We start from the raw sequence: 41258 nt of genomic DNA on the forward strand, positions 1-41258 counted from the left end.
GGCTCAGTCCCGACGAGTACGAGGCCGCCTGGCACGCCGATCAACTCGAGCCATCTATCATCCCGGCGTCCCCAACCGGAGCCAGGTAATCAACCCTCCGAGTTCTCGGGGGAACCTCAGGTACCTATCAACAACCGTGATCGCCGGATACCTGACTAAAGGAAGACATGAGGTGCCTCCGTCTCATGCCCTCGGCAGTATCTCACCGCTCCTGCAAACACACTCAAATCGCCATGAGTGGACGCACGGACGGTTTGTAGATCAGCTATTGAAGTTCACGACGTCGATGCCGGCGTCGCCCAGGACCGCGTCGAATGAAGCGGCGAACTGGCCGGCCCCGTCACGGGACAAGGAACCGGAAGTCGTCGGCTCGGGTGTCGAGGTCCATGAGCAGGTTGCGGGTTTGCTGGGTGGTCCAGGGTCCGTCGGGGTTGGTGGTGCCGAGGATGTGGACGTTGCGGGTGGCGACCTCCATCACGAAGAACACGTACACCCGTTTCAGTGCCGTGGCGTTGACGTATGAGAGTCACGCTCATTCTCGTATCCAAACGAGATCGCGATCGTTGCACATGGAGGAGGGGATCCGGCGGAACGGGGTGCCATGATGAGCGCGCCTTTGAGCAGCAAGCCTGGCGACTGCGTGTTACGCACGCACCACCACGAAAGCGTGTTGGTGGTGAACGTTTCCGGGGAGGTCGACCTTGCCACGATCAATCCGATCGCGAACGAGCTGATCGGTCTGGTGACCCGACGCCCCCATGCCGTTGTCGTGGACCTGCAGACCGTCACGTTTCTGGGCTCGATCGGCATCACCCTGCTGCTCGACGCTCAGGAATACGCCGAGCAGCAGGGCGTCCCGTTCGCGACGACTGCGGCGAACCGAGCAGTGCTCAGGCCGCTGCGGCTTGCCGGGGCAGACCGCGTGTTGCGGCCCCATGCGACCCTGCCGGACGCGGTGTCGACGGTCCGCGCGCAGATCGGCTGAACAGGCCTCAGGGTTCGAAGGCGATGACGGTCCACTGTGGCCAATCACCCCAAGCCAAGGTCGATGCCGCCAGACGACCTGCACCTGCGCAGCGGCAAGTTCCTGGACGTGCGTGGTGGATGTGCTGGCACCCGCGGGGGCAAGTGTCCGGCGAAGTGCCCACTCGGCTACCGCGACGTCCGGAGTGAATCAGCGGAAGCCCACGCAGTGTGCGCACTACCGATCAGTGTGAAAGTGCGCAACCACCGGGTGACAGCCGGTGCGACCACGCGGTCGTGCCGATTGCACCGTCTAGGCTCCGGCGGGTCGTCGCTGCGCTGGTAGAGGAGATCGCCGTGGAGAAGGGTCAGCCCTCCGCCCAAGGCTCGGTGCCACACGCGACGGCTTCGCAGCGCATCGTGGAGCCGTTGATCGGCACGCCCATTCACGATCAGATCGCCACGCGACTGGGCATCCCGCATCGGTTGACGGCCACCGCGCGGCCTGACCTACCACCACGTGACGAGGCCTACGCCGATCAGTGATGCGGGAATTGGCGCTGGCGTTCAAGCTCGTGACCGTCCAGGCTGCGCGCCATCGCAACCTCCCACTCAGCGTGTTCACCGACGAGCTGTGCGATCACGCCGCTCGCCTGGACGGGCTGGACACCAGAGACACGAACTCAAGCATCAGAGCGGTTCCTGATCCGTGACCAGGCCGGACAGTTCACCGCTTCATTCGACGCGGTCCTGGCCGACGCCGGCATCGACGTCGTGAAGATCCCGCCACGGTGCCCGCGAGCCAACTGCTACGCCGAACGATTCGTCGGCACCATCAGACGCGAGTTCACCGACCGACTGCTCGTCATCAACGAGCGTCACCTGAACACGGTGCTGGACGCTAGGTGTCCCACTACGACCACCGCCGGCCCCACCAGGCACGGCAACTCACACCACCACGACCAGACCACCCGACAACAAAGCCGGGCTGCACGTCGACACGTCGCCGAGCAGCCCTCGGCGGCCTGATCAACGAGTACGAACTTGCCGCCTAACGGCAGCTCAGATCCATGTGGCCGACCTTTGACACCCCACAGCCTCGAACACCCATCTCGTCGAAGACGGGCTGCGCCTCTTCCTCACATTCGGACTCAGGGCCGCGGTCCTGGCGGTGACCGGCGGGACGCCGATCGGCATGGAGACCGCTGCTCAGGCAGCCAGGTGGATGAGCGACGTGTCCAGCGGTTCCGCGAGAGGATCCTTGGTGGGGATGGGTGATGAAGGCTGCGGGGAGGGTACGAGATGAAACTGGTCCTTCTGTCCGAGATCAGCTCTTCCATGATCGATCTGGTGGGTGGCAAGGCTGCCGGGCTCGGTGAGATGATCAGGGTCGGCGAGCGCGTCCCGGACGGATTCTGTCTGACCGTCGAGTCCTACAAGTCGCGAGATCTCCCGGAGAACGAGCTGATCGATGCGTACGAGCGGCTCGGTGGCGGGCGGGTGGCGGTTCGCTCCAGCGCCACCGCCGAGGACTTGCCGGACGCGAGCTTCGCCGGCCAGCAGGACACCTACCTCAACGTCGAAGGCGCCGACCCACTCATCGAAGCGGTCCGCAGATGCTGGGACTCCCTTCACTCCGCACGCGCCGTCGCCTACCGCGCTGCCGCAGGCATCGACGACGCCGCCATGGCCGTGGTGGTTCAACGCATGATCGACCCGGCCGTCGCCGGTGTCATGTTCACCGCCAACCCGATCACCGGCTGCCGCACTGAAATGGTCGTCGATGCCGCGCCCGGCCTGGGCACCGCCATCGTCGAGGGCACAGTCGTTCCGGACCACTACGTTCTGAATCAGCACACGCCGGCCGTGCCGAATCGCGACGGGTGCCTCGACCAATACCAGCTCGAACAGCTGTGGGATGCCGGCCTGCGGTTGCAGAGGCATTTCGGTTCGCCGCAGGACGTCGAGTGGGCGATCGATGCCGACGGCACGCTGTGGCTGCTCCAGTCCCGGCCGATCACCACCCTGTTCCCGCAGCCGCCCGACACCGGCGAGACCCGGCTCTACCTGGAGTTCGGTCACATCCAGGGCATGCTTCGGCCGTGCACGCCGATGGGGGTGTCGTTGCTCAAAGTGGGATCGGCCATGTGGTTCAAGTCCGTGGGGGCCGAAGTCGACCCGCACGACCCGTTGCCCCGGCTGGTCCCCATCGGCGGACGGCTTTACTTCGACCTGACCCATCTCATCCGCAGCAAGGCCATGCGCAAGCAGCTGCCGACATCGCTGGAGGTCTACGGGCCGCGGGTGCGCAGTGCCGTCGTGCGCGTGATGGACGATCCGAGGTTCGCTCCACACCGCGGCCTGCCGTTCCGTCTCGCGACCGCGCTCAAGATGACGTCACGGCTGTTGCCGAGAGCGCTCGCCGGGTTCGTGTCGAGCCTGGCCCGCCCGGCCACCGCTCGGGCGAGGGCGTACCGCGGTGTCGCGGAGATCCGGCGCACGCTGATCCCACCGGCCGACTCCGCCACGGCCGCCGAGAGGCTGCGGTGGGTGGTCGAGGAGTCGCACAAGTCGGTCATGAGTCCGGACATGAAGGGGATCGTCTGGCCGCTGATGGCCGGCATCGTCGCCGGGACGGCCCCGGCAGCTCTGCTCAACGGGGTCGCCTCTGCGGAGGAGCTCGACATCGTCCTCGGCGGGATGCCGCACAACGTGACCACCGAGATGGATCTCGCGCTGTGGGGGCTCGCGGTGAACGCGCGGGAGCACCGCGACCTGTTCCTCCACACGCCGCCGGACGAGCTCGCCGCGAAGTACGTCGCCGGCGAACTCCCGGACATCGGCATGGCTACCTTCGTGGACAGGTATGGCATGCGCGCGGCCGCCGAGATCGACGTCGGTGTCCCCCGCTGGGCCGAAGACCCTGCTCCGCTGTTCGCCACGATCGCCAACTACCTCCGCGTCGAGGCCCCCGAGCAGGCGCCCGACCGCCGGTTCGCGGCTGCCGCGCAGAAGGCGGAGGAGATGATCAAGACCCTGTCGGTGCGGGTGCGGGGCAAGCGGCCGATACGCGGACGACTGGCGGTGTTCCTCATGCGCCGGTCGCGCCAGCTCACCGGCCTCCGGGAGATCGCGAAGTTCGCCTGGTTGCCCGCGATCCAGGTGGCGCGCCAACAGCTCCTCCTGATCGGTGCCGACCTGGTCTCCCGCGACCTGCTGGAGCACGCCGACGACATCATGTTCCTGGACCTCGGTGAAGCACGCGCGGCCGTGCTGGACGGGTCCGACCATCGGGAGTTGGTCGCGAGGCGGCGCGCGGAGTACGAGCGTGAGCTGCGGCGCCCCACGGTCCCCGGTGCCCTGCTGTCCGATGGAACCGATGTGGAGGCGCTAGCACCTGCGGAGCCTGCACAGGATGGCGTGCTGACCGGCATGTCCGGAGCCGCCGGCCAAGCGACCGGCAGGGCACGCGTCATCCGCGATCCGGCCGGCGCGCACATCGAGCCGGGTGAGATCCTGGTGGCGCCGACGACAGATCCAGGCTGGACACCGCTGTTCATGACCGCGGCCGGTCTGGTCACCGAGACCGGGTCCCCCGTGGCGCACGGCCCCACCGTCGCCCGCGAATACGGCATCCCCGCAGTCATCTGCGTCCGCAACGCCACCCACGAGATCACGACCGGACAGCTCATCACCGTCGATGGGACGGCGGGCACGGTGCGAGTGGAGGCGGACTGACCCAATGACCGTCGCTCAACGTTCACACGACCGTGTTCGCACCGGCTCAGCTGCAGGAGTCGGTGCCGGTGAAGAACGGGCGAGGCTCGTTGAAGTCATGGCGCAACACGGGTAACGGCTGCCAGCAGCTCAGGCCGTCAATGCCCCGAAGGGCACGGTGCGACCGAACGCCGCGACGGACGCACATCACCTCCAAGGTGAACAGCACGGACGGCGGTTCCGCTTCGACCGCGGAGACGCACACCAGGAGCAGTGATATCCGTGGAGCCATGTTCTCCAACGGATTCAGCACGTACACGAGGTACTACTTACTCGAGCGTGTCGACGTGCTGACTCACCTCGGCCGACGCCGGTGACACGAAGGGGGTCTCGCACGCGGGAGCTCCTTCGCGCGTGATCGTGAGATTGATGAGCCGCTTAGTCGAACGCGTCGTCGATCAGACCGTACGGAGGCAACGTTCTGCTGCGTGTGTACCGCACCACGATGTCGCCTGCGACGGCTTCTGGTGGGCTGTTGTCAACTACGACGAGCTGAGCCCCGACTCCCGGCCCAGCGAGCCACTGCTTGACGTGACGGTAAAAGTTCTCAACGAGACCGGTATCGGCAAAGTCGGGGTCGTCCGGATCAGCTGAATGGCCGAGGTTCTTCTGCGGACTGTCGATGATGAGCAAACCTGGCCGTCGGCCGTCCTGCTCATGAGCGACTTCCCAGATGGCGAGGTACCAGGCGAGGCTGATCAAGACCAGACCACCACTACTCGCGGCCGTGTATGGAAGTCCGCGCACGTGCGGCATCAGGTTGTTGTCCAACCTGGGATCGCTCAGCTTCGGATAGCCCAAGTCTGACAGCACCTCACCGAACCGATGAGAGAGCCGACGGATCACGGCAGCGCGATCGGGTCGTGCTGCTGATTCACGACGCTCGGCCCGCAATCTCTTGGCGTGCCCTTCAAGTCGATCTGCGTTGTCTTCGGCTTGCTGTACGCGTTCCCACAGGCGCAGGCCAGCAGACGGATCCGCTTCCAGTTGCGCCGCAATGGTGTCACTCGCCGCCGGTCCTTGATGCGCGGCCGCTATGTGACGCCAATGTCGTACCCAACCAGCACGTGCGTCCTCGACCAAACGGTGCACGACGCCTTTGCTGTGCGCCGGCCTGAGCTTGAGACCTTCAGGATCGCACCATTGACCGGCCTCGAGCAGAACCTGGTCGACGAGTCCTTGCATTCGGCCCTCGTCATCCGCGGCCGCAACGCGAGCGTTGAAGTGTTGCTCCCACAACGACTGCACATCAAGGTGCAGCTCGTTCAGCGCATTGACACCGACTTCGTTCCCCGCTGAGGCAAGATCACGCGCCAGCGCTTCCGCCGCAAAAAACAGGCCTCGTGCAGCGTCCGTCTCGACGTTGCCCGCTTCCTCAAGTTGACGTACGAAGAGTGCGTCTCCGAGGCCGCTGACGTCGGCCAGCATGCGCACCTGCTCGGCCGGCTGTGCACCATTGCCGGTGAAGTGGATGCGATACACGTTCGCAGCGTCCGGCTGCATGAGCTGGCGACGGAGTTCGACTCCGTTCCACATGGTGATCTTGACGGCGTGTTTCCGGCCTTCACGCGCCGCCCAGCGGTCGAACCACTGCTGCTCATCGGGAGGGAGAATGCATGGCACGCAGAGTGTCCACGCGTCAACGTGGAAGCCCCTCCGACTTGGCCTTGGTCATCAGCTGCTTGAACGAGTCGCGGACTTGCTGCTGTTGATCATTGCCCGCCCAGGTCGGAAAGAACTTCGACTGCCAGACCACGACCGAGTCGTCCAAGCGCCCGACGTACGTGTCGATCCCCCAGTCGCCGCCACCTGGACCAGCGACCTCGTTCGCAGCGGGATACCGCACACCCACCAGATCGGTGATGAGCATTTGGAACGCCTCCCGGGCACCCGCCACCGTGCCGGCCTCTGCTTGGAAGAGGGCGAACAGCACCGCGGGTTGTGGCAACAGCACACTCATCGTCACCGTCCACAGTGCATCGGTCATGTCATACGCCGGCGGCCAGCGACCACGGCATCTCGCAAGCAAGTTGCTCACATCATCGAAGTAATGCTCCGGCATGTTTCGCATCTCACCCAAACGGGGCATGCCGCCAGGGGCGCCCCGGTGCGGTGCAGCGCCACAGCGGCGGCCAGACCACTGATGCAGCCCGCCGATCACGATGGCCTCTCGGGTCACGACGTCTCATTCTTGTTCTCCTTGGGGCGCAGGGGAGGCGCGTTGTCGAAGACGTTCGCCATCCACTCGAAGGTGGCGTGCGCCTGGCGGATGCGCGTCGCGCGGTCGTCGTCCGAGCCGACCAGGTCCAGGCCCTCGCGGGTGATGTCCAGGAACGAGGCGATCCCGGCGATCTGCTGGCGCACCACCGCCGACCACGCCTCCTCGGCCATCCGGTAGTAGACGGTGCGCTCACCCGGCCGAGTCCGCCAGGAGAGGAAGCCCATGCTCGACAGCAGCCGCAGATTCGAGGTCAAGGACGCGCGGCTGGAGCCAATGGCAGCGCTGATCTGCGCGGCGGTCTGCTCTGGTGGGTCGCAGACCATCAGCCACCCCAGCACCCGCCCCGCGATCGGCGGCACGCCATCGCGCGCCAGGTACATGGCCACCCGCTCCACCCACTCCAGCAGCCGTTCCTGTTCGTTCATGGCGAGCCGACCTTCCGTTTACAGCTGTTTCAGTAAATACTAAAACACGTGTACCGTGTGACCAAGACGCCCTCAGGCGTGACATCGGTGAGCCGGGAAGTCTGGTCGGCCCGCGACCCGCCACGGTCGCGGAGAACGAGGAGGATCTCTTGTGGCCATCACCAGACCACTACTGGCCTGCGGTGTTGGAGCCGGCGTGATCATGCCCGTACTGCTCTGGGCCGACGGCGCCACACGCCCCGGCTACAGCTTGTGGCATCACGGCGCCAGTCAGCTCGGCACCGGTGATCGAGCCTGGCTGCTGGTGCTGAACTTCGTGGTCGGTGGCCTGCTGCTGATGGCGTTTGCGGCCGGTCTGCGCCAGGCGCTGCGCCACGGCCGAGGCCCCACCTGGGGACCGATACTCGTGGCACTGGCCGGAGCCTCACTGGTCGTGGCCGGTCTGGTTCCTACTGATCCGGCACTGGGCTACCCGCCTGGGCAGCCGGCCGTGGTCACGGTCGCCGGCCGCATCCACGGCCTCATCGGACTGGTCCTATTCGCCGCGTTGAGCGCCGCGGCGTTCGTCCTCGCCCGCACCCGTACCGGCGATGCCCATATGGATACCAGGCGCGGCTGGACGACCTACTCCCGTATCTCCGGTGTCCTTGTCATCGCCTTCTCCTTCGCTGCTGGCATCGCCTACCGCCTCGACGTCCAGGACATCTGGCGACCGGCACCGGCCGGACTGCTCGAGCACGCCGCGCTACTCGCCGGATTCTGCTGGATCATCGCGCTGGCTGTCCGACTGCTGCGGAAGCCCATCATTGATGAGGACGCATGACCCGACTTGGTTGATCAGCGCTGGACGAACCACTAGCCGCCGAACACACTGGCGCAATGCCGACCGTGTACAAGAACCCGCGTGGTGAACGTACCGTGCGGCAATGGTGCTCGGAAGCGTTGGCGCGAGCGGACTTCCCACTCACCAACGCGACCGTGGACACCACCGTCGGCCGAGTGGAACTCACCTCCGCCGGAACTGGACGGCCGCAGGTCGTCCAGTTCCGGAACCGTGTGCGTGCCGAAAACTACGTCCATGCAGGTTAAGCCGCCCGATACTCGTGGATGACTCAGCCGAGACGGTCCTGCCGATCTATGCTGAGGCGGTCGATCTGCGTCGTCGAACGCGCTGGCGGGGCAGTCAGCGTGCTCGCCGACCGGATCGATCCGCTTGAACTCATGGCAGGTCCGTGACGTGGCTCAAGACCACCGGCACCGGAAGCAGCCACCCTGTGGGGTGCCAAAACATGGTCCGGTGGGCCTGATCTGCGTATCAGGCCGCTGCAGGTTCGTACTCGTTGATCAAGCCACCGAGTACTCGCCGGCGACGTACGGACCTACAGCCGGGCTCTACGATCGGGTGATCCGGCCGCGGTGGAGCGTGGTGCCGCGCTTGATGTGGTCGACGGTGGTTAGGACGACAGAACCCGATCACCGCAGCTCAACGCCTGCGTGCGGAGTTCTGACACCCCACACGGCGACTCGCTACCGCGAAGGCAGGTGCACCAGACCTGTGGCCGCCGAGATCGCCACTGCTGCGAGTGCGGCCAAGATCAGCCACGACATCGGGTGACCGAGGTTCAGCGTCCATCTCATGCCGACACGCTGGTGCACAAGCAGAGCCGGGTCGGCGCGGTTGGCGTAGACGGTGCCGCCGACATGCCAGTACCGGTCGTCGTCGCGCTGCGACAGCCCCGAGTCCTCCTCGTCCTCATCCGCGAGGCGATGTCCCACGTCGCCGGTCCGCGCCATCCACACCAACGCCGCAGCGAAAGCAGCGGCCACAGGAGCTGCGGCGAGCACGGTCCACGCAGATGACGGCGTGACCACCGTCCACATCTGCAACGCGATCACGGTCAGGGCGGCGTTGACCGCGGTGGCCACGAGCACCACGATCCGCAGCATTCCGGTCAGGTAGGCGCGGTAGCGTCGCGCGGAGGCTGCGGGACGGGCCGCGTCGAGCTCCGGCCGGCTTCGTGGCAGGACGACCACGACGAGAACCGCGAGCACTAGTACGACGAGCTGGTGCGTGACCGGCCACGCGGCGGTCCACGGCGTCGTCCCGATTCGGTGGTGGGCGTCGACGGCGAGCCCGGTGAACGTCGGCAGACTCGTCGGCAGCGTGCTGTAGCGGACTAGGCCGAGCACAGCTGTCGCCACGAGGAAAGCGGTGGCGGGCAACAGGAACAGCCACGCCAGCCGCACCGGGTCCGTGCGCAGCGAGGTGTCCGATGCCACGCCCTGGCGGCGTGACGTCCACTCCCCCAGCCGTTTCGCCCTGGCCAATGCCGCCGATGCGGCCCAGTAGAAGAGCAGATCCGCCATGACCAACGGGGGCACGAGGCCGCTGACACCTCCGATGGAAACGACCACCGCGGCCGCACCGAGCAGAGCCACGCCGGCGCGGTAGGCGTTGCGCACCGTGCGAAGGACGGGTTCGCGCAGCCGTTCGCGCGGAACCCGGATCCCGAAGGGCAGCGTCGGCCTGGCCAGCGCGGGCATCGCGAGAAACCCGGCCGTGATGATCACGGTCCAGAGGATCGTCATGCAGTCAGCTCCCTTCCCGGACGTCGGCGACGAAGCCGCTCAGCACGTCACGGCTGCGGCCGAGGACCTCGTCGGGCGTGATGCCCTGCGTCGTCGCCTCCGCCAGCAAGGTCCGCAGCCGCGCCTGCCACGCGTCGGCGAAGCCCGCGTCGGGCGGGCCGCTGCCGTGGTCGCGCCGCACGACCGCGCCGCTCTTGCGGTTGATCCGGATGACGCCCTCGCGGCGGAGCAGGTCGTAGGCCTTGCTCACGGTGTGGAAGTTGATGCCCAGGTCCACGCCGAGCTGCCGGGTGGAGGGCAGCGGGTCGCCCGCGCGCAGCTCGCCGGTTGCGATCGCTTCCACCACCCGGTCCCGGATCTGCTGGTAGATCGGCGTCTCGCTGTCGAGGTCGATCGTCAGTAGCACGACGCCAAGTCTATCTGTTATACAAGTACTACAACAGATGCTCACTGGGGAGGGGGACTCATGGCCAGGACATCGGTCCACAACCACGTGCTGATCGTCGAGTTCAGCGCGTGGGAACGGCTTTTCACGCAGCGCAGGCGGATCGTGGTGCCGTTGACCGCGGCGCGGCAGGTCCAAGCCGAACCGGATGCGTTGGCCGCCATCCGCGGCATGCGCATCGCGGGCGCGGAGGTGTTCGGCGTGCTCAAGGCCGGCTACTGGGGGCTTGGCACCAATGCGCGCCAGCTCGTGTGCGTCCGCCGGGGTCACCCCGCGGTCCGGATCACCTTGGCACCCGGTTTCGCTGCGCGTTTCGACGAAATCCTGGTGAGCGCTCCCACCGCGGTCTCACACACACTCGTGGCGGTGCGGACATGAGCACCGTGCGACCCGTCATCACGTTCCTGTCAATCACTTTCGCACTGCCGTGGCTGCTGTGGCTGGCAAGCGTGAGCACCGAGATCGTCGCGGCGGGCAGCATGCTGTGCGTCGGAATCGCAACGGCCGTCACCACACGGTTGACGCGTACCGGCGACACCGGTCTCACCATCCGCCCGTTGCGCACTGTCGGCGCCTACTGCGCACTCGCCCTGATCGGTGTGCTCGGCTTGGCCGCGCTCGCCGTCGCCATCGGGACGGCAGCAGGTGTGCACCGGCTCGACCTGACCGGGTTTTCCGGCCTGCACCAGGTCTTCGGCAGCGGGCCGACGGCGGCGGTGATGTTCGCGGCCCTGGCGAAGAACGCCATCGTGTTCGTGATCCTGCTCCCTTTCGCGTTCTGCGAGGAATGGGGCTGGCGAGGGTTCCTGTTGCCGCGCTTGCTGCCACTGGGCACGTGGACCGGACTGCTGACGAGCGGCGTCATCTGGGCGCTGTGGCACTTGCCCGGCTATGTCGGGCCGCACGCCCGGCCGGCGTTCCTGAGCTTCGCCATCTTCTGCGTCCTCTTCGGAACCCTGCTGGGCTGGCTTCGCATGACCACGAACTCCATCTGGCCATCCACCGTCGCCCACGCCGCGTACAACACGCTGGTGCTCGGGTTCGTCAACGTCGCGTTCACCGACTCCGCTGAACTGGCCACGCCGAACCCGTGGACGTTCGGCATGGGTGGGTGGCCGGGCTGGCTGGTCATGTCGGTCCTCATCACGATCCTCGCGGTGACCGGCCGCATCGTCGCAGGAGCACGTAGATCCCACATCAACGCGAGCCACTGACTTCTCGACGACTTCGGGCAGGCCGCGGTTGCGCGACCTGCCCAATCCAGTGCCGTCTCATCGCGCCGCAGCGAGTCTCCATGTTGCTTCTCCGGTCACAGCCAACCTGCGCAGCGTTCGCGGGAAAGGTTTGCCTCGCGGGCATTTTCCGGCATCTTTATTGGTGGAGCGCCGGGAAGCCCGGTCGGCCCGCGCCCTTGCCCAGCCTGACGCCTCGGCGGTTCACCGCTACCGTTCCGCACACGAGAAGGTCGATCTTGGGCATCTCATCCGTGTCGACGGTCCTGGCGAACAACGCGGCCTTCTTCGGCACCGCCGCTTCCTCAGGCGAAACAGGCAGCTTCGAGGGGTCGAGCTCGTAGAACGGCTTGGCTGCGGCGATTTTGGGAACCGCCACGAAAAGCAGCTTGCCCTGCCGAGGCCCCAACACCCTGACCGGAGCCTGCGGCTTGTCCGGCACGGCCTTCACCACGCGCGCCTGATCGAACATATGTTACGAATGCAGTGATAGGTTCTCGCGTCATGGGTCGGCAGCTTCTCGAACCGTCCCAAATGGACGGCATGCTCACCTACGGGTAGCGCCGCGGTGATGACGCGTGTCGGTTGTTCCCGTCTGCCGGTGCGGCGTCGGGAACGCCGACACACAGTTTCCGAGCTAGTAGAAGCAGCTGGCTGTGCTCGTCCTCGGCCAGATGCTCAGTGACGCCAAGCCAGTCTCCTTCCTCAACGGCGGCTTCTTCCGCGGCAGCGACGATCACGTGCCGCACGAAGTCACGCACGGTGGCGTCGAGTTCCACAGCAAGTCGCAACAAGCCGGTGCGGACTACTTCCCGGCGGAGCCACCGTCTACTCAGACCGCCACCGGCCGGACGCCGCTGGCCGCAAACGAACCACAGGCACCACACAACCGGCGGTCCTCATCTTCCGACGTAATCGGACCATCGCGCCTTCATCGACTCAATGTCGTCAAGCAAGAGATCGCTATGCCGACAGCCCCCGAAAGCTGTATCTGGTCGACCCAGCAGGTGCCGTTCAACGGAGCGCAGGCCACTGTGGACGTTCCCGAGCTGACTGGTGCGGACCCACGCTGTGTTTCAGCACGTCTCCGACCGGGTGTCTGAGGCGCCCTTGACGCACGGAAGGGCGCACTGTGGACCCGGCTCCCCTGCTGTACGCCGGCGCGGGGCTGGCAACGCTCGCCGCCGCCCTGTTGCCACGGCTGCTCGACCGCGCGCCGATCTCCATGCCGATGCTCTTCCTGAGCACCGGCGCGCTCACCTTCACGATCATGGATCCGCTGCCCGATCCCGATCCCGTCCGGCACAGCACCGCGCTGCTGCACCTGACCGAGGTGTGCGTGATCATCTCGCTGATGGGCGCCGGCCTCGCGTTGAACCGGGCGGTCAGCGCGCGTGGCTGGGCCAGCACCTGGCGGCTGCTCGCGATCACGATGCCGCTGTCCGTGGTCTGCGTCGGCGTGCTCGGCTGGAGTGCGCTGGGCCTCGGGGTCGCGGCCAGCGTTCTGCTCGCGGCGGCGCTCGCGCCGACCGACCCAGTGCTCGCCAGTGAGGTCCAGGTCGCCGAACCGGCGGAGAATCCGGACTCCGACGAGGACGAGGACGAGGCCGAGGCCGGGTTCGCGCTCACCTCCGAGGCAGGGCTCAACGACGGGCTGGCGTTCCCGTTCACTCATGCCGCCATCGCGATCAGCCTCGCCGGAGCCGCGCCGTCGCGGTGGCTCGCGCACTGGCTCGCCGTGGACGTGCTGTGGCGCATCGTCGCCGCTCTGGCCATCGGCGGCCTCGTGGGCTGGCTGCTGGGCAAGCTGTTCTTCTCCGCGCCCTCGGAACGATTCCGCCTCGCCGAACACGCGGAGGGCTTCGTCGCGCTCGCCGCCACGTTCCTCGCCTACGGGCTCACCGAACTCGCCGAGGGGTACGGGTTCATCGCCGTGTTCGTCTGCGCCTGCACGATCAGAGCCGCCGAACGGCACCACGGCTACCACCAGGTCCTGCACCGCTACGTCGAACAAGCCGAGCGCATGCTCACCGTCCTGATCGTCTTCCTGCTCGGAGGGGCGGCCGCCACCGGCCTTTTCACCGGCATCAGCTGGCCGGAGATCGGGATCGCCACGGTGATCCTGCTGCTGGTACGACCGCTGACCGGCTGGCTGGGCCTGCTCGGCGGCCGAACCGGGCCGCGTGAACGCGCCGTCATCTCGTTCTTCGGTGTCCGCGGCGTGGGATCGTTGTTCTACGTCACCTACGCCATCCAGGAAGGCCAGTTCTCCGAACACGGTGTCGTGTAGCGAATCGTCGGACTCGTGGTCATCGGTTCCATTCTCGGGCACGGCTTGTCCGCGTCACCGGCGATGTGGTTGCTCGACCGCCGACGGCGGCAGAAGGCACGCGCCCGCCACGGCGACGCAGGCGAGGCACCCCACACTCCCGTCTGACACAGTTTCGCCGTCGATCAATTGTTCGGCTTTTCGGTCGATGCAGGACCACTTGCACCACCGGCTCACCACGGCGCTACCTTGCCGAGTTCACTCAAGGCCCAGACGCGGCACTATGTGATCGCGCGGGCAGCCACTGCCGCAGCGGCCCATACTTGACGTGGGTGATCACGGCCGGTGCGGAAGGGATGTTGTGGGCGAGCACATGCAGATCGGTGAGGTCGCCGAGCGGATCGGTCTGTCGTTGCGCACGATCCGCTACTACGAGGAAGTCGGCCTGGTCGTGCCCAGCGTGCGCAGCCAGGGCGGGTTTCGCCTGTACACCGAGCCTGAGTGCAGCGGTTGGTGTGATCACGCGGATGAAGCCGCTGGGCTTCCAGCTGGACGAGATGCGCGCGAACTTCTCGGCATCCTCGACTCCGGACAGTGAGCACTTGCACACCAAGCTGTCCGGTCAGCTGACCGGCTCGCACTGACGCATCTGCGAAGCGGGCCGTATCCCACGCGGATGCCGCCCGCTCGGGCGGACCGACATGAGTGGGCTAGTTGTCGTCGTCTGGGCAACGGACCGACGCGAACACCGTTTTGCCGCCGTGAGGCAGTGGACGGGTGCCCCACTCGTGTGCGAGGTTGTCGACAACCACGATGCCCCGACCTCTGGTGCCGCCGAGTCGTGAATGCCCGTGCACCGGCTGCGCCGGTGATCTGTCGTCGACTTCGATCGTGATCTCGCACCGTGCGGTGTGCCGGAAGATGCGGAGTCGCCCCGTGCCAGGTGTGTGGTCCAGGACGTTGCTCACCAGTTCGGTGACGACGAGCGCGACGTCGTAGCGGTGGTCTTCGCCCAGATCGTGCAATGCCGTGGCTATGTGGCCGCGCACTGCCGACAGATTGGTGGCCGGCTCAACAGCCAAGTCGAGCACCATTGCCGCTGGGCCGTCACCGGCGGTCATCAGTTGGGCGCCTCCGAATAAGCACACACCGTCCTGCTGTGCGCTCTTCGCACGGTATCCGCGACTGACCGGATTCGATCACGGATTCGGAGGCCGGCGACCTTTCGAGTTCATTGCGCTTTGGCGATGGTGATGCGACCGGCTTCGTCACGCCCTGGACTCACCACGAGCAACCTGTTCTCGCCACGCAACACCGCGACAGTCGAGTCCTCGGTCCAGAGCCGTTGACCGTGTCGCACCACGGCGAGCACTTGATGCCGGCAGTCGAGCGGTGAACATCCGATCTCGTCGTGCGTGACCGCGCGTTCCGCGACCGTCCATTCGTGCGCGAACTCATGCCTGCTCCCCAATCGGCCGCTACCTCGACGACGTTTCCGCGTCGCAGGTAGCCCGCCCGCCCTCGTCCACACCGGACGGGTACCGGCCTCCGATCCCCCGGCCGGTACCCGTTCTCCCCGGAAGGGTCTGGCACGGACGCTCACCCGACCGAATGTGTCCGCGTCGGCAGTCTGCGGAAGCCCGCATTGTGCAACCTTGCGAGGTCCTTTCGATGAGGGCGTCGGCGGAGATCCTCGCGTGGCTCAGCCGTCGCTGCGCATGATGAGGGCGAGACCACCTGCGAGGATCACGGCAATGGTGATCAGCCCCGCCCATCCACCCCATGAAGCCAACGCAAGTACGACGACCGGTACTACCACCAACATGCCGACGAGAGCCCACGGGCGGACCACACCACTGGAGTCGAACAGGAATCGGCGCATCTCCACAGCCTCGCAAACGTCCTGTCGTGACCTTCGCCTGGGTAGCGCGGCATGGGTGATGTTGTTCTACCGATGTCAGGTGAGGTCGGCCACGCGTTCGACCTCGGAGGTCCGGCCGGCCAGGATCAGCACGTCGCCTCGGTTGATCACCGTGTCGGCCGTGGCGTAGGTGAAGCCCTCGCCCGGCCGCTTCACGCCGACCACCGTCACTCCGTACTTCGACCGCAGACGGCTCTGGTCCAGCGGCATGCCGACGGCCTCTGCCGGGGCGCGGGTCTTGACCATCGCGTAGTCGTCCTCGAACTCGATGAAGTCGAGCATTCTGCCGGTTACGAGGTGGGCGACGCGCTCGCCCATCTCGTGCTCGGGCAGCACCACGTGGTGCGCGCCCATGCGTTGCAGGATGCGGCCGTGCTGGCGGCTGACGGCCTTGGCCCAGATGTGGGGAATGTCGAAGTCCACCAGCAGGGCGGTGGTGAGGATGCTGGCTTCGAGGTCGGTTCCGATGCCGACGACGGCGCGCTGGAACTGGTCGACGCCGAGCTGTCTCATCACCTCCGGGTCGGTGGTGTCGGCGACGACGGCGTGGGTGAGATCCTGCGCGTGCTGCTGGACGATCTTGGGGTTCGAGTCGATGCCGAGGACCTCGGTTCCGCGGGCGGTGAGTTCGAGCGCCAGTGAGCTGCCGAAGCGGCCAAGGCCCACCACGACCACCCGTGAGGTTCGCTTATCCGACAACAGGTCGCTCCTCGGGGAGTTCGTAGCGCCGAGCGCGGTCGCGCAGGGCGAGCGCGGACGCGAGGGTGATCGGTCCGAGTCTGCCGATGAACATCAACGCGATCAGGACGAGCTGACCGGCGGCGGGCAGCTGGGCGGTGATGCCGGTGGACATGCCGACGGTGCCGAATGCTGACGTCGTCTCGAACAGCACGTCGTCGAGAGGGAACGGGCTGATCGACAGCAGCGTGATCGTGCCGGCCATCACGGCTCCGACGCCGAGCAGAGCCACCGTCAACGCTTGGCGCTGCACCTGGTCGGTGAGCCGCCTGTTCATCACGTGCACTGTCGGCTCGCCGCGGATCTCGGCGAGGATGACGAAGCCGAGCAGGGCGAAAGTGGTCACCTTGATACCGCCCGCCGTGCCCGCGCTACCGCCGCCGATGAACATCAGTACGTCGTTGATCAGCAGTGTCGACGAGTGCATGGCACCGACGTCGAGGCTGTTGAAGCCCGCGGTGCGCGGCATGACGCCGTGGAAGACGCCTGCCAGCAGTTTGTGGTGCACGTCGAGCTTGCCGAGGGTGTTGCCCCACTCGAGCACCAGAACCGCGAGCGTGCCGAGCGCCAGCAGTCCGAAGTAGACCGGAACCGTGATCCGCGTGTGCAGGGACCACCTCTTCCGGTTGCGCCTGCGCACGAGCTCGAAGATGACCGGAAAGCCGAGTCCTCCGACGATGACGGCGAACAGGATGGGCAGGCAGATCCACGGATCCGCTGCGAACCCGACCATGCTGTCGGTGTACAGCGCGAACCCGGCGTTGTTGAACGCCGACACCGCGTGGAAGATCCCCAGGTAGGCGGCCCGCGCCGGGGATTCTCCGTACCCGATCAGGAACCGCAGCCCCAGAAAGACCGCCGTCACCGCCTCGACGACCAGGCTCACCACGATCACGCCACCGACCACGGTGCGGACGTCACCGAGCCCGAGGGTCTTGGTCTCCGCTTGGGCCGTGAGCTGCATCCGCAGGCCGAGGCGGCGCGAGACCAGCAAGGTCAGCAGCGAGGCGAGCGTCATGATGCCGAAACCGCCGACCTGGATCAGGGCGAGCACCACCACCTCGCCGAAGATCGACCAGTGCGTCGGGGTGTCCACCACGACGAGTCCCGTCACGCAGATCGCCGACACCACGGTGAACAGCGCCGCGATCGGATCGGTGCCGGCACCGGACTCCGTCGCCATCGGCAGCATCAGCAGCGCCGTACCGATCAGTGTCGCCACGGCGAACGCCAGCACCACGACTCGCGCGGGATGCCGCAGGCTCGGCACCAACCGTCGCCTCAGGAACGCTGGTTTCGACAGCGACGTCACCAAGCTCCACCACGCAGGGGTCCAGGACGCACCCGGCGAGACCGAGCGATGACGCGCGGCTCCTCAGCGCGCCACGTCTCATCAATACCTGGACAGACCCAGCTCCGAAGCAATCTTTACGCCGTCTTTGCGCGTCGGCTGCCAGCTCAACCTGAACATCCACGTCACCTGGGGTTTGCCTCCGACGTGTTTTTACGGCATCTTGATGGGTGGAGCGCCGGGAAGCCTGGTCGGCCCGCTCGTCACAACACGGTGGCGGCGGCTACGCGACTTGAGGTGCCATGCCCCGGCTGCGATCGTCCTTCGCGTTCTCCTCTCCCCGGTCCGGCAAGACGGGACACCCGCCCGAACGCTGATCCGCGCGTTCGTCCTGCCTGGTAGGCACTCGGATACCGAGTTGCTCTTTTTCTCTTGTCTTGCAATGCGTTCATGCCGCTGGGTCTCTTGGGGTGAGGTGTGTCGTGGTGTTCGTTCCGCGCATGATTCCGATGATCGACAGTCCGCAGGTGGCCATCGCGCTGGCAGCACGCTGGCACCGGGCGAGAACGCTCGTCCTGCTCTCGATGGCGGGGTTGCCCGCGTTGACCGGGTTGGTCTGCTTGACCTTCGCGCTGCTCCCCCGCCTTGATGTCTCCGCGATGCCGTGGTGGTCGGCGATTCCGGTTCTCGCGGCCTTCCTGTCCGTCATCGCGCTCGTGGTGTGGTTGCGCCGCGACGGACTGACCGATCCCGCGTCCTGGTTTCCCGCGACGGTGCTGATGACCGGCAGCCAGCTGGTGCTCGGTGTGGTTCCCGGCTTCGGGATCGCGGTGCGGTCCGCGACCGGGACCGCCGTGGTGGTGAAGGCGTTGCTCGCCGTCGGCGTGCTGAGCGCGGGCTCGGCGTGGTCGCTCTCGCGGAGGGCACATCGTGCGCTGCTCGCCAAACCGGTGCCCGAGCTGGGTGCCACCCCGCTGCGGCTCGTGTTCCGCGGTCGTCTGTCCCGCATCGCGATCGGGACCGATCGGGTCGACTGGACGATCCGCGTGTCCGGCAGCTGGCTCGACGCGGGAGTGTCCTTCCGCAACCTTCGTGACGTGTCGGTCACCACGAAGAGCAGCAGCAGCGATGATGCTCTTGCTCTGGTGCTGCACACCTCTTCGGGTCGCTGGACCGTCCCCACGCAGGATGCGGCCGTGTTGTGCGAGTTGCTGCGCCTGCGAAAGACATCGTGGGAGCAGCGGGTCGAGACCGCGATCGAACGGGAACGCGAGCTCTACCACGAGATGCTGCACCTGCTCGCGACCGCACGCGGCACCGCATCCACCGCCGACGAGTCCGTCTCGGTGACGGTGGACGCGGATGGTGTCGCCACCGGCATCGAGCTGACCGACGGAATCCGCGGTAAGAATCCCCAGCGCATCTCGGCGGAACTCATGGAGTGCTTCAGTCGAGCGCGACGAGTGGCGCGCAACGAAGTCCAAGACCTCATGGTGCAGCGATACGCCGGTTCCGCGTCCGAGAAACTCGCCGCCTGAAATCGAGCCTCCACAAAGGATGGTGGTCACCAGTGCAACGCAGCGGAGGTGGCAAGACCAGGCGCTCGAAGCGACGAGCACAGGCCGCAGTGCCCGCGGATCTGCAGGTGTTCCTCCAGGCACTGAGAGAGATCAGCGTCACGGAGAGAACCCTCGCCACCAATGAACGGCACCAGCTGCGCAACGCGGGTGCCGAGGCAGCCGAGCACGGTGTGCCGCTGAGCGAGCTGATCGAGCAGCATCTGACCCGGACTTGGCGGTCGTGGACGACCTTGCCCGGCGTTGAATCAGCGGACAACGCCGAGGCCGTCAAGAAGGTCGGTGAAGCCGTGTTCCGTGCCGCGGAGGACGCAGTCAGCGAGCTGACCAAGGGGTACGAGGAGACCCAACGCTGGACGATGCGCACCGAGGAGTCGCTGCGCCGCGAGTTCATCGACGACCTTTTGGCCGGACGCGATGTCGGCCAGCTCGCGGAACGCGCTGAACGGTACGGACTGCGGCTCGCCGGCCAGAACGTGGTCGCGGCGGCCTGGGCGCCCGAGCCGTTCGTGACGTCGGGGACGGCGACGTCGAACGTCCAGGCCGCGATGAGTCTGCGGTTCAGCTCCCGCCACGTGCTCGTCGCCGCGCGCGAGGGCCTCCTGGTGTGCGTGGTCCCGCACGATCTCGGTGGTGCACCTGAGGAGTTCGCCCGGCAGGTCGGCGAGGTCGTGGGGCGGAGCGCCAGGTGGCGGGTCGGCGTCGGTCAGCCGCAGTCGGGTCCCGGTGGTGCGGCCCGTTCCTTCGAGCAAGCGCGCAACGCTCTGGACCTGGCTGACCGCCTCGAGCTGGGCGAACGGTTCGTCAAAGCCGCGGATCTCCTGGTCTATCAAGTGCTTCTGCGTGACAGCGCGGCGCTCGGCGAACTCGTCACCGCGGTTCTCGAGCCGTTGCGCGGGGCCCGTGGAGGAGCTGAACGCCTGGTGGAGACCTTGGGCGTCTACTTCGCTTCCGGGCGCGTCACCACCGCCACCGCCAAGGCCCTCGGTGTCGGCGTTCGCACGGTCACCTACCGCCTCGGTCGTGTCCGGGAACTGACCGGCTACCGCGCCGACGATCCCGCCCAGGCGTTCACGCTTCAGGTGGCGGTGCTCGGTGCACGCCTGCTCGCCTGGCCTCAGCGGAAATCAGCGCCGTGATTGCCGGGCTCCGGCAGACAACACCCGCCCAACTGGCCGGGCGGGTGCCTTCCCGCCGGACGAGATCGGATCGACGATGGTGTAGAGACGTCACACGTTGAGGCGTACCTCCACCGGAGGAGGGTCGCACCATGGATCCCTGGCTCATCTGGCTGATCATCGCGCTCGTGCTGGCCATCGCCGAGATCTTCTCGCTGACAGCGGCACTCGGCATGCTCGCGGTCGCGGGGTTCGTCACGGCTGGTGCGGCGGCGGTCGGCCTGCCGGTTCCCGGCCAGCTCGTGGTGTTCAGCGTTGTGTCGGCCGCGGGTGTTCTGCTGGTCAGGCCGTGGGCGCGGCGAATGATGCTGCAGCCGCGGCTCGAACGGTTCGGCGTCGACGCGTTGATCGGCGCGTCCGGCTACGTGCTGCGCGAGGTGAACGGGCACGACGGTCTGGTGCGCATCCGCAGCGAGGACTGGACGGCTCGCCCGTACGACGAGTCCCTCGTCATCCCCGTCGGAAGCACAGTCGACGTACTCCACATCGACGGCAGCATCGCCGTCGTCTACCCACGGGAGTGAGCCATGTCCACACTGCTCATCGCCGGACTGGTGCTCGCGATCTTCGCGGCGTTCACCGTCCTGCGTGCCGTACGCATCGTGCCGCAGGCCCGCGCGCGCAACGTCGAACGCCTGGGCCGGTACCAGCGCACCCTCAAGCCCGGTCTCAACTTCGTCATCCCGTACATCGACCGCGTCTACCCGGCGATCGACCTGCGTGAGCAGGTGGTGTCGTTCCAGCCGCAGCCGGTGATCACCGAGGACAACCTGGTCGTGCAGATTGACACGGTGCTGTACTTCCAGGTCACCGATCCCCGTGCCGCCGCGTACGAGATCGCCAGCTTCCTGCAGGCGGTCGAACAGCTCACGGTCACCACCCTGCGCAACGTCGTCGGATCCATGGATCTCGAGAAGACCCTCACCTCGCGCGACACGATCAACAACCAGTTGCGCGGTGTGCTCGACGAGGCGACCGGCAAGTGGGGCCTGCGGGTCAACCGGGTGGAGATCAAGGCCATCGATCCGCCGCAGAGCATCAAGGAGGCGATGGAGAAGCAGATGCGGGCCGAACGCGACAAGCGGGCCGCGATCCTGAACGCCGAAGGACAGCGGCAGTCGCAGATCCTCACGGCCGAGGGTGACAAGCAGGCCGCCGTGTTGCGCGCCGAAGGGCACCGGGCCGCCACCATCCTCGAGGCGGAGGGCGAGTCCCGTGCGATCGACCAGGTCTTCCAGGCCGTGCACCGCAACGATCCGGACCCCAAGTTGCTCGCATACCAGTACCTCCAGGTCCTGCCGCAGCTCGCGAAGGGAGAGGGCAACACGTTCTGGGTCATTCCGAGCGAGGTCACCTCCGCGCTGCGCGATGTCTCGAAGGCGTTCTCCGAGGCGCTGCCGCGATCAGCTGCCGCCACGACCGACGCCGCCGTCGAGGCCGCCACCGCACAGGCGGAGAAGGACGTCGCCCAGGCGAGTAAGGCAGCAGCCGAAGCGGTCGCGGACGCCGCAGACGCCGCCACACCGGTGAACGCGCTGCGCCCGGAACTCGCGGGTCGCTGACAGGACGCCGATAGTCGCTGGTGAATTCGGGAGGTGCGTGACAGTGGGGTTGCCAGAGGACGAGCAGCGCGAGCTGGACGACATCGAGCAACGTCTCGCCGAGGACGATCCCGAGTTCGCGGCGAAACTCGTCAAGACTCCATCACCGCATCACCGATTGCCGCCACACGTGCTGAGGCTGATCGGCCTGCTGCTGATCTACGCAGTCGGACTGGTAGTGGTCGTGACGGGCGTGTCGCTGTCGTCGATCGTGCTGATCACGCTCGGTGCCGCCGTGGCCGCGTTCGGACCGGTGACCATCGTCGTCCGGGCTTGGCGCACTCGCGGAAACGACGAGTCATCAGTCTGATCCGAACCCCGGCCAAGATCACATCAACAGGGCTCAACGCCTGATTGTGGGGTACGGTCGGACTGTTGCCGTGACAAGCGGCATGGTGTGCCGGGAAGTCTGGTCGGCGATGTGGCCGACGACACCCGGAGTGAGTTTTGGAACCCGTGAAGACCCGGCTGTTCAGCCGCGCGTCCTGGCCCGAGGCCAAGCGCATCGCCGACCTGCTTCGCTTGGAGACCGTCGGCGGCGTCATCATGCTGGTGGCGGCAGTGGTAGGCCTGGTGTGGGCCAACTCGCCCTGGGCGGCGATCTACGAGACCTTGCGCTCCGTGGAGATCGGCCCCGAGTCGTTGCACCTGCGGCTCAGTCTCGCCGAGTGGGCGTCGGACGGCCTGCTGGTGATCTTCTTCTTCGTCGCGGGCCTGGAGCTCAAACGCGAGTTCGTCGCGGGCGACCTCCGCGATCCTCGTCGTGCAGCTGTGCCGATCGCGGCGGCCTTCGGTGGTGTCGCCGTGCCGGCGTTGATCTACACCGCGGTCAACCTCGGCGGCGGCCCGGCGCTGTCCGGCTGGGCCATCCCCACCGCGACCGACATCGCGTTCGCGCTCGCCGTGCTCGCGGTGATCGGCAGGTGTCTTCCCTCGGCGCTGCGCACGTTCCTGCTGACCCTCGCGGTCGTGGACGACCTGATCGCCATCGTGATCATCGCCCTCTTCTACACCGACGACCTGTCGCTGCTGCCTCTGCTGCTGATGTTCGTCCCGCTGGCGTTGTTCACCCTGCTCGTTCAGCGACGTGTCCGGTCGTGGTGGCTGCTGATCCCGCTCGCGGTGGCGACCTGGGCGCTGATGCACGCGTCCGGAGTGCACGCAACGGTGGCGGGTGTGCTGCTCGGGTTCGCGGTGCCGGTAATCCGCAAGTCCGGTGAGGGACCTGGCCTGGCCGAGATCTTCCAGCACCGGTGGCAGCCTCTGTCCACCGGTGTGGCGGTCCCGGTCTTCGCCTTCTTCGCCGCCGGTGTCTCGATCGGAGGCCTGAGCGGTTTCGTCACCTCGCTCACGGACAGCGTGACTCTCGGCATCGTGCTCGGTTTGTTGCTGGGCAAACCGATCGGCATCACCGCGGCCACCTGGTTGGTCGCCCGGTTCACCAAAGCGGACCTGGACGACGACCTGTCGTGGATCGACGTGGTCGGGTTGTCGATCCTCGCCGGTATCGGGTTCACCGTCTCGCTCCTGGTCAGCGAACTGTCCTTCGGTGAGGGCAGCGCGGACTACGACAACGCCAAGGTGGCGGTGCTGCTGGGTTCCGTGCTGTCGGCACTGGTCGCGATGGTGATCCTGCGTGTGCGCAACCGGGTGTACCGGCGCATCTACGAGGAGGAGACCCGCGACGCGGACAACGACGGCATCCCGGACGTGCACCAGGTCGACCGTCCGCGCGCAGGCGGGTCCGGGTCGTCCTAGAGATTTCCCCGCAGCCACAACGCCTGGCGACGGCGGATGAGGGCGGTGACGAGATCCGCGTCGTGAACGGGGATCAGCCACTGCTCGTGGGTGGAGGTCAGCAGGATCGCCGGTCCGGCTTGCGCGTACAACGTGATCCCTCCAGGCAGGATGGTCCACGGCCTCAGCGCGGGAACGACGGGCAGGGTCACCGGCATGACCTGCAGGAGTTCCCGGAACGGAACCGACACGTCGAGCTGGCCACCACCGCCACGGCCCACCTGCAAGCGCACCGTCCATTCGACACGGTCACGCTCAACGACGATCCGGGCCGACACCAGTTCCGGCCCGGTGACCGCGGCGCGCACAGCGAGCGTCAAGCGCAGATCAGCCGATCCCAGCTCAGCCACAAGGGGAGTGAGAAGAGCCCGGCCTGCTCGGTGAGCAGACACGCAGGTCGCGACCGCGACCACCCAGCACAGGAACAACAGGGCGGCCGGTCCCGTCAGCGCGTCAGGGGTTCCGCTCGTGGCGATTCCATAGGCAGGAACCGCGACGGACAGCAGCTGCACCCCCACCACGAGGAACGCTGCGGGCAGCCATGTCTGCGGATCAAGAGGGGTCTGGTGCCGGAGCCAAAGGCGCAACGCCACCGCCGCGATCGCAACAGGTACCAGCAGAAGCATTGCCGGCCAGATGTCTCCGTCATCGACCAGCACAACGATCATCGTGCACAGCAACAACTGCAGCGCCGGCAGGGCAACGGAGAACACCGTGATGTGCCGCTGGCTGCGTGACCATCGTTCGCGTAGAACCGCTTTCGCGGCTTCGTCAAGGCTCACGACGATTCCGCTGCCTGGTCTTCTCGGGTGGCGGGGCGAACCACAGCCACAGCATGCTGACGCCGGTCACGGCCAGTCCGAGCGAGTCGGTCCAGTGGCCGGCGAACTCGCTGTCGAACCACACCAGCGCCCACCCGAGAACCGCTGGGAGCTGTATGTACCAGTAACGGCGCGGGATCGCGCAGAAGGACAGCATCACGAGCGTGGCCCAGACCAGTGTCAGGCTCACCGGTTCCATCACGGCTGCTTCCGTTCGACCCGCGCCTCGGGCTGGCCTGTGGGTAGTCCGTCCGGCGGTTCGATGCTCAGCGCCTTGGCCACGGGGACGTCGGTCGAGGAGTGCAGCACGATCGACAACGCGATGGTGATCGCGACCAGGTCGAACACGTGCTCACCGGTGGGAATTCCGGCCTGGAGCACGAGAAGCCCGTAGACGACGGACGCAAAGCCCTTGGGGCCGAACCACGCGGCAACCGAGCGTTCGCGTGCGGCCAGTGGTGTGCGCAGCAGCGACAACATCATCGCCGCCGGCCGCACGAGGAGGATCGCGATGATCGCGACCGCCCAGTCCCCCACGCTCAGGTGCGAGATGCGCTCGGGCGTGATCAACGCGCCGAAGACGAGCAGAGCGGCGAACTTGGTGATCTCGGACAGCAGATCGCCGAAGTGCTCGAAGTGCTCTGCCGCGACACGATCCAGCGTCGCGATGGTCGATCCGGCGGCGAACGCGGCGAGGTAGGGGTTGGCGTGAGTGAGATGGCACGTCGCGTACAGCATCACCGCGATCGCCAGCGGGCCGAGGGCCTGCAGCCGAGGTTCGGCGGTGAAGATCCGCAACCGCCAGGCCAGCACGACGACCGCGGGGATCACGATGCCCAGCGCGAGGCCGGCGGCCAGCTCGATGCCGATCGTGAGGAAGTCCGTGTCGCGGTTCGCCGCCGTGGCAAGGAAGATCAGCACGAACGGCAGCGCCAGGCCGTCGTTGAGGCCGGACTCGACGTTGAGCAGTCGCCGCAGCCGCATCGGCACGTCGGTGCGACCCACGATGGCAGAGGCGAACACCGGGTCGGTCGGCGAGAGAATCGCGCCGATCAGGAACGAGGTCGTCCAGTCCAAGCCCGTGAGGAAGTGTGTCGGCACCGCGATGCCGACCATCGTCAGCGGCATCGCAAGGCCCAGCGCCCGGCCTGAGAGCCGCCAGCCTTGTCTGAGGTCGGGCAGGCCCGCTCGCTGACCGTCGGTGAAGAGAACGGTGAACAGCGCGAGGTCAGCGAGAACCGTGACAAAAGCGCTGTTGGACGGGATGTCGACGAGCCCCAGACCGCCCTGGCCGATCAGCGCGCCGGCGAGCAGGAACATCAACGCCGTCGACAGGATCGTGCGAGCGGCGAGACCGGACAGCGAGACGCTGATCAGCAGGACCACACCGAATGCCAGAACCAGCGCCATCAACGAACCCCGTCCACGTCAGCCAAGCCCACCACGAAATCCGTGATGAGCGTTGCCGACCAGACTTCCCGGCGCTCCGCGCGCAAAGATGCCGTAAAGATCCCCGCAAAGCAAACCGACTGGCCTGGACAGCGACTGAACAAGTGTTCAATACTCGGAACATGCGTTCAGCCTCCGATTTGACGGCGCGGGCTCGTATCCGCGACGCGGCACTCGCCCGGTTCGGCACCGACGGCATCGCCGGAACCTCGGTCCGCGCGGTGGCCGCGGATGCCAGAGTGTCACCGGCGTTGGTCGTGCACCACTTCGGTTCCAAGGAAGGGCTCCGGCAGGCGTGCGACGACTACGTCCTCGACTCGATCCGCAGCGGCGGCGAGGCAGCCACCGAAGCGTTGGGCGAGATTCTGCAGGCGGCGACACCGGTCCGGCGTTACCTGGCGAGGGCATTGCTCGACGACACACCTGCGGCCAGTGCGTTGTTCACCGAGATCGTCGAACGCACCGAGGCATGGCTCGCGGCCGGAGAGAAGGAAGGCTGGGTACGCGCTTCAGCGGACCCGACGGCGCGATCGGTCACCTACGTCTCGTGGTTGCTGGCGCCACTGGTGCTTGGCGGCCAGGTGGGCCGCTTGCTGGGCGGTGACCCGGCCGAGACCGCAACCGCGGTGCGTGGCGCCCGAGCCGGTCTGGAAATGCTGACCCGCGGTCTGTTCACCGACGACCGCTGGCTGGCCGCCTTCACTGCGATCGATGAAGGGAAACGGCCGTGAGAGCGTTGCTGGTCACCCACGGCACACGTGGTGATGTGCAACCGTTTCTGGCGCTTGCGGTGGCTCTCCGGCAGGCGGGTCACGACGCTGTGCTGGCTGCGCCGGAGTCGTTCGCCGACAGCGCTGCCGCGCACGATGTGGAGTTCGCGCCGCTCGACGAGGGACCGAACCGGCTGCTCCGCGACCCGGCCATGCTGAAGGCGATCGAGAGCGGGTACCGCGGTGTCCGAGGCAAGATCACGGCGATCTCGACGATCCGGCGCATCAAGCCGTTGATGGCGGACGTGCTGCGCGATGTCGGTGCGGTCGCACGGTCCTGCGGCGCGGATCTGCTCGTGCACACACCGAGCGTGCCCGCGCAGCACGCGGCCGAACTGCTCGGCGTGCCGGCTGTGCTGGCCACGCTCCAGCCCGGCTGGGTGCCCACGTCGGAGTTCCCGTGCCCGATGGTGCCGCTGCCTCGAGTGCCGAGGTTTCTCAACCGCGCCACTTACCTGACGGTGTCGGCCACCCTGCGCGCCTATTCGGGCATCGTCAACGCCTGGCGTGTCAACGATCTCGGCCTGCCGCGCGGTCGCGGCCCTGGCCACGCGGTGGTGTTGCAGGCGTTCAGCTCACTTCTGACGCCGGTCGATCCGAACTGGCCGCAATCCGTGCGCACCACCGGTTTCTGGTACCTGCCACGCGCCAAGACCTGGACACCCGACGCCGCCCTGAAGGCGTTCCTGGAGGCCGAGCCGGCGCCGGTGTACATCGGGTTCGGCAGCATGGCCGGACGAGACGCCGAGCGCACCGGTGACGTCGTCGCCGAGGCCGTCCGGGCGGCGGGGGTGCGGGCGATCGTCGCTACCGGGTGGGGTGGCCTCGCCGCACGCTCGTCAGACGACCTCCTCGTGATCGATCAGGCACCGCACGACTGGCTGTTCGGCAACGTGGCCGCGGTGGTGCACCACGGCGGTGGAGGGACGACCGCCGCGGCGCTGGCCGCGGGTGTGCCGCAGGTCGTCTGTCCGTTCGTCGCCGATCAACCCCACTGGGCACAGCGAATGCACGCCGTCGGTGTTGCCCCGCAACCACTTCCCCACAAGAAGCTCGCCGTCACCGCGCTCGCCGAAGCGATCACGCAGGCCGCGAACGATCCCGCCATCCGGCAGCGCGCCGCCGAGTTCGGCGAACAAGTCCGCGCGGAGAACGGTGTCGGCGTCGCAGTGCGCGAACTGGAGAGGATCCGCAATGGACGTAGCTGACCGCGTGGCGAAGACCTTCGGCATGACCGACGAGGCATGGCAGCGACACGCCAACCCGTGGAGCGTCTGGACGAGGTTCGCCGCGATTCCCTTGATACTGCTGGCGATCTGGAGCCGCGCGTGGATCGGCTGGTGGAGTCTCGTGCCGACAGGCGCTGTCGTCATCTGGTTGTTCATCAACCCCAGGGCGTTCCCGCCGGTGCGCGAACCACGTAGCTGGGCAGCACGCGGCATCTACGGCGAACGCGCCTGGCTGCAGGGCCGCGATCTGGTGCCACCGGACCACCGCAAGGTGTTGCGGCTGCTGGTCACCCTCGGCCTCGTCGGGTTCGGCCTGATCCTCTGGGGCCTGATCGCCCTGGAGGTCTGGCCCACGGTCTTCGGCACGACGGTGGTCGTCGTGGCCCAGCTGTGGCGGATCGACCGCTTCGGCTGGCTGTGGGAACGACACCGGGCTCAGCGATCCTGATCGGCGTTGCGCCACCACAGCGCGGTCGCCGCCACTCCCGCCGCTCCGACCAGCACCACCAGCAGCACGCCGAACAGTCCGGGCGAAACCCGGTCCGGACCGGCCAGTCCGCTGAGCAACGCCGGTACCGACCACGGGAAGTACTGGCCGTAGCCGAGAGCGGCGACGACCTGCGCGCAGAACACGGCCGCCATCATCACGCCGACGCCCGGCAGGTATCCCCTGCCCACACTGGACGCGAGGGCGACCGGCGTGGTGAGCAGCATCGTCATCACCGCGGTCGCGGCGATCATCGCCACGCCCGAAGCCGCCCCTTCACCAGACCAGCCCGGCAGTGCGAGCACCGCGCCGATCAGCAAACCGAGCAGCACCAGCTGCGCGGCCAGAATCAGGCACCACGCCAGTGCCACGACGAACTTCGCCGCGACGATGGTGGTGCGGGAGGTGGGCAGCGCCAGCAGGTCCTTGACGGTGTTCTGGCTGAACTCGCGCCCGAACAGCCACACCGAGACCAGGCCGAACACGAGCATGCCGCCGACCGCGGTGGTCTGGGCGAGGAAGGCGAAGTACGTCGGCCAATCCGCCTCACCACCGACCAGCGCGGCCTTGGTCCCGATCAAGCCGAGAGAGCGGGCACGGTACTGGTCCTGCAGGATGAACATGAACAGCCCGCCGACCGCCGCGGCGACGGTGAACGCGACAGCGGTCACCCACGGCACGCGGGATCGGCGCGCCTTGAGGATCTCGGTCGCCAGGGCGTTGATCATGCTTCCACCACCCGCAGGAAGAAGGTCTCCAGGTCGTCCTGCTCGACGACGAGGCGGGTCGGCGGGCAACCGGCAGCGACGAGCGCGATGGCGACCGCATCGGGTTCCCGCACCGCTCGGGCGTCGGTCAGGACGAGATCGTCAGCGTCGGATCTGATCGGGATGAAGCCCGCGGCGATCAGCGCGAGCTCGGCCGCTTTCAGGTCACGAGCCGACACGCTGAGCCGCTGACGCAGGTGTGCGGTGAGATCGCCCGCCTCCAGCTCGCGGACCAGCCGCCCGCGGTGGATGACGCCGATGCGCGTCGCCAGCCGCGTGACCTCGGTGAGGATGTGGCTCGACAACACGACGGTCGCCCCGTGCTCCTGACTCAGTTCGCGCAGCAGGTCGCGGATTTCCACAATACCGGCGGGATCCAGGCCGTTCGCGGGTTCGTCGAGGATCAGCAGATCGGGTTTGTGCAGCAGCGCCTTGGCGAGGCCGAGTCGTTGCGCGTTGCCCAGCGACAACGTCCGCGCGCCCTGGCCGGCGTAGGCGGTCAGCCTCAGCCGCTCGATGACCTCGTCGACGTGGTTCGATCCACGCAGGGCACGCAGGCGCGCCGCCACCGCCAGGTTCTCCCGCACCGTGAGCTCCGGGTAGGCGGCGGGTGTCTCGACCAGGTAACCCACCCTCGACCACGCAGCCTGTGCGCCAGGCCGGACCGCTGCACCCAGCACTCGGACAACTCCGCTGGTCGGCCGGACCATGCCGAGCAGCATCCGGATGGTCGTGGTCTTGCCGGCGCCGTTGAGGCCGAGCAACCCGTAGATCTCCCCCGCGGTGATGCGGAGGTCGAGCTCGTCCACTGCCACGACGGTGGCGTAGCGCTTGGTCAGTCCACGCGTCTCGATCACCGGTGCCATCAGCGGGCAACCTTGGCGCAACGCACGGTGCGTTCGATCTCGCTCACCGGCAACGAGCGCCCCGAGGACGCGACGTACCGCTCGGTGAACTCGCGCGGCCCCAGCTGCTCGGCCTCGGCCCATCCGTACGGCTCCAGGAAGCCCGCGACCTCGTCCGGCAGCAGCCCGAACTTCCACATCCGGCGCTTGCCCACGAACTCGCGGTAGGCCGCCTCGCCGCCGAACAACGCGGTTCCGTCGAGAAAGTCCTTGTGCACGAACGTGAACACCAGCTCGCTGCCCGCAGGCGCCTGCGCGAGAACGTCGAGCGTCGCGCGAACAGCGTCCTCGGTCAGGTACTGCGTGACCGCTTCCCAGATGAACAGCGTCTGCAGGTCCGCACGGTAGCCGTGGTCAGCGAGCACCGTGTCCAGGTGCTGCGTCTCGAAGTCGATGGGGACCAGGGCGAGGTCCGGCGGAACGTCGCCGAAGATCGCGCACAACCGGGCTCGTTTGCTCTCGACATTGGGCGGGAGGTCGACCTCGAACACCCGCCTGCCGCGCGACCGGCAGCCGCGCGTGTCGAACCCTGCACCGAGCACCACAACGACATCAGCATCCGTGGCATCCAGTTGCTCGTCGATGTAGCGCTTGCGGCACAACATGCTCGCCCACAACCCGGGAATCTTCTTCTCCGTCGCGGCGAACAACGCGTTGCGCACAGGTCGCCAGCGGGCGGCAGCCACCGCCAACCGTCCGGAAGCGGGCAGGATGCGCGCCGCGAACTCGTCCCGCACCAGCGGGTGTTCCTCGTACTGATCCACTGCGGCGATGACCATCGGTCCGATGGCCGTACCGGCGACGGCGGTGTCCATGAAAGCTCCTCGAAGACGGCGTCATTCACGACGCCGACCAGGCTTCCCGGCACACCTGGGGACAGCCTACAACCACACCGCGCCCCGAGGTTTCTCCGAGCCTGAGCCGAGAAGCGGTTTCCGGGACGAACCCGACCGCCTATCCTGGACAGCGGTGTGCCGGGAAGGCTGGTCGGCGTGACGATGTCCTGTGCGAAGGGGAAGTCATGCTCACCAGAAGAGCGCTCGTCGTAGGCGAGGGCACCAGCGGCCTCGCCACCACCTACCGTCTGCTGCGCAGCGGCTGGGACGTCACGGTGCTGACCACCGGCACTCCCCCGCGATTCGACGGAGTTCCCGCGGCTCTCACCGACTTCGGCTTCGACGCGGCACGCCGGCTGGGCCTGTTGCCGGCACTCACCCAACGACGCCAACCCCGGTGCGCTCTCGTCCAGGTCGACAGCGCCGGCGTACCGCTCGCGGTGCACCCCAAGCCTTCTCCACGGCACCCGGTGCTGGACCGGGACGACGTCGTCGCCGTGCTGAACGACGTCATCGGCGACGCAGCACGCCGCCACGACACGCGCGTGCCTGATCTCGTCGCGGACGATTGCGGCGTCACCGCCACGTTCGCCAACGGCGACGAGGACTGGTTCGACCTGGTCGTGGGCGCCGACGGAGCGTGCTCCGCCATCAGGGACGCAGTCTTCTCCCCTCCTGACGACGATCTGCCCCGCTGGTCGACGCTGTCCGGCCGGATCGAGCTGGCTTCGTCGTGTGCCGTGTCGATGCATCTCGCCACCAGATCCCTTCGACTGCATCCCCTGCGGGACGAGCAGTCCGCCGTGTCCTTCGCCTGGCGGCACACACCGGGCACACCCTGGCGGCAGCAGTTCGCCGACCTCGGCTGGCTCGTACCCGAACTCGTGTCGCGAGTGGACGGTGAACCGAGCAGCGGCTGGGCGCGGACAGGTCGATGGGTGCACAGGCGAATCGTGCTGATCGGTGACGCCGCGTGGTACCTCGGACCGCACTCCGAGCGCTGCGTCTCGCTCGCACTCGGCGGCGCCGAACTACTGGGTGACGCACTGGACATCTTCCCCGACTCCGATCAGGCTCTGAGTTGGTGGGAACGCACACTGCGCCCGTATGTGCGGCGCGCGCAGGCAAGGAACCGGGCACCTCAGAACCGGGAGGCAAGGTGGGACTCACCGAGCACGAGAAGCGTGAGCTGGACGCGATAGAACAACACCTCGCGCAAGGAGACCCGGCATTCGCCACAAAGCTGAGCAAGCCGCGGTGGCATCTCCGGTTGCCCGGCACCGCTCTGTTCGCCATCGGCTTGCTGACAACCTATGTCGCCGGACTGACCTTGCTGGCCGCGGGCGTCACGGCATCCTCCTGGCCGCTGACGGCCCTCGGCGCCGCCGTAACCGCCATCTATCCGGTGAAGGTCACCCTGCACGCGGTACGAGATCGCCACCGTAGCTAGTAGTCCATCCGGGTGAGAAACTGTGCCAGAACGCGGACAAGAGCTACCGCTGATGGTTCTCGGCAGGTATGCCTTTGCGCCATGCAGACCGGGAAGGCAGCACTCGGCTCCACCGCGTTCTTCGTGCTGGCACCGGGTGGCGTCGCCGGCCTCGTTCCCTGGCTGCTCACCCGCTGGCAGTTGCAACCGTTCTGGCTACCCTTCCGGATTCTCGGTGTATTCGTGCTGGTGATCGCACTCGCCGTGCTGATCTCCGCCTTCGCCCGATTCGTCACCGAGGGCTTCGGCACGCCCGCACCCGTGGCCCCGCCCGACCGGCTGGTGGTCGGCGGACTGTACCGACACGTGCGCAACCCGATGTACCTCGCGGTGCTCTCGCTCATCCTCGGGCAAGCGCTCCTGTTCGGACAGTGGATCCTGATGCCCTACGCCGTGGTCGTGAGCCTGGCGTTCGCCGCGATGGTCCACTGGCACGAGGAACCCGTGCTGCGCCGCGACTTCGGTGCCCAGTACGACACCTACCGGGCTGCAGTGCCCGGCTGGTGGCCACGACTGCGCCCGTGGCGCCAGAGCTGATCTGCACAGGCCGACTTTTGGCTGATGCGATCGCTGGGGAGTCGTCAGGTTCATCACCGCGTCTCTTCCCCGAGGATGACGGAGAGCGTCGCCGTTGGAGGAAGAGTTGCCGACATGACGACCGAGCTGGCCGCTGAGTCCAGCAGCCCGAGGCGGTCGCCGACCTGTTGCACCGGCTTGCTCGGCACCGTCTCAACGTTATGCGCGCCGGTAGCCCGCACAGGGGTGGCTGGGACGCCGTCACGCAGAGGTAGGTCAGCGAGAGCATCAGGATCCGTGTGTCCGCGCCCAACGCGACGAGGATTGTGCAGCCGCAGGTCCGATCAGTCGCCCACCGACGTACAGCTCAGCACGACCAACCGGTCGTCACCGCGCAGCTCCCCGACCGTCGAGTCCTCGACCCAGAGCCGCCGACCGTCCCGCACGACGGCCAGCACGTCATTGCCGCATTCCAGCGGTGAACTGCCGACCTCGTCCGGCATCACCGGGCGTTCCGTCACCGCCCACTCCAGGTCGGGCAACTCTTCGTACGGAAGGCTTTCGATCTTGAGTGCCCACTCGCCCACCCGGTCCGCGACCAGGACGTGGTCAGCACCGAGGTACTCCACGAGCTCGTGCAGCTGTGTACTGCGGACCAGAGTGGTGATCGTGGCAGTCTCGTTCAGGCTGCGCGCGATCGAAGTGATGCGCAGCGCGAGAGCGTCGTCGGTCACCGCGACGACGATGTGGTCCGAATTGTGCACGCCGGCTGACCACAACACGTCCAGACGCCAGCCCTCACCTGCCACGGCATGTACACCGTCCGCCCCGGCCTGCGCGATGCGATCGGGGTCGGTGTCGACGACCGTGAAGTCCGTCGCATGTCCTCCGGCGAACAGCGCGCTCAGGATGACACGGCCGCGGGCGCTGTAGCCGATGAGCACGGCGTGTGAGCGCATCCATCGTTCCTCATCGTGCGCGGGCGGGTACCGGCCGCCGATCCTGCCGGCCGGTACCCGGATCTCCCCGTGGCGGTTTGGCGCGGACGCTCGCCCCGACCGGTTCGCGTCCGCCTCCGCCAGTCTGCCGGAAGCCCGCACTGTGCAACCTTGCGGGGCCCTTTCGATGAGATCTCATTGTCGTGACGAGCGCGAGCCACGTGGTCGTCCGCCGGTCCACAGGTAGATCCCGCCCACGACGGCGACCATCACGAGGATTCCGAGCAGTGCGTCGGAACCGCCGCTCTCGTTCTCCTGAGAGAGGTTCTGGGTGCTGGGCACGTTCGGCAGAGCCTGGCGAGCAGCGGGAGTGGTCGGCGAACTGGCCGGTGCGACAGGTGCGGCGGCGAGCGCGGCGAGCGGAATCGCCTCCGTGTCGTTGAAGTCGACCATGCCGGTTGCCTCGAGGACCTGGATGTGGTCGAGCACGACTTCCATGCACCGCTTGGCGAAGTCTCGGATGAGGGTGTTGCGGGTGCCGGTGCGAACGACCGCGAGGAACTTGTAGACACCTCCGTGTGCCGCGCGCAGACGGTTGGCGAAGATGCGGTCGAACTCCGCGCTTCCCGCCGGGGCGCTGGTCATTTCGGCGATCCAGCCCTGCTGGTCGGCGTTGGCCTCGTTCGGCAACGGGACGTTGAGCGTGCGGCCCAACTCGAGGACCTTGGCATCCAGTTCGGCGTGCCCGTCGATCAGATGCCGACCGGCTTCCTTGACGAGCGGGTTGGCGGACTTCTGCAGCCCCAGGCGCCCGGCAGGCCCTTCCCACAGTCCGGCCAGCCGCACCTTAACGAGCATGTCACGACCGGCGGGTCCCATCGGACCGAACTGGGTCTGCGTGTACTCCGGTCCGAAGTCGGGCTGCGCCGATGCCTGCGGGACCGCGAGCGAACAGATGATCGCGAGCGCCGTCACCACCTGGGCGAGACGTGTAAGCACTGTGGATCTCCCTCCGCGCACAGCGGTGAACATGTGTGCTGACACGGAGGAATACGGATGATTCGGGTGATCCGGATTATTGCACTGTGCAAACGTTACTCAGCCGTTACCAACGCAGACGATGCAGTAATGCGGGCCCAGCGGGCGATCCGAACCGGCCCAGCCTGCCTGATCGGCCTGCAGCCAGAGCAGGTCCCACGCGATTCGACCAGTGGCGCTGGTGCGGCGAGAACGCCCGCATCCGTCGCACACGAGAATCGTTCCCGTGAGGCCGTCGTCGGTGGTGGGCATGCCCGTCACGACTCGTGATGACCTTTCGTCGTCCCGAGACAGGTGTCAGCCGCGTCTGGGCGGCCGACGCCTGACCTTCCCCGGAAGCGCGCGCAGGCACGCGCCCAACTACGGGCGTTCACCCGCGGCGACAAGCATGCCGGACGCGTGCACTGTGCAACCTTACGAACTCCTTCCGAACACACGCATTTCCGTCAAGATGCGGTCACCATGGCAACGTGATAGAAGCAGCACTAGAAACCAACGAGGAAAAGCAGGACATGGATTTCTCCGTGCTGCTCGTGGACGACGACGAGCGCATCCGCCAGGCACTCGGTCTCGCTCTCGCCGACGAGGGCTTCGCCGTGGACGAGGCCGTCTCCGGCGAGGACGCGTTGAGCCGCCTCGACACCGACACGTTCGACGTCGTGCTGCTCGATCTCATGCTGCCTGGTGTGGACGGTCTGCAGGTGTGCCGCAGGCTGCGCGCGCAGGGAGATCTGCCGATCATCATCGTCACCGCGCGCACCGACACACCCGACGTCATCGCCGGATTGGAGGCGGGAGCCGACGACTACGTGACCAAACCTTTGGTCGCAAGCGAATTGGCCGCGCGCATCCGAGCGCTGTTGCGACGGCGCGGCGGCCCGAGGCAGAACATCTCCTACCGCGTCGAGGACCTCGAAATTTGGCCGGACGAGGGCGTCGTCAAACGCGGTGGTCAGGAAATCCGGCTCACCCGCACCGAGTTCCGCCTGCTCGCCGAACTCGCGATCGCGGGCGGGCGGATCGTGACCAGGGAACAGCTGCTGCAGCGCGTGTGGGGCTACGACTACTACGGCGACACCCGGCTGCTCGACGTGCACATCCGGCGACTCAGGACCAAGGTCGAGCACAATCCAGAAGACCCGGTGTTCGTACTGACCGTGCGCGGCTCCGGTTACAAGATCGGTCCGCCGAGGTGATCCTCCGCCGTCCGTCGCTGCGCTGGCGGGTAGCCGCCGCGCTCGGCCTCGGCTCGGTGCTGGTCACCAGTCTCCTGGCGATCGCCACCTGGAACCTCGCATCGGACTACATGCTCAGACAGCGCCTGCAGGCCACGACCCGCCAGGCACAGGTCAACCTCCGCCTGGTCGAGGAGGCCGTCCGCACCAACTCGGACGGGCTGACCGAACTGCTGACCGGCCTGACCACCAACCCCGACTCGACGATCATGCTGTTCCGCGCGGACGAGGTGCTGACCAGCGGACGGCAGGTCGACCCCGCCGTCGTACCTGACGACCTGCTCGCCATGGCCCGCGACGGCACTCCGGCCAGGCAACGTCTGCGCGCGGACGGAATACCGGTGATCGCGGTCGCCCAGTCGCTGGCCGACGGGCAGGGTGTGTACGTAGAGCTCTTCCAGCTGGTCCAGCTGGACCGCACGTTCCGGTTCCTCAGCGGCCTGCTGATCGCAGGAACAGTGCTCAGCGGCCTGATCGGCGTAGGGCTCGGCTCGTGGGCCAGCAGACGCGCACTGAGGCCGCTGACCGAGCTGACCGCCGCGGCCTCACGCATCGCCGGCGGAGATCTGAAAGCACGGCTGCCGGACCAGGCCGACCCGGACCTTGGCCCGTTGGCGAACACGTTCAACTCCACGGCCGACGCACTGGAGCAACGAGTGCTGCGCGACGCCAGGTTCGCAGGCGACGTCAGCCACGAACTCCGGTCACCGCTCACGACGATGGTCAACGCGGCCGCCGTGCTGCGTCGCAGACAGGCCGAGCTGCCCGGCACCGCGGGCAAGGCACTCAGCCTGCTCACCTCCGAGGTGGACAGGTTCGCACGCATGGTGGTCGACCTGATGGAGATCAGCCGCGCTGACCAGGACGCCGACCGGGAGGACTTCGAGCCGCTGGATGTCGGCGCACTCGTCCGAGGCGCCGCGAGCCTGCGACTGGATCCGGACGTCGAGATCGTCGTCGAACCGCCACCCCCGCTGGTGCTCGGAGACAGGCGCAGGCTGGACCGGGTGATTGGCAACCTGATCGAGAACGCCGAACAGCACGCAGGAGGTGCTGTCCGGCTCGCGGTGCTCCACCACCGCGGGAACGTCCGGCTGGAGATCGACGACGCGGGCCCCGGCGTCCCCAGTGACATGCGGACGCAGGTGTTCGAGCGGTTCACCCGCGGCACCAGAGCGGGCAGCCGCGGCACCGACACCGGCAGCGGGCTCGGCCTGGCGCTCGTCGCCGAGCACGTCCGCCGTCATCACGGTCGCGTGTGGATCGAAGATCGACCCGGTGGTGGAGCGCGGTTCATCGTGGAACTCCCGGAGGCAGCTGCATGAGAACCGTCATGGCCGTCGTGGCGTGCCTCCTGATGACTGCGTGCGGAGTGTCCACTCAGGACGAACCTGAGCCTCTTGGCACACCGACGGTGTCCGGCGAGGCACCCACCCCCGTCGTGACGCAGCGCCCCCACCATTCGACGCCGGCATCGAGTTCGAGCACTCCCGCCACGTCGACGGCGCCGACGCCCACGCCGTGAGCGATCGTTAGCGACTCGTCAGGTTCGGTCCCGCGTGAATTCGGACAGGATGGGAGGAATCCGCCGGAAGGACCTCGTTTTGACCCGAAGCCGTTCCATGCCCGCCGACGCGGAGGCCGTCTTCGACGTCGTCTCCGACCTCGACAACATGACCACCTGGCTGCCCGACGCGGTCGAGGTCGAGCTGTCCGGCCCCAACCTCATCCGGCTCTGGTTTCCCGGGCGCCACACCGATGTCGACGTCGAGCGCAGGGTCACCGTCGACTGGGACCGGCTGCGCATCACGTGGGGAAGCGAAACCACGACCAGCTGCTCAGGCACCCTGCAGGTGCTCCGGCTCACCCCCGGCCGGAGCGCGGTCAGCGTGCGACTCACCGGCCCGCGCGGTGCATCAGTGAGCTCGGTCGAGGCCTGGGTCGAGGCAGCGCTGGACGCACTGCAAACGGTCGTTGACGCCGAAAGCCGAACAAAACAGGCGGTGCACCAACCTGCTCGGTGATCACAGCACCGTGGTTGCGGTACAACAGTCACATGACTCGGTCCAGGGCCAGTGCGAACGACATCGACGCGCTCACCGACGCGGTGCTCACCGCGTCGCGGCTGCTGGTCGCCGTGTCCGCACGCTCGCTCGCTGCGGTCGAGGACACGATCACCCTGCCGCAGTTCCGGATGCTCGTCATCCTGGACAGCCGAGGACCGATGAAACTCAGCTCGCTGGCCGAACTGCTGGACGTCAACCCGTCCACCGCGACCCGTATGGTCGACCGCCTCGTGGCGACGGAGATGATCGCTCGGCAGCCCAACCCGGCTACGCGCCGCGAGGTCGTCGCCGAGCTGACCGACGAAGGCCGCCGTGTTGTGCGCGGCGTGACGCGGCGGCGCCGCGCGGCGATCGGGAAGATCGTCGCGAAGATGTCCGAGGATGAACGACGGGGACTCGTCGAGGCGTTGACCGCGTTCACCGAGGCAGGCGGCGAACCTGCAGTGACCGCTGGAGACCTCGGCTGGATCTGACCACGTCAGCCCAGCCACTTCCCGGCGTCGATGGCGACCACCAGCGATACCAGCGCGATCATCGTCCCGATCACGATCTGGTTGATCTGGACGCCAGAGCTGACGTCGGCGCGTACGAGGAACGCGGACGCCACAAGCGCTGCCGCTAGACCGATGTTGACCGTGCGCAGCCATGGAACGTCCAAGGGCGCCACTGCACGCAGCATTCCCGCCAGCATGATCACCACGGCGAGGACCAGCGAAACCCAGTAGGGCCGGAAAACCTGCTGTGCGGCTTGGAAATCGAGCAGTGGAGGAGCCGCGATCAGCCACACGCCCGCGAGGAACGTGAGAGTTCCTGTCCTGGCTTCCGATCGACGGCGTTGTTCTTCACGCACACAGCAATCTTTGCCGTGAGCAAGCGAAGCCACGACGCGTCATGTGGATCGTAGGGAGTTCGCAAGGGACGGCCGCGTGATTCGTCGATAGCCGAAGCAGGCCGTGTCCTATGTGCTGCATCGGTTGTCTCATCGGCCACTGTGGTCGCAGCCGGTCTCGGCGTAAGGACGGTCCTTTCGGACTGCTGACGTTGCGGCCTACCTCCCGCCGCTGTCGCCCGCTCCATTCGGACTGCAACAGATCCTTTGGTCACACAAAGGGTGTCGTCAGCACGGATTCGTCATCGACTCGTCAGGTTCCGCGCGCGGCAACGCGCGCAGGATGGAGGTGAAGCCAGGTGAGGAGGAAGCCGGATGACTGTCGAGGTCGAACGTTCCGACCGCCACGTCATGGAGGTGACGAACGGGCTGGCTGCGGAGTTCAGCGGTGTGCTGGCACGGCCCGTTGTTTCGAAGACCGTGCTCGACGCCCGACGTGACCTGGAAGGACAGATCGTGCCCGAGGCGCTGAGCGAGATGCTGCACCAACTCGCCCGGCACCGGTTGGGCAACCTCTGCGGCGCCAGGAAAGCGTCCGTGGGCTGATCACCGCGCCCGAGCGCGCCGGCGGACCAGCAGGACTCCACCGGCCGTGAGCAGGATCAGCACGACGACGAACGGCACCGGCCCAATCGCGGTGAACCACTCCACCAGCAGGCCCTGCAGCCGTCCCGCGCCGTCGACCACCGGGTCCGACGGGTCTGCCCCGCCGAGGAACAGCCGCAGTTCGTAGACGCCGTAGTAGGCCACGTACAACCCGACGAGCACCAGCAAGGCGCCGCCGAGCCGGGACGCGTGCGGCAGCAGCGAGCGGGCCCGTCGGGTCACCACGTCGCTGGCGAGCGCGGTGCCGATTGCGAGCACCGTCACCACCAGGCCCATGCCCACCGCGTAGGCGAGAAACGCCGTTAGACCCTCCACCAGGTCGCCGCTGCGCAGCGTCGATCCTGCGACGGCCAGGAACGGGCCGATGGTGCACGACAGCGAGGCGATCGCGTACGCGACGCCGTAGCCGAACATCGACCCGATGTGCCGGGTCGGCGCTCCCCTACTGGGTTTGGGGATCAAAAGCGTGATCTCACGGCCCATCAGCAGCAAGGCGCCCACCACGACGAGTGCGAGTCCGATCGCCACGGTGACGAACGGCAGGTAGCGCTGCACCGACGAGGCGACCACGGAGAACGCCAGGCCGAACAGGCCGAACACGGTGACGAACCCGAGGGTCATCATCGCGCTGGAGACCACGGCCCTGGTCAGCAACCGCGTGCGGGACTGCTCGCTCGCGCCGGAAACGACGAGCGCGAGGTAGGCGGGCAGCATCGCGAACCCGCACGGGTTGACCGTGGCGACCATGCCGGCCACCACGGCCACCAGCAGTGTTTGCGTCATGCCAGCGTGCTCAGCCTCTGCTTCAGGTCCTGTTCGGACAGTTGGCTGGTCACGATGTCGACCTTGCCGGAGGCGTCGATGAAGGCGTAGGCGGGCTGGGCGGTCACGCCGAACCGCTTCCACACCGCGCTGTCCTCGTCGGCGACGTGCTGGAACGACTGCAGGTTGTACTTCTGCACGAACTGCTGCATCGCGGGAATCTTGTCCTGCGCGGCGACGCCCAGGAAAGTGACTTTCCCGGAGTGTTCCTTCGAGGCCGCCGCCATGCCTGGCGCTTCGCGCTGACACTTGGGACACCACGGCGCCCAGAACCACAGCACGACCGGTTTTCCGGCCAGGTCAGCGCCGTTGAGGTCCTTGCCGTCGACGGTCTTGGCGGTGAACTTCAGCTGGTCCGGCACCTCGGGAGC

The 41258-nt window shown here is 67.1% G+C and carries 51 protein-coding genes and 1 pseudogene; 26 read left to right on the top strand and 26 right to left on the bottom strand.

Going from position 1 to position 41258, the window contains the following annotated elements:
- Nucleotides 1-340 precede the first annotated feature (340 nt).
- On the bottom strand, nucleotides 341-487 hold the full coding sequence (locus tag G7043_RS47140) for a hypothetical protein (RefSeq protein WP_242643480.1): 147 nt from the start codon (nucleotides 485-487) through the stop codon (nucleotides 341-343).
- A gap of 117 nt (nucleotides 488-604) precedes the next feature.
- Here G7043_RS47140 and G7043_RS47145 point away from each other — a divergent pair, with 117 nt between their 5' ends.
- Together G7043_RS47145 and G7043_RS47150 are read left to right on the top strand one after the other, a co-directional pair.
- A complete protein-coding gene (locus G7043_RS47145; RefSeq protein WP_166056289.1) occupies nucleotides 605-985 on the top strand; it encodes an STAS domain-containing protein in 381 nt (126 codons plus the stop codon).
- A 335-nt stretch (nucleotides 986-1320) separates the two neighbouring features.
- Nucleotides 1321-1509 carry a hypothetical protein gene (locus tag G7043_RS47150; RefSeq protein ID WP_166056291.1) on the top strand — a complete coding sequence of 63 codons (189 nt, stop codon included), beginning with the start codon at nucleotides 1321-1323 and terminating at the stop codon, nucleotides 1507-1509.
- Between the two features lie 189 nt (nucleotides 1510-1698).
- Here the strand turns inward: G7043_RS47150 and G7043_RS47155 are convergent, their stop codons facing one another.
- Complete coding sequence (locus G7043_RS47155) at nucleotides 1699-1845, bottom strand: hypothetical protein (RefSeq protein ID WP_166056293.1); 147 nt, start codon at nucleotides 1843-1845, stop codon at nucleotides 1699-1701.
- A 420-nt stretch (nucleotides 1846-2265) separates the two neighbouring features.
- Here G7043_RS47155 and G7043_RS47160 point away from each other — a divergent pair, with 420 nt between their 5' ends.
- Nucleotides 2266-4701, top strand: a complete 2436-nt coding sequence (locus G7043_RS47160; RefSeq protein ID WP_166056295.1) for a PEP/pyruvate-binding domain-containing protein — start codon at nucleotides 2266-2268, stop codon at nucleotides 4699-4701.
- 417 nt (nucleotides 4702-5118) lie between these two features.
- Here the strand turns inward: G7043_RS47160 and G7043_RS47165 are convergent, their stop codons facing one another.
- The 3 genes from G7043_RS47165 to G7043_RS47175 are packed head-to-tail and all read right to left on the bottom strand — an operon-like array spanning nucleotide 5119 to nucleotide 7386.
- Nucleotides 5119-6363 (bottom strand): hypothetical protein, encoded by a 1245-nt coding sequence (locus tag G7043_RS47165; RefSeq protein ID WP_166056297.1) that lies wholly within the window; start codon nucleotides 6361-6363, stop codon nucleotides 5119-5121.
- 16 nt (nucleotides 6364-6379) lie between these two features.
- Nucleotides 6380-6919: a hypothetical protein gene (locus G7043_RS47170; RefSeq protein ID WP_166056299.1), complete on the bottom strand. Its 540-nt coding sequence runs from the start codon at nucleotides 6917-6919 to the stop codon at nucleotides 6380-6382.
- Entirely contained in the window at nucleotides 6916-7386 is a 471-nt protein-coding gene (locus G7043_RS47175; RefSeq protein WP_166056301.1) for a GbsR/MarR family transcriptional regulator, read from the bottom strand. Before G7043_RS47175 ends, G7043_RS47170 begins: the two co-directional genes overlap by 4 nt.
- A 202-nt stretch (nucleotides 7387-7588) precedes the next feature.
- Between G7043_RS47175 and G7043_RS47180 the strand changes: the two genes are divergently transcribed.
- Nucleotides 7589-8209: a DUF998 domain-containing protein gene (locus tag G7043_RS47180; RefSeq protein WP_242643482.1), complete on the top strand. Its 621-nt coding sequence runs from the start codon at nucleotides 7589-7591 to the stop codon at nucleotides 8207-8209.
- A gap of 704 nt (nucleotides 8210-8913) precedes the next feature.
- On the opposite strand, the gene G7043_RS47185 is transcribed toward G7043_RS47180, so the two are convergent.
- Nucleotides 8914-9975: a DUF5808 domain-containing protein gene (locus tag G7043_RS47185; RefSeq protein WP_166056306.1), complete on the bottom strand. Its 1062-nt coding sequence runs from the start codon at nucleotides 9973-9975 to the stop codon at nucleotides 8914-8916.
- Nucleotides 9976-9979: 4 nt separating this feature from the next.
- Nucleotides 9980-10381 carry a GntR family transcriptional regulator gene (locus G7043_RS47190; RefSeq protein WP_166056308.1) on the bottom strand — a complete coding sequence of 134 codons (402 nt, stop codon included), beginning with the start codon at nucleotides 10379-10381 and terminating at the stop codon, nucleotides 9980-9982.
- A gap of 60 nt (nucleotides 10382-10441) precedes the next feature.
- Between G7043_RS47190 and G7043_RS47195 the strand changes: the two genes are divergently transcribed.
- Together G7043_RS47195 and G7043_RS47200 are read left to right on the top strand one after the other, a co-directional pair.
- The gene (locus G7043_RS47195) at nucleotides 10442-10798 is read left to right on the top strand and encodes a hypothetical protein (protein WP_166056310.1); all 357 of its coding nucleotides are present in this window, start codon (nucleotides 10442-10444) and stop codon (nucleotides 10796-10798) included.
- Nucleotides 10795-11634, top strand: coding sequence for a CPBP family intramembrane glutamic endopeptidase (locus tag G7043_RS47200; RefSeq protein WP_166056312.1), 840 nt, complete (start codon nucleotides 10795-10797; stop codon nucleotides 11632-11634). The genes G7043_RS47195 and G7043_RS47200 overlap by 4 nt, the downstream gene beginning before the upstream one ends.
- 157 nt (nucleotides 11635-11791) lie before the next feature.
- Here G7043_RS47200 and G7043_RS47205 read toward each other — a convergent pair whose 3' ends face one another.
- Nucleotides 11792-12124 carry a 5-formyltetrahydrofolate cyclo-ligase gene (locus G7043_RS47205; RefSeq protein WP_166056314.1) on the bottom strand — a complete coding sequence of 111 codons (333 nt, stop codon included), beginning with the start codon at nucleotides 12122-12124 and terminating at the stop codon, nucleotides 11792-11794.
- Between the two features lie 184 nt (nucleotides 12125-12308).
- On the opposite strand from G7043_RS47205, the gene G7043_RS47210 reads away from it, so the two are divergent.
- From G7043_RS47210 to G7043_RS47220, 3 genes and pseudogenes are all read left to right on the top strand, one after another.
- Nucleotides 12309-12755, top strand: coding sequence for a hypothetical protein (locus tag G7043_RS47210; protein WP_166056316.1), 447 nt, complete (start codon nucleotides 12309-12311; stop codon nucleotides 12753-12755).
- A gap of 29 nt (nucleotides 12756-12784) precedes the next feature.
- Nucleotides 12785-13942 (top strand): cation:proton antiporter, encoded by a 1158-nt coding sequence (locus G7043_RS47215; RefSeq protein ID WP_207312683.1) that lies wholly within the window; start codon nucleotides 12785-12787, stop codon nucleotides 13940-13942.
- A 340-nt stretch (nucleotides 13943-14282) separates the two neighbouring features.
- Nucleotides 14283-14484, top strand: a pseudogene (locus G7043_RS47220) (MerR family transcriptional regulator); the annotation flags it as partial.
- A gap of 147 nt (nucleotides 14485-14631) precedes the next feature.
- On the opposite strand, the gene G7043_RS47225 reads toward G7043_RS47220, so the two are convergent.
- From G7043_RS47225 to G7043_RS47245, 5 genes are all read right to left on the bottom strand, one after another.
- Entirely contained in the window at nucleotides 14632-15042 is a 411-nt protein-coding gene (locus G7043_RS47225; protein WP_242643481.1) for an ATP-binding protein, read from the bottom strand.
- A 110-nt stretch (nucleotides 15043-15152) separates the two neighbouring features.
- Nucleotides 15153-15392 carry a hypothetical protein gene (locus G7043_RS47230; RefSeq protein ID WP_166056318.1) on the bottom strand — a complete coding sequence of 80 codons (240 nt, stop codon included), beginning with the start codon at nucleotides 15390-15392 and terminating at the stop codon, nucleotides 15153-15155.
- A 231-nt stretch (nucleotides 15393-15623) separates the two neighbouring features.
- Complete coding sequence (locus tag G7043_RS47235) at nucleotides 15624-15803, bottom strand: hypothetical protein (protein WP_166056320.1); 180 nt, start codon at nucleotides 15801-15803, stop codon at nucleotides 15624-15626.
- A gap of 75 nt (nucleotides 15804-15878) precedes the next feature.
- A complete protein-coding gene (locus G7043_RS47240) occupies nucleotides 15879-16544 on the bottom strand; it encodes a potassium channel family protein (RefSeq protein ID WP_207312686.1) in 666 nt (221 codons plus the stop codon).
- Entirely contained in the window at nucleotides 16531-17892 is a 1362-nt protein-coding gene (locus tag G7043_RS47245; protein WP_449279979.1) for a TrkH family potassium uptake protein, read from the bottom strand. The genes G7043_RS47240 and G7043_RS47245 overlap by 14 nt, the downstream gene beginning before the upstream one ends.
- A gap of 479 nt (nucleotides 17893-18371) precedes the next feature.
- Between G7043_RS47245 and G7043_RS47250 the strand changes: the two genes are divergently transcribed.
- The 6 genes from G7043_RS47250 to nhaA all read left to right on the top strand — a co-directional run bounded on the left by G7043_RS47250 (nucleotide 18372) and on the right by nhaA (nucleotide 23985).
- A complete protein-coding gene (locus tag G7043_RS47250; RefSeq protein ID WP_166056322.1) occupies nucleotides 18372-19409 on the top strand; it encodes a YbaB/EbfC family nucleoid-associated protein in 1038 nt (345 codons plus the stop codon).
- A gap of 32 nt (nucleotides 19410-19441) precedes the next feature.
- Entirely contained in the window at nucleotides 19442-20587 is a 1146-nt protein-coding gene (locus G7043_RS47255; protein WP_166056324.1) for a PucR family transcriptional regulator, read from the top strand.
- A 131-nt stretch (nucleotides 20588-20718) separates the two neighbouring features.
- Entirely contained in the window at nucleotides 20719-21150 is a 432-nt protein-coding gene (locus G7043_RS47260; protein WP_166056326.1) for an NfeD family protein, read from the top strand.
- Nucleotides 21151-21153: 3 nt separating this feature from the next.
- On the top strand, nucleotides 21154-22188 hold the full coding sequence (locus G7043_RS47265) for an SPFH domain-containing protein (RefSeq protein WP_166056328.1): 1035 nt from the start codon (nucleotides 21154-21156) through the stop codon (nucleotides 22186-22188).
- A 43-nt stretch (nucleotides 22189-22231) separates the two neighbouring features.
- The gene (locus G7043_RS47270) at nucleotides 22232-22537 is read left to right on the top strand and encodes a DUF3040 domain-containing protein (protein WP_166056330.1); all 306 of its coding nucleotides are present in this window, start codon (nucleotides 22232-22234) and stop codon (nucleotides 22535-22537) included.
- Between the two features lie 137 nt (nucleotides 22538-22674).
- Nucleotides 22675-23985 (top strand): Na+/H+ antiporter NhaA, encoded by a 1311-nt coding sequence (gene nhaA / locus G7043_RS47275; protein WP_166056332.1) that lies wholly within the window; start codon nucleotides 22675-22677, stop codon nucleotides 23983-23985.
- Here the strand turns inward: nhaA and G7043_RS47280 are convergent.
- From G7043_RS47280 to G7043_RS47290, 3 genes are read right to left on the bottom strand one after another with little or no spacing between them, the layout of a single operon-like run.
- Nucleotides 23982-24806, bottom strand: a complete 825-nt coding sequence (locus tag G7043_RS47280; RefSeq protein ID WP_166056334.1) for a hypothetical protein — start codon at nucleotides 24804-24806, stop codon at nucleotides 23982-23984. The two genes, nhaA and G7043_RS47280, sit on opposite strands and share 4 nt — an antisense overlap.
- Entirely contained in the window at nucleotides 24796-25035 is a 240-nt protein-coding gene (locus G7043_RS47285) for a hypothetical protein (protein WP_166056336.1), read from the bottom strand. Before G7043_RS47285 ends, G7043_RS47280 begins: the two co-directional genes overlap by 11 nt.
- 8 nt (nucleotides 25036-25043) lie before the next feature.
- Nucleotides 25044-26255 carry a cation:proton antiporter gene (locus G7043_RS47290; protein WP_166056338.1) on the bottom strand — a complete coding sequence of 404 codons (1212 nt, stop codon included), beginning with the start codon at nucleotides 26253-26255 and terminating at the stop codon, nucleotides 25044-25046.
- Between the two features lie 161 nt (nucleotides 26256-26416).
- Here G7043_RS47290 and G7043_RS47295 point away from each other — a divergent pair, with 161 nt between their 5' ends.
- From G7043_RS47295 to G7043_RS47305, 3 genes are read left to right on the top strand one after another with little or no spacing between them, the layout of a single operon-like run.
- Complete coding sequence (locus G7043_RS47295; protein WP_166056340.1) at nucleotides 26417-27025, top strand: TetR/AcrR family transcriptional regulator; 609 nt, start codon at nucleotides 26417-26419, stop codon at nucleotides 27023-27025.
- Nucleotides 27022-28272 carry a glycosyltransferase gene (locus tag G7043_RS47300; RefSeq protein WP_166056342.1) on the top strand — a complete coding sequence of 417 codons (1251 nt, stop codon included), beginning with the start codon at nucleotides 27022-27024 and terminating at the stop codon, nucleotides 28270-28272. The genes G7043_RS47295 and G7043_RS47300 overlap by 4 nt, the downstream gene beginning before the upstream one ends.
- Nucleotides 28259-28741, top strand: a complete 483-nt coding sequence (locus G7043_RS47305; RefSeq protein ID WP_166056344.1) for a DUF6653 family protein — start codon at nucleotides 28259-28261, stop codon at nucleotides 28739-28741. Before G7043_RS47300 ends, G7043_RS47305 begins: the two co-directional genes overlap by 14 nt.
- Here the strand turns inward: G7043_RS47305 and G7043_RS47310 are convergent.
- The 3 genes from G7043_RS47310 to G7043_RS47320 are packed head-to-tail and all read right to left on the bottom strand — an operon-like array spanning nucleotide 28729 to nucleotide 31267.
- Nucleotides 28729-29508 (bottom strand): ABC transporter permease, encoded by a 780-nt coding sequence (locus G7043_RS47310; protein ID WP_166056346.1) that lies wholly within the window; start codon nucleotides 29506-29508, stop codon nucleotides 28729-28731. The two genes, G7043_RS47305 and G7043_RS47310, sit on opposite strands and share 13 nt — an antisense overlap.
- The gene (locus G7043_RS47315; protein ID WP_166056348.1) at nucleotides 29505-30413 is read right to left on the bottom strand and encodes an ABC transporter ATP-binding protein; all 909 of its coding nucleotides are present in this window, start codon (nucleotides 30411-30413) and stop codon (nucleotides 29505-29507) included. Before G7043_RS47315 ends, G7043_RS47310 begins: the two co-directional genes overlap by 4 nt.
- Complete coding sequence (locus tag G7043_RS47320) at nucleotides 30413-31267, bottom strand: SAM-dependent methyltransferase (RefSeq protein ID WP_166056350.1); 855 nt, start codon at nucleotides 31265-31267, stop codon at nucleotides 30413-30415. Before G7043_RS47320 ends, G7043_RS47315 begins: the two co-directional genes overlap by 1 nt.
- Before the next feature lie 206 nt (nucleotides 31268-31473).
- On the opposite strand from G7043_RS47320, the gene G7043_RS47325 reads away from it, so the two are divergent.
- The 3 genes from G7043_RS47325 to G7043_RS47335 all read left to right on the top strand — a co-directional run bounded on the left by G7043_RS47325 (nucleotide 31474) and on the right by G7043_RS47335 (nucleotide 33314).
- Nucleotides 31474-32490 carry an FAD-dependent oxidoreductase gene (locus tag G7043_RS47325; protein WP_166056353.1) on the top strand — a complete coding sequence of 339 codons (1017 nt, stop codon included), beginning with the start codon at nucleotides 31474-31476 and terminating at the stop codon, nucleotides 32488-32490.
- Nucleotides 32448-32738 (top strand): DUF3040 domain-containing protein, encoded by a 291-nt coding sequence (locus G7043_RS47330; RefSeq protein WP_166056354.1) that lies wholly within the window; start codon nucleotides 32448-32450, stop codon nucleotides 32736-32738. Before G7043_RS47325 ends, G7043_RS47330 begins: the two co-directional genes overlap by 43 nt.
- Nucleotides 32739-32819: 81 nt before the next feature.
- Nucleotides 32820-33314 carry a methyltransferase family protein gene (locus tag G7043_RS47335; protein WP_166056356.1) on the top strand — a complete coding sequence of 165 codons (495 nt, stop codon included), beginning with the start codon at nucleotides 32820-32822 and terminating at the stop codon, nucleotides 33312-33314.
- 53 nt (nucleotides 33315-33367) lie between these two features.
- Here the strand turns inward: G7043_RS47335 and G7043_RS49720 are convergent, their stop codons facing one another.
- The 4 genes from G7043_RS49720 to G7043_RS47350 all read right to left on the bottom strand — a co-directional run bounded on the left by G7043_RS49720 (nucleotide 33368) and on the right by G7043_RS47350 (nucleotide 35521).
- A complete protein-coding gene (locus G7043_RS49720) occupies nucleotides 33368-33502 on the bottom strand; it encodes a hypothetical protein (RefSeq protein WP_278186079.1) in 135 nt (44 codons plus the stop codon).
- Nucleotides 33503-33637: 135 nt separating this feature from the next.
- Complete coding sequence (locus tag G7043_RS47340; protein ID WP_166056358.1) at nucleotides 33638-34252, bottom strand: potassium channel family protein; 615 nt, start codon at nucleotides 34250-34252, stop codon at nucleotides 33638-33640.
- Nucleotides 34253-34426: 174 nt separating this feature from the next.
- Nucleotides 34427-35230 (bottom strand): DUF4142 domain-containing protein, encoded by an 804-nt coding sequence (locus G7043_RS47345; protein WP_207312684.1) that lies wholly within the window; start codon nucleotides 35228-35230, stop codon nucleotides 34427-34429.
- A gap of 99 nt (nucleotides 35231-35329) precedes the next feature.
- Nucleotides 35330-35521 carry a hypothetical protein gene (locus G7043_RS47350; RefSeq protein ID WP_166056360.1) on the bottom strand — a complete coding sequence of 64 codons (192 nt, stop codon included), beginning with the start codon at nucleotides 35519-35521 and terminating at the stop codon, nucleotides 35330-35332.
- A gap of 260 nt (nucleotides 35522-35781) precedes the next feature.
- On the opposite strand from G7043_RS47350, the gene G7043_RS47355 reads away from it, so the two are divergent.
- The 4 genes from G7043_RS47355 (at nucleotide 35782) to G7043_RS47370 (ending at nucleotide 39043) form a co-directional block, all read left to right on the top strand.
- Nucleotides 35782-36465, top strand: coding sequence for a response regulator transcription factor (locus tag G7043_RS47355; protein ID WP_166056362.1), 684 nt, complete (start codon nucleotides 35782-35784; stop codon nucleotides 36463-36465).
- Entirely contained in the window at nucleotides 36462-37829 is a 1368-nt protein-coding gene (locus tag G7043_RS47360; protein WP_313888443.1) for a sensor histidine kinase, read from the top strand. Before G7043_RS47355 ends, G7043_RS47360 begins: the two co-directional genes overlap by 4 nt.
- Before the next feature lie 279 nt (nucleotides 37830-38108).
- Complete coding sequence (locus G7043_RS47365; protein WP_166056364.1) at nucleotides 38109-38528, top strand: SRPBCC family protein; 420 nt, start codon at nucleotides 38109-38111, stop codon at nucleotides 38526-38528.
- 32 nt (nucleotides 38529-38560) lie between these two features.
- Nucleotides 38561-39043, top strand: a complete 483-nt coding sequence (locus G7043_RS47370; RefSeq protein ID WP_166056366.1) for a MarR family winged helix-turn-helix transcriptional regulator — start codon at nucleotides 38561-38563, stop codon at nucleotides 39041-39043.
- A 5-nt stretch (nucleotides 39044-39048) separates the two neighbouring features.
- Here the strand turns inward: G7043_RS47370 and G7043_RS47375 are convergent, their stop codons facing one another.
- Nucleotides 39049-39453 carry an SPW repeat domain-containing protein gene (locus G7043_RS47375; protein WP_166056368.1) on the bottom strand — a complete coding sequence of 135 codons (405 nt, stop codon included), beginning with the start codon at nucleotides 39451-39453 and terminating at the stop codon, nucleotides 39049-39051.
- Nucleotides 39454-39774: 321 nt separating this feature from the next.
- Between G7043_RS47375 and G7043_RS47380 the strand changes: the two genes are divergently transcribed.
- Complete coding sequence (locus G7043_RS47380; protein ID WP_112267876.1) at nucleotides 39775-40005, top strand: hypothetical protein; 231 nt, start codon at nucleotides 39775-39777, stop codon at nucleotides 40003-40005.
- Here G7043_RS47380 and G7043_RS47385 read toward each other — a convergent pair whose 3' ends face one another.
- Together G7043_RS47385 and G7043_RS47390 are read right to left on the bottom strand one after the other, a co-directional pair.
- On the bottom strand, nucleotides 40006-40848 hold the full coding sequence (locus tag G7043_RS47385; RefSeq protein WP_166056370.1) for a cytochrome c biogenesis CcdA family protein: 843 nt from the start codon (nucleotides 40846-40848) through the stop codon (nucleotides 40006-40008).
- Nucleotides 40845-41258: protein disulfide oxidoreductase (locus tag G7043_RS47390; protein WP_166056372.1), on the bottom strand; the 414-nt coding region annotated here is incomplete at its 5' end. The genes G7043_RS47385 and G7043_RS47390, both read right to left, overlap by 4 nt.

Origin of the sequence: Lentzea alba, from assembly GCF_011067745.1 — a bacterium.
Lineage (GTDB): Bacteria > Actinomycetota > Actinomycetes > Mycobacteriales > Pseudonocardiaceae > Lentzea > Lentzea alba.

What these genes read in the sequence shown, in the direction of transcription:
- G7043_RS47145 (WP_166056289.1), top strand. Translation starts at nt 605, where the DNA reads ATGAGCGCGCCTTTGAGCAGCAAGCCTGGCGACTGCGTGTTACGCACG.
- G7043_RS47160 (WP_166056295.1), top strand. Translation starts at nt 2,266, where the DNA reads ATGAAACTGGTCCTTCTGTCCGAGATCAGCTCTTCCATGATCGATCTG.
- G7043_RS47175 (WP_166056301.1), bottom strand. Translation starts at nt 7,386, where the DNA reads ATGAACGAACAGGAACGGCTGCTGGAGTGGGTGGAGCGGGTGGCCATG.
- G7043_RS47180 (WP_242643482.1), top strand. Translation starts at nt 7,589, where the DNA reads ATGCCCGTACTGCTCTGGGCCGACGGCGCCACACGCCCCGGCTACAGC.
- G7043_RS47185 (WP_166056306.1), bottom strand. Translation starts at nt 9,975, where the DNA reads ATGACGATCCTCTGGACCGTGATCATCACGGCCGGGTTTCTCGCGATG.
- G7043_RS47195 (WP_166056310.1), top strand. Translation starts at nt 10,442, where the DNA reads ATGGCCAGGACATCGGTCCACAACCACGTGCTGATCGTCGAGTTCAGC.
- G7043_RS47200 (WP_166056312.1), top strand. Translation starts at nt 10,795, where the DNA reads ATGAGCACCGTGCGACCCGTCATCACGTTCCTGTCAATCACTTTCGCA.
- G7043_RS47205 (WP_166056314.1), bottom strand. Translation starts at nt 12,124, where the DNA reads ATGTTCGATCAGGCGCGCGTGGTGAAGGCCGTGCCGGACAAGCCGCAG.
- G7043_RS47225 (WP_242643481.1), bottom strand. Translation starts at nt 15,042, where the DNA reads ATGACCGCCGGTGACGGCCCAGCGGCAATGGTGCTCGACTTGGCTGTT.
- G7043_RS47235 (WP_166056320.1), bottom strand. Translation starts at nt 15,803, where the DNA reads ATGCGCCGATTCCTGTTCGACTCCAGTGGTGTGGTCCGCCCGTGGGCT.
- G7043_RS47250 (WP_166056322.1), top strand. Translation starts at nt 18,372, where the DNA reads ATGATTCCGATGATCGACAGTCCGCAGGTGGCCATCGCGCTGGCAGCA.
- G7043_RS47260 (WP_166056326.1), top strand. Translation starts at nt 20,719, where the DNA reads ATGGATCCCTGGCTCATCTGGCTGATCATCGCGCTCGTGCTGGCCATC.
- G7043_RS47265 (WP_166056328.1), top strand. Translation starts at nt 21,154, where the DNA reads ATGTCCACACTGCTCATCGCCGGACTGGTGCTCGCGATCTTCGCGGCG.
- G7043_RS47290 (WP_166056338.1), bottom strand. Translation starts at nt 26,255, where the DNA reads ATGGCGCTGGTTCTGGCATTCGGTGTGGTCCTGCTGATCAGCGTCTCG.
- G7043_RS47295 (WP_166056340.1), top strand. Translation starts at nt 26,417, where the DNA reads ATGCGTTCAGCCTCCGATTTGACGGCGCGGGCTCGTATCCGCGACGCG.
- G7043_RS47305 (WP_166056344.1), top strand. Translation starts at nt 28,259, where the DNA reads ATGGACGTAGCTGACCGCGTGGCGAAGACCTTCGGCATGACCGACGAG.
- G7043_RS47310 (WP_166056346.1), bottom strand. Translation starts at nt 29,508, where the DNA reads ATGATCAACGCCCTGGCGACCGAGATCCTCAAGGCGCGCCGATCCCGC.
- G7043_RS47315 (WP_166056348.1), bottom strand. Translation starts at nt 30,413, where the DNA reads ATGGCACCGGTGATCGAGACGCGTGGACTGACCAAGCGCTACGCCACC.
- G7043_RS47320 (WP_166056350.1), bottom strand. Translation starts at nt 31,267, where the DNA reads ATGGACACCGCCGTCGCCGGTACGGCCATCGGACCGATGGTCATCGCC.
- G7043_RS47325 (WP_166056353.1), top strand. Translation starts at nt 31,474, where the DNA reads ATGCTCACCAGAAGAGCGCTCGTCGTAGGCGAGGGCACCAGCGGCCTC.
- G7043_RS47335 (WP_166056356.1), top strand. Translation starts at nt 32,820, where the DNA reads ATGCAGACCGGGAAGGCAGCACTCGGCTCCACCGCGTTCTTCGTGCTG.
- G7043_RS47340 (WP_166056358.1), bottom strand. Translation starts at nt 34,252, where the DNA reads ATGCGCTCACACGCCGTGCTCATCGGCTACAGCGCCCGCGGCCGTGTC.
- G7043_RS47350 (WP_166056360.1), bottom strand. Translation starts at nt 35,521, where the DNA reads ATGCCCACCACCGACGACGGCCTCACGGGAACGATTCTCGTGTGCGAC.
- G7043_RS47355 (WP_166056362.1), top strand. Translation starts at nt 35,782, where the DNA reads ATGGATTTCTCCGTGCTGCTCGTGGACGACGACGAGCGCATCCGCCAG.
- G7043_RS47370 (WP_166056366.1), top strand. Translation starts at nt 38,561, where the DNA reads ATGACTCGGTCCAGGGCCAGTGCGAACGACATCGACGCGCTCACCGAC.
- G7043_RS47380 (WP_112267876.1), top strand. Translation starts at nt 39,775, where the DNA reads ATGACTGTCGAGGTCGAACGTTCCGACCGCCACGTCATGGAGGTGACG.
- G7043_RS47385 (WP_166056370.1), bottom strand. Translation starts at nt 40,848, where the DNA reads ATGACGCAAACACTGCTGGTGGCCGTGGTGGCCGGCATGGTCGCCACG.